The sequence below is a fragment of the Streptomyces sp. NPDC090106 genome, from assembly GCF_044747265.1.
Lineage (GTDB): Bacteria > Actinomycetota > Actinomycetes > Streptomycetales > Streptomycetaceae > Streptomyces.
Map to the genome: position 1 here is coordinate 112,523 of NZ_JBIVDS010000019.1, position 42,758 is coordinate 155,280.

The 42,758-nt window shown below is 73.0% G+C and carries 40 protein-coding genes (1 of these 40 cut by a window edge); 20 read left to right on the top strand and 20 right to left on the bottom strand.

What is annotated here, in order from left to right; translation table 11 throughout:
- From ACIPSE_RS42120 to ACIPSE_RS42140, 5 genes are all read left to right on the top strand, one after another.
- On the top strand, nt 1-771 hold the 3' portion of the coding sequence (locus ACIPSE_RS42120) for an MFS transporter (RefSeq protein ID WP_401674176.1). 462 nt of this gene lie to the left of the window's left edge; 771 of the gene's 1,233 nt are visible here — the last part of the coding sequence; its start codon lies off the left edge, out of view; its stop codon occupies nt 769-771.
- 193 nt (nt 772-964) lie between these two features.
- Nucleotides 965-2,305: an ABC transporter ATP-binding protein gene (locus tag ACIPSE_RS42125; RefSeq protein WP_401674179.1), complete on the top strand. Its 1,341-nt coding sequence runs from the start codon at nt 965-967 to the stop codon at nt 2,303-2,305.
- A gap of 100 nt (nt 2,306-2,405) precedes the next feature.
- Nucleotides 2,406-2,873, top strand: coding sequence for a DUF3574 domain-containing protein (locus tag ACIPSE_RS42130; RefSeq protein ID WP_401674181.1), 468 nt, complete (start codon nt 2,406-2,408; stop codon nt 2,871-2,873).
- 109 nt (nt 2,874-2,982) lie between these two features.
- Nucleotides 2,983-4,371: an aldehyde dehydrogenase family protein gene (locus ACIPSE_RS42135; protein WP_401674183.1), complete on the top strand. Its 1,389-nt coding sequence runs from the start codon at nt 2,983-2,985 to the stop codon at nt 4,369-4,371.
- 11 nt (nt 4,372-4,382) lie between these two features.
- Nucleotides 4,383-5,462 carry a Zn-dependent alcohol dehydrogenase gene (locus ACIPSE_RS42140; protein ID WP_401674186.1) on the top strand — a complete coding sequence of 360 codons (1,080 nt, stop codon included), beginning with the start codon at nt 4,383-4,385 and terminating at the stop codon, nt 5,460-5,462.
- 30 nt (nt 5,463-5,492) lie between these two features.
- On the opposite strand, the gene ACIPSE_RS42145 is transcribed toward ACIPSE_RS42140, so the two are convergent.
- The 3 genes from ACIPSE_RS42145 to ACIPSE_RS42155 form a co-directional block, all read right to left on the bottom strand.
- Nucleotides 5,493-6,407 carry a DMT family transporter gene (locus ACIPSE_RS42145; RefSeq protein WP_401674275.1) on the bottom strand — a complete coding sequence of 305 codons (915 nt, stop codon included), beginning with the start codon at nt 6,405-6,407 and terminating at the stop codon, nt 5,493-5,495.
- A 23-nt stretch (nt 6,408-6,430) separates the two neighbouring features.
- Entirely contained in the window at nt 6,431-7,186 is a 756-nt protein-coding gene (locus ACIPSE_RS42150; protein ID WP_401674188.1) for an ArsR/SmtB family transcription factor, read from the bottom strand.
- Between the two features lie 64 nt (nt 7,187-7,250).
- Nucleotides 7,251-10,211 carry a glycoside hydrolase family 2 TIM barrel-domain containing protein gene (locus tag ACIPSE_RS42155; RefSeq protein ID WP_401674277.1) on the bottom strand — a complete coding sequence of 987 codons (2,961 nt, stop codon included), beginning with the start codon at nt 10,209-10,211 and terminating at the stop codon, nt 7,251-7,253.
- Between the two features lie 247 nt (nt 10,212-10,458).
- Here ACIPSE_RS42155 and ACIPSE_RS42160 point away from each other — a divergent pair, with 247 nt between their 5' ends.
- Complete coding sequence (locus ACIPSE_RS42160; RefSeq protein ID WP_401674190.1) at nt 10,459-11,460, top strand: LacI family DNA-binding transcriptional regulator; 1,002 nt, start codon at nt 10,459-10,461, stop codon at nt 11,458-11,460.
- Nucleotides 11,461-11,842: 382 nt separating this feature from the next.
- Here ACIPSE_RS42160 and ACIPSE_RS42165 read toward each other — a convergent pair whose 3' ends face one another.
- Nucleotides 11,843-12,490, bottom strand: a complete 648-nt coding sequence (locus tag ACIPSE_RS42165) for a TetR/AcrR family transcriptional regulator (protein ID WP_401674193.1) — start codon at nt 12,488-12,490, stop codon at nt 11,843-11,845.
- A gap of 117 nt (nt 12,491-12,607) precedes the next feature.
- Between ACIPSE_RS42165 and ACIPSE_RS42170 the strand changes: the two genes are divergently transcribed.
- The 3 genes from ACIPSE_RS42170 to ACIPSE_RS42180 all read left to right on the top strand — a co-directional run bounded on the left by ACIPSE_RS42170 (nt 12,608) and on the right by ACIPSE_RS42180 (nt 14,862).
- A complete protein-coding gene (locus ACIPSE_RS42170; RefSeq protein WP_401674279.1) occupies nt 12,608-13,759 on the top strand; it encodes an acyl-CoA dehydrogenase family protein in 1,152 nt (383 codons plus the stop codon).
- An 89-nt stretch (nt 13,760-13,848) separates the two neighbouring features.
- Entirely contained in the window at nt 13,849-14,136 is a 288-nt protein-coding gene (locus ACIPSE_RS42175; protein ID WP_401674196.1) for a YiaA/YiaB family inner membrane protein, read from the top strand.
- A 96-nt stretch (nt 14,137-14,232) separates the two neighbouring features.
- Nucleotides 14,233-14,862: a TetR/AcrR family transcriptional regulator gene (locus ACIPSE_RS42180; RefSeq protein ID WP_401674281.1), complete on the top strand. Its 630-nt coding sequence runs from the start codon at nt 14,233-14,235 to the stop codon at nt 14,860-14,862.
- Nucleotides 14,863-14,869: 7 nt separating this feature from the next.
- Here the strand turns inward: ACIPSE_RS42180 and ACIPSE_RS42185 are convergent, their stop codons facing one another.
- The gene (locus ACIPSE_RS42185; RefSeq protein ID WP_401674198.1) at nt 14,870-15,331 is read right to left on the bottom strand and encodes a MaoC family dehydratase; all 462 of its coding nucleotides are present in this window, start codon (nt 15,329-15,331) and stop codon (nt 14,870-14,872) included.
- 106 nt (nt 15,332-15,437) lie between these two features.
- Between ACIPSE_RS42185 and soxR the strand changes: the two genes are divergently transcribed.
- Nucleotides 15,438-15,905, top strand: coding sequence for a redox-sensitive transcriptional activator SoxR (gene soxR / locus ACIPSE_RS42190; protein WP_401674201.1), 468 nt, complete (start codon nt 15,438-15,440; stop codon nt 15,903-15,905).
- A 487-nt stretch (nt 15,906-16,392) separates the two neighbouring features.
- On the opposite strand, the gene ACIPSE_RS42195 is transcribed toward soxR, so the two are convergent.
- Both ACIPSE_RS42195 and ACIPSE_RS42200 read right to left on the bottom strand, forming a co-directional pair.
- Nucleotides 16,393-17,145: a 3-keto-5-aminohexanoate cleavage protein gene (locus ACIPSE_RS42195; RefSeq protein ID WP_401674284.1), complete on the bottom strand. Its 753-nt coding sequence runs from the start codon at nt 17,143-17,145 to the stop codon at nt 16,393-16,395.
- Nucleotides 17,146-17,231: 86 nt separating this feature from the next.
- A complete protein-coding gene (locus ACIPSE_RS42200) occupies nt 17,232-17,834 on the bottom strand; it encodes a hypothetical protein (RefSeq protein WP_401674203.1) in 603 nt (200 codons plus the stop codon).
- 255 nt (nt 17,835-18,089) lie between these two features.
- Between ACIPSE_RS42200 and ACIPSE_RS42205 the strand changes: the two genes are divergently transcribed.
- Nucleotides 18,090-20,885, top strand: coding sequence for a penicillin acylase family protein (locus ACIPSE_RS42205; protein ID WP_401674205.1), 2,796 nt, complete (start codon nt 18,090-18,092; stop codon nt 20,883-20,885).
- A gap of 29 nt (nt 20,886-20,914) precedes the next feature.
- Here the strand turns inward: ACIPSE_RS42205 and ACIPSE_RS42210 are convergent, their stop codons facing one another.
- Both ACIPSE_RS42210 and ACIPSE_RS42215 read right to left on the bottom strand, forming a co-directional pair.
- The gene (locus ACIPSE_RS42210) at nt 20,915-22,222 is read right to left on the bottom strand and encodes a serine-threonine protein kinase (protein ID WP_401674207.1); all 1,308 of its coding nucleotides are present in this window, start codon (nt 22,220-22,222) and stop codon (nt 20,915-20,917) included.
- Nucleotides 22,223-22,330: 108 nt separating this feature from the next.
- Nucleotides 22,331-23,563, bottom strand: a complete 1,233-nt coding sequence (locus ACIPSE_RS42215) for an exo-beta-N-acetylmuramidase NamZ domain-containing protein (RefSeq protein ID WP_401674210.1) — start codon at nt 23,561-23,563, stop codon at nt 22,331-22,333.
- Nucleotides 23,564-23,682: 119 nt separating this feature from the next.
- Between ACIPSE_RS42215 and ACIPSE_RS42220 the strand changes: the two genes are divergently transcribed.
- Genes ACIPSE_RS42220 through ACIPSE_RS42230 form a run of 3 tightly spaced genes read left to right on the top strand, consistent with a single transcriptional unit; the run spans nt 23,683 to nt 26,740 of the window.
- Complete coding sequence (locus ACIPSE_RS42220) at nt 23,683-24,456, top strand: SDR family oxidoreductase (protein ID WP_401674212.1); 774 nt, start codon at nt 23,683-23,685, stop codon at nt 24,454-24,456.
- Nucleotides 24,453-26,120, top strand: a complete 1,668-nt coding sequence (locus tag ACIPSE_RS42225; protein WP_401674214.1) for a class I adenylate-forming enzyme family protein — start codon at nt 24,453-24,455, stop codon at nt 26,118-26,120. The genes ACIPSE_RS42220 and ACIPSE_RS42225 overlap by 4 nt, the downstream gene beginning before the upstream one ends.
- Before the next feature lie 26 nt (nt 26,121-26,146).
- Nucleotides 26,147-26,740: a TetR/AcrR family transcriptional regulator gene (locus ACIPSE_RS42230; RefSeq protein WP_401674216.1), complete on the top strand. Its 594-nt coding sequence runs from the start codon at nt 26,147-26,149 to the stop codon at nt 26,738-26,740.
- Between the two features lie 54 nt (nt 26,741-26,794).
- Here ACIPSE_RS42230 and ACIPSE_RS42235 read toward each other — a convergent pair whose 3' ends face one another.
- The 3 genes from ACIPSE_RS42235 to ACIPSE_RS42245 form a co-directional block, all read right to left on the bottom strand.
- Entirely contained in the window at nt 26,795-28,009 is a 1,215-nt protein-coding gene (locus ACIPSE_RS42235; RefSeq protein WP_401674218.1) for an acyl-CoA dehydrogenase family protein, read from the bottom strand.
- Nucleotides 28,010-28,015: 6 nt separating this feature from the next.
- Complete coding sequence (locus ACIPSE_RS42240) at nt 28,016-29,038, bottom strand: phosphotransferase family protein (protein ID WP_401674221.1); 1,023 nt, start codon at nt 29,036-29,038, stop codon at nt 28,016-28,018.
- Between the two features lie 159 nt (nt 29,039-29,197).
- Nucleotides 29,198-29,497, bottom strand: coding sequence for a hypothetical protein (locus ACIPSE_RS42245; RefSeq protein WP_401674224.1), 300 nt, complete (start codon nt 29,495-29,497; stop codon nt 29,198-29,200).
- A 121-nt stretch (nt 29,498-29,618) separates the two neighbouring features.
- Here ACIPSE_RS42245 and ACIPSE_RS42250 point away from each other — a divergent pair, with 121 nt between their 5' ends.
- Complete coding sequence (locus tag ACIPSE_RS42250; RefSeq protein WP_401674227.1) at nt 29,619-30,569, top strand: NADP-dependent oxidoreductase; 951 nt, start codon at nt 29,619-29,621, stop codon at nt 30,567-30,569.
- Between the two features lie 895 nt (nt 30,570-31,464).
- Here the strand turns inward: ACIPSE_RS42250 and ACIPSE_RS42255 are convergent.
- From ACIPSE_RS42255 to ACIPSE_RS42270, 4 genes are read right to left on the bottom strand one after another with little or no spacing between them, the layout of a single operon-like run.
- The gene (locus ACIPSE_RS42255; protein ID WP_401674230.1) at nt 31,465-31,779 is read right to left on the bottom strand and encodes a DUF202 domain-containing protein; all 315 of its coding nucleotides are present in this window, start codon (nt 31,777-31,779) and stop codon (nt 31,465-31,467) included.
- Nucleotides 31,776-32,168, bottom strand: a complete 393-nt coding sequence (locus ACIPSE_RS42260; protein ID WP_401674233.1) for a YidH family protein — start codon at nt 32,166-32,168, stop codon at nt 31,776-31,778. The genes ACIPSE_RS42255 and ACIPSE_RS42260 overlap by 4 nt, the downstream gene beginning before the upstream one ends.
- A gap of 9 nt (nt 32,169-32,177) precedes the next feature.
- Nucleotides 32,178-32,711 carry an NUDIX hydrolase gene (locus ACIPSE_RS42265; RefSeq protein ID WP_401674235.1) on the bottom strand — a complete coding sequence of 178 codons (534 nt, stop codon included), beginning with the start codon at nt 32,709-32,711 and terminating at the stop codon, nt 32,178-32,180.
- 42 nt (nt 32,712-32,753) lie between these two features.
- Nucleotides 32,754-33,647: a DMT family transporter gene (locus ACIPSE_RS42270; protein WP_401674237.1), complete on the bottom strand. Its 894-nt coding sequence runs from the start codon at nt 33,645-33,647 to the stop codon at nt 32,754-32,756.
- Between the two features lie 387 nt (nt 33,648-34,034).
- On the opposite strand from ACIPSE_RS42270, the gene ACIPSE_RS42275 reads away from it, so the two are divergent.
- The 4 genes from ACIPSE_RS42275 (at nt 34,035) to ACIPSE_RS42290 (ending at nt 38,005) form a co-directional block, all read left to right on the top strand.
- Complete coding sequence (locus tag ACIPSE_RS42275; RefSeq protein WP_401674240.1) at nt 34,035-34,985, top strand: hypothetical protein; 951 nt, start codon at nt 34,035-34,037, stop codon at nt 34,983-34,985.
- Nucleotides 34,986-35,016: 31 nt separating this feature from the next.
- Entirely contained in the window at nt 35,017-36,540 is a 1,524-nt protein-coding gene (locus ACIPSE_RS42280; RefSeq protein ID WP_401674242.1) for an APC family permease, read from the top strand.
- A gap of 135 nt (nt 36,541-36,675) precedes the next feature.
- Nucleotides 36,676-37,401, top strand: coding sequence for a molybdopterin-dependent oxidoreductase (locus tag ACIPSE_RS42285; RefSeq protein ID WP_401674245.1), 726 nt, complete (start codon nt 36,676-36,678; stop codon nt 37,399-37,401).
- On the top strand, nt 37,385-38,005 hold the full coding sequence (locus ACIPSE_RS42290) for a cytochrome b/b6 domain-containing protein (protein ID WP_401674247.1): 621 nt from the start codon (nt 37,385-37,387) through the stop codon (nt 38,003-38,005). The genes ACIPSE_RS42285 and ACIPSE_RS42290 overlap by 17 nt, the downstream gene beginning before the upstream one ends.
- Here the strand turns inward: ACIPSE_RS42290 and ACIPSE_RS42295 are convergent.
- The 3 genes from ACIPSE_RS42295 to ACIPSE_RS42305 all read right to left on the bottom strand — a co-directional run bounded on the left by ACIPSE_RS42295 (nt 37,916) and on the right by ACIPSE_RS42305 (nt 41,182).
- Entirely contained in the window at nt 37,916-39,082 is a 1,167-nt protein-coding gene (locus ACIPSE_RS42295; protein WP_401674250.1) for a hypothetical protein, read from the bottom strand. The genes ACIPSE_RS42290 and ACIPSE_RS42295 overlap by 90 nt on opposite strands.
- A gap of 142 nt (nt 39,083-39,224) precedes the next feature.
- Entirely contained in the window at nt 39,225-40,622 is a 1,398-nt protein-coding gene (locus ACIPSE_RS42300; protein ID WP_401674253.1) for a GntP family permease, read from the bottom strand.
- 29 nt (nt 40,623-40,651) lie between these two features.
- The gene (locus tag ACIPSE_RS42305) at nt 40,652-41,182 is read right to left on the bottom strand and encodes a gluconokinase (protein WP_401674255.1); all 531 of its coding nucleotides are present in this window, start codon (nt 41,180-41,182) and stop codon (nt 40,652-40,654) included.
- A 137-nt stretch (nt 41,183-41,319) separates the two neighbouring features.
- Between ACIPSE_RS42305 and ACIPSE_RS42310 the strand changes: the two genes are divergently transcribed.
- Nucleotides 41,320-42,021: a FadR/GntR family transcriptional regulator gene (locus ACIPSE_RS42310; RefSeq protein ID WP_401674257.1), complete on the top strand. Its 702-nt coding sequence runs from the start codon at nt 41,320-41,322 to the stop codon at nt 42,019-42,021.
- Nucleotides 42,022-42,038: 17 nt separating this feature from the next.
- Here ACIPSE_RS42310 and ACIPSE_RS42315 read toward each other — a convergent pair whose 3' ends face one another.
- A complete protein-coding gene (locus ACIPSE_RS42315) occupies nt 42,039-42,413 on the bottom strand; it encodes a YchJ family protein (protein WP_401674259.1) in 375 nt (124 codons plus the stop codon).
- Between the last annotated feature and the right edge of the window lie 345 nt (nt 42,414-42,758).

The following is a 42,758-nucleotide window of genomic DNA, read 5'->3' on the forward strand; positions in this document are numbered from 1 at the left end:
CTCATCACCGGCCACGACATGGCCGGCACCAGCGCGCTCGCCCTGGTCGTCGCGGGCGCGGGCGCCGCGGTCGCGTTCACCTCGCTGTGGCGCATCGAGGACCGTACGGCGGTCCCGCGCCGCCCCGACCGCGGGGACCGGGTGCCGATGCAGCGCATCCTGCGCGCGCGGGGCGTACCGGCGGGCATCTTCATCAGCCTCGCGGTGCTGTCGGCGACGGACATCCTCACCGCGTACCTGCCGGTGGTCGGCGAACACCGGGGCATCGCGCCCTCGGTGATCGGACTGCTCCTGAGCCTGCGGGCCGCGGCCACGATCGCCTGCCGCCTGGTCCTGACGCCCCTGCTGCGGCTGCTGGGCCGCGCCCTGCTGCTGACGGTCACCTGCCTGCTCGCGGCCGTGCTGTGCGCCGGGATCGCGCTGCCGGTGCCGGTGTGGGGGCTCGCCCTCATCCTTGCCGCGCTCGGCTTCTGCCTCGGCGTCGGGCAGCCCCTGTCGATGACGACCGTCGTCCAGGCCGCACCCGACGGGGCCCGCTCCACCGCCCTCGCGCTGCGCCTCACCGGCAACCGCCTCGGCCAGGTCGCCGCCCCCGCCGCCGCGGGCCTGATCGCCGGCGTCGCGGGAGTGGCGGCCCCCTTCGTGATGCTGGGCGCCCTGCTCCTGCTCTCCTCGGCCACAGCGCTCCGCTCACCGGACCGCACGGCACAGAGCGAGGGGACGGGGGAACGGGCCCGGGGGGTCCGCCGGGCCAAGCGGAGTGTGCGCTGAGGGGGAGCGGTGAGCCCACGGAGTGCCCCGGCTGAATCTGGGCGTCCGGTTTCTCACCCAGTGGACGGAGGTGCCCGATCCCGCCCATCCTCTTCCCCCAGGCGCGCACATTCCGTTAACTTCCGTGACTCACAAGCCTCGTGCGTCCCGCGCGGGGCGTTTCGACCACGGAGCATCGGGGCCGGCACCCGTCATGACACGCGCGATCTCCCTGCACGACGTCAGCAAGAGTTACACGCGCGGAAACCGTGTCGTGGACCGGCTGTCGCTGACCATCCAGCCGGGCGAGTTCCTCGTCCTGCTCGGCCCCTCCGGCTGCGGCAAGTCGACCGTGCTGAGGATGATCGCCGGTCTGGAGGAGATCGACGAGGGCGAACTGCGCCTCGACGGCGAGTACGCCAACGATCTGCCGCCGTCCGGCCGGGACATGGCGATGGTGTTCCAGAACTTCGCCCTGTACCCGAGCATGACCAGCCGCGACAACATCGGCTTCCCGCTGCGCATCGAGGCCCCCGGCGCCGACCCGCGCCCCCGCGTCGACGCCACCGCCCGCATGCTCGGCATCGAGGAGCTCCTCGACCGCTTCCCCGCCCAGCTCTCCGGCGGCGAACGCCAGCGCGTCGCCATGGGCCGGGCCATCGCCCGCCACCCCTCCGCCTTCCTGATGGACGAGCCCCTCTCCAACCTCGACGCCAAGCTCCGCAACCACCTGCGCGCCGAGATCGCCGCGCTCACCCGCGAGTTGGACGTCACCACGGTCTACGTCACGCACGACCAGGCCGAGGCCATGTCGCTCGGCGACCGTGTCGCCGTGCTGCGCGGCGGCGTGCTCCAGCAGGTCGGCAGCCCGCGCGAGGTGTACGCGCTGCCCCGCAACGTCTTCGTCGCCGCCTTCATCGGCACCCCGCGCATCAACCTGCTCCAGGGCCTGGTGCGCGCCCCGCTCGACGGCGCGATGACCATCAGCCTCGGCAAGCAGTACCTCCGGCTGCCCGAACCCCTGTCCCTGGACCACCAGTTGCTCCGCGTCCAGCAGGGCCGTGAGGTCATCGTGGGCCTGCGCTCGGAGGCGGTGCGGATCGCCAAGCCGTCCAGCGCGCGGCGCGGCGAGATGGCGCTCACCGGGCTGGTGGAGCACGTCGAGTTCCAGGGCCACGAGGTCCTCGTCCACTTCAACACCGGCTCCCGGCCCGCCGTCGTGCCCGACCTGGAGGCCCCGCGCCCGGCCGGCCGCCCCGCCCGGCGCCGCCGCCGCGAGGGCCCCGGCGTGCTGGGGCGGCTGCGGGAACGCGCGGGCGCCTTGCGCGCCGGCCCCGTCGTGGTCCTCGACGACCCGCCGTACACGGTCACCGAACCGGCGCCCCCGGACGGCCGGCTCCCCGGCGACCTGATCGTCCGTACCACCCCCGACATCCACCTCCGCCAGGGCATGCAGGTCCCCCTCCTCGTCGACCTCGCCCATCTGTTCGTCTTCGACCAGCACGGCGAGCGCATCTGTCCGGCCCCGGCCCGGCTGCCGGACCTGGAGGAGTAGCGGGCACCGCCAGCGTTTCTTCCCCGGCCGCGCGCCCGGCCCTGCGAGAGTGATCACTGCTCCAGCACTCCAACACCCCTCGCAGAAAAGGGAGTCACCCATGCCCGTGCTCGCCGGCCGCACCCGCGCCGTCCTCGCCACCGCCGCCCTCGTCCTGGCGGTCGGAGCCCCGGCCGCCTACGCCACGCTCGGCGACTCCGCGTCCGCGTCACCGTCCGCCGCGGCCCCGCTCCGCGGTGAGCCGTACGTCGAGACCCAGCTCTTCTTCGGCACCGAGCGTCCCGACGGCGGCCCGGCCGTCACCGACGAGCAGTTCATGACGTTCGTCGACGAGGAGGTCACCCCCGACTTCCCCGACGGCCTGACCGTGCAGACCGGCCGCGGACAGTGGCGGGACGCGAACGGCACCATCGAGAAGGAGCGGTCCTACGAGCTGATCCTGCTGTACCCGGTGGGCCGGGCGAAGGCGAGCGACAGGAAGATCGAGGAGATCCGGCGCGCCTACGAGAAGGAGTTCGGCCAGGAGTCGGTCGGGCGGGTGGACGACCGGGCGCGGGTCGACTTCTGACGCCGCACCCGTCCGACGGGTCGTCCCGTCCCCCTGGCGCATAAAAACTATCACCGCTAGTTTGAGGGCCGGACGACCACGCCAGAGCCCCCGCCGGGAGGACCGCACGATGAAGGCACACGACGGCATGTACATCGACGGAGCGTGGCGGCCCGCCGAGGGCCGGGACACGATCGACGTCGTGAACCCGGTCGACGAGCAGGTCCTCGGCCGGGTCCCCGCCGGGTCCGCGCTGGACGTCGACATCGCCGTACGGGCCGCCCGTGCCGCCCTCCCGGCCTGGGCCGCCACCCCGCCCGCCGCGCGCGCCGAGTGCCTGACCGCCCTCCGGGACGTCCTGCTGGCCCGCCGGGACGAGATCGCCGAGACGGTCACCGCCGAACTGGGCTCGCCCCTGAGGTTCTCGGAGAACGTGCACGCCGCCGTGCCCATCGCGGTCGCCGGCTCCTACGCCGAGCTGGCGGCGACGTACGCCTTCGAGGAGAAGGTCGGCAACTCGACCGTGCACCACGAGCCGGTCGGGGTGGTCGGCGCCATCACCCCCTGGAACTACCCGCTGCACCAGATCGTCGCCAAGGTCGCCCCCGCGCTCGCCGCCGGCTGCACGGTGGTCCTCAAGCCCGCCGAGGACACCCCGCTGGTCGCCCAGCTCTTCGCCGAGGCGGTCCACGAGGCCGGGATCCCCGCGGGCGTCTTCAACCTCGTCACCGGTCTCGGCCCGGTCGCCGGCCAGGCCCTGGCCGAGCACCCGGACGTCGACCTGGTCTCCTTCACCGGCTCCACCGCCGTCGGCCGGCGCATCGGCGCGACCGCGGGCGCCGCCGTCAAGCGGGTCGCCCTCGAACTCGGCGGCAAGTCCGCCAACGTCATCCTGCCCGGCGCCGACCTCGCCAAGGCGGTCAACGTCGGCGTCGCCAACGTCATGTCCAACTCCGGCCAGACGTGCAGCGCCTGGACCCGCATGCTGGTCCACCACGACCGGTACGACGAGGCCGTCGAGCTCGCCGCTGCCGCCGCCGCGAAGTACGGCGACCGCATCGGCCCGCTCGTCAACGCCAAGCAGCGGGACCGCGTGCGCGGTTACATCGAGCGGGGCGTGGAGCAGGGCGCGCGGCTGGTCGCCGGCGGCCCCGGATCCCCGCGCGAACAGGGCTACTTCGTCGCCCCGACCGTCTTCGCCGACGTCACCCCCGACATGACCATCGCCCAGGAGGAGATCTTCGGCCCGGTCCTGTCGATCCTGCGCTACGAGGACGAGGAGGACGCGCTGCGCATCGCCAACGGCACCGTGTACGGCCTCGCCGGTGCCGTGTGGGCGGGCGACGAGGAGCAGGCGGTGGCGTTCGCCCGGCGGATGGACACCGGGCAGGTCGACATCAACGGGGGACGCTTCAACCCCCTGGCCCCCTTCGGCGGTTACAAGCAGTCCGGGGTCGGCCGCGAGCTCGGCGCGCAGGGCCTCGCCGAGTACCTCCAGACCAAGTCCCTTCAGTTCTGAGGAGCGTGTCCGTGGTTCGCGCAGCAGTCCTTCCCGCCGTCGGCGCCCCGCTGGAGATCACCGACATCGACCTCCCCGACCCCGGCCCGGGGCGCGTCCGGGTCCGGCTCGCCGCCGCGGGTGTCTGTCACTCCGACCTGTCCCTGTCCGACGGCACCATGCGGGTACCGGTCCCGGCGGTCCTGGGCCACGAGGGCGCGGGCACGGTCGTGGCGGTCGGCGAGGGGGTCGGCCATGTCGCCCCCGGGGACGGTGTCGTCCTCAACTGGGCTCCCTCCTGCGGCCGTTGCCACGCCTGCGCGCTCGGCGAGGTGTGGCTGTGCGCCAACGCGCTCGCCAGCGCCGCCGACGTCCACGCCCGCACCGCCGACGGCGTCGAGCTCCACCCCGGTCTGAACGTGGGCGCGTTCGCCGAGGAGACGGTCGTTTCGGCGGCCTGCGTCCTGCCCGCCCCGGACGGCGTGCCCCTCGCCGACGCGGCCCTGCTCGGCTGCGCCGTCCTCACCGGGTACGGCGCCGTCCACCACTCGGCCAAGGTCCGCGAGGGCGAGACGGTCGCCGTGCACGGCGTCGGGGGCGTGGGCCTCGCGGCCCTCCAGGCGGCCCGGATCGCCGGCGCCTCGACGATCGTCGCGGTCGACGTCTCCCCGGCGAAGGAGGAACTGGCCCGCGCGGCGGGCGCCACGGACTACGTCGTCGCCTCCGACACCACCGCCCGGGAGATCCGCGGCCTCACCGGCAAACAGGGCGTGGACGTCGCCGTCGAGTGCGTCGGCCGCGCCGCCACCATCCGTGCCGCCTGGGACTCCACCCGCCGCGGCGGACGCACCACGGTCGTCGGCATCGGCGGCAAGGACCAGCAGGTCACCTTCAACGCCCTGGAGATCTTCCACTGGGGCCGCACCCTGGCCGGCTGTGTCTACGGCAACTCCGACCCCGCCCGCGACCTCCCCGTCCTCGCCGGCCACATCCGCGCCGGCCGCCTCGACCTGAGCACCCTGATCACCGACCACATCACCCTCGACGCCATCCCGGCCGCCTTCGACGCCATGCGCGCCGGAAAGGGAGGCAGGTCCCTGGTCGTCTTCTGACCGCGGGACGGTGCTCCGGCCGGTCCGGGCTCACACCGGACCGGCCGCCTTCGCGGGCCGCGCTTGCCTCGCCGCCGCCCGCGAGCGGGACACCGCGACGCCCGCCAGGCACAGGGCCCCGCCCGCCAGGGTGAGCGGGCCGGGCACCTCGCCGAGGGCCAGCCAGGACATGAGGACGACCAGGGCCGGCACCGCGTACGTCGTCGCGCCCATACGGCTCGCGGTCGTCCGGGCCAGGGCGTAGGCCCAGGTGGTGAAGGCGAGGGCGGTCGGGAAGACGCCCAGGTAGACCATGTTGAGGGTCGCCGACAGCGGCGCGTCCGCCGCCTGGCCGGCCAGTTGCCCGGCGAACGGCAGGCAGACCACCGCACCGACCAGGCACCCGTACGTCGTGACCTGGAGCGCGCTCGCCGAGGCCAGCGCGGGCTTCTGCGCCACGACCGCCGCCGCGTAGGCGACCGCCGCGAGCAGGCACAGCACCACGCCGAGCACCGAGGACCCGCCGTCGCCCGACATGGACAGCCCCACCGTCACCGCGCCCGCGAACGACACCGCCATGCCCGCCAGCAGCCGCGGCGGCAGCGGGTCCTTGAGGAACCGCGCGCCCAGCAGCGCGATCAGGATCGGGCCGACGTTCACGACCAGCGCCGCCGTCCCCGCGTCCACCCGCTGCTCGCCCCAGTTCAGGGCCACCATGTAGAACCCGAACCAGAGCAGCCCGGTGACCGCGATGCCGGGCCACGCGGCCCTCGGCGGCAGCCCCTCGCGCCGCAGCGCGCACAGCGCGACGAGGACGACGGCGGCCGACAGCAGCCGCCCCAGGGCCAGGGCGCCCGGCGCGTACGACGCGCCCGCGCTGCGGATGGAGACGAACGCGGAGGCCCACAGGACGACGGTGACGCCGGCCGCGCCGACAGCCGTGAGGTCGCTACGGCGGAGGTTCATCATGCTCCCGAGACTAGGAAGGTTCACGGCGCGGGGCTCGCGGATTCCGGACCGTGCGGTGGGGCGCGCAGAGCCGTCGCCGTGATGCCCAGGTGTTCCGCCAGGGCCCGTTCGCCCGCCTCGGTCACCTTCACCGCCCGCTCCGAGCCGATCCGCACGCACCACCCGGCGTCCAGCGCGTGCCGGCACAGCGCCGCACCCGCCACGCCCGCCAGGTGCGGCCGTCGCTCCGTCCAGTCCAGGCAGGCACGGGCGAGCGGGCGGCGGCCCTTGCGGTCCAGGGGGACACCCAGGTCCTCGAACCAGCGCAGCCCGGCGTCGGTGAGCGCGAACCCGGTCTCCTGGAGCAGGAGACGGCGTTCTGTCAGGGAGTCGGTGATGAGGATGCCGAGCCGCCCGGCCAGATGGTCGTAGCAGGTGCGGCCCCGTGCCATCGCCGAACCGGCGCCGGCCTCGCGCAGGGTGCGCGGTCGCGGGTCCGGCGGGAGGTGCGCGGACAGCTCCTCGACGAGCTGCGCGGCACGCGCGTCGGCGAGCCGCACGTAACGGTGGCGGCCCTGGCGTTCCTCGGCCAGCAGCCCGCCCGCGACCAGCTTGCCGAGATGCTCGCTCAGCGTGGACGCGGCGACCCCGGCGTGCCGGGCCAGCTCGGTCGCCGTCCAGGCACGGCCGTCCAGCAGTGCCAGCAGACACGCGGCCCGCGTCTCGTCCGCGACGAGTCCCGCGAGCCGGGCCAGCCCGGCGGCCCGGGGGTTCCTGGAGGTCATGCGTCCCAGCATGCGGCAGGGACGCTTCGGCGCGCACCGAAGCGTGGTGGGCCCCGGTGCGCGCCGAACCCGTCGGTCAGCCCGCCGTCAGACGCAGCCTGATCGTGCGCGCCTCGGGCCGCAGGGAGAACGCGGGCCGTACGTCCGGACCACAGGCCCGGGAGCCCAGACCGTGCTGCGCCGCGTCGATGATCAGATGACTCGTGGCGGACTCCGGCAGCTCGTGCGGGTGCCCGGCCCGGTCGATCTGCTGCGGGGTGTGCCGACCGAGACTGAACCCGGGACGGCGGCCCTGCGCGTCCGGCAGCGCCGTGATCCGCAGCACCTCCGTGTCCGCGCTCGTCAGGGTCAGCCGCCGCAGCTGCGAGCGGTGCCCGGTCTCCTGGGGGCGCGCGTAGTCGACCGACAGGTCCCCGATGCCCGAGGCGAAGCGGCCGGTGCGGGCCGCGCGGACACTGTCGGGGTAGGACTCGAAGGGGCCCAGGCCGAACCAGTCCGCGCCGTCCACGGGAGCCGTCCCGTCGGGCAGCTCGAAGCGCACCCCGATCCGCGGCCACACCGTGCTCCAGCCGCGGGACGGCTCGATCTCGACGCGCAGTTCCAGCTCGCCGTCCTGGAGCGTCCAGACCGTCTCCACGGTCACCGCCAGACCGGAGTCCGCCGCGGATACCCGGTCGACGGTCCGCAGCGCGTCCGTCGCCTCCTCCACCAGGACGCGCCGCGCGACCAGCCGGTCCAGGCCCTCCCGGCGCCACAGCTCCGCGCTGGACACCCCGGCGACGGAGTGGTCGCTGCCCTCGATCCGGTCGGCCGGGCTCTCGTCGTTGTCGGTGGGCGCCCGGAACAGCTCCAGCCGGGGGCCGTTCACCTCACGCCCGGCGAGACGGGTCAGCGAGCCGCCGGTGAACTCGGCGATGCCGAGCGCCAGCGTGCCCTCGCCCGCCCGCCAGCCGCCGCGGAACCCGGCGGCGGGCACGGGACGCCGTACCGAGCGGTCCAGCTGGGCGGTCGCGATCTCGTGGCCCTCCGGCGCCCAGGCGGTCTCCGCCGCCAGCACCGCCTCGACGGTCAGCCAGGTCTCGGCGTCCGGGGCCGCCGCGACCGGCGGCAGCGCCACCCGCACCGTCCCGCCCGCCGCGACCTGGGGCACCTGGAGGTCCCCGGAGTCCACGAGGTCGCCGTCGTGCTCGAGACGCCAGCGGAACCGCAGGTCGGAGGTGTCGGCGGAGTGCCGCAGGTTGGTGACCGCGAGCTCGTCGCCGTCGAACGCGAAGCGGAGGGGCTGCACGACCGCCTTGTACTCGTACAGGCCCGGCGTCGGCACGTCGTCGCTCAGCACCATGCCGTCCATCACGAAGTTGCCGTCGTGCACGACCTCCCCGAAGTCCCCGCCGTACCCGAAGTACGGCGTCCCGTCCGGGGTGTGCGTCAGGATGCCGTGGTCGCGCCACTCCCAGACGAACCCGCCGTGCAGGCGCGGGTAGCGGTGCACCAGGTCCTCGTAGTCGTCCAGGGCGCCGGGCCCGTTGCCCATCGCGTGCGCGTACTCGCACAGCAGGAACGGCTTGGAGCGCTGCCGGGCGCTCTGCGCGGGCGTGCAGCCGAGCAGCGGCACGTCCGGGCCGTCGGGGCCGTGCGCGCCGATCAGCTCGGTCTCGGCGACCATCGGGTACATCCGGGAGTAGACGTCGGTGTACTCGCCCGCGTAGTCGCCCTCGTAGTGCACGGGACGCCCGGTGTCGCGGGCGTGCGCCCACGCCGACATGGCGGCGAGGTTGGCGCCGGTGCCGGCCTCGTTGCCCAGCGACCACATCACGATGCCCGGGTGGTTCTTGTCCCGTTCCACGGTGCGCTCGACGCGGTCCAGGCAGGCCGCGCGCCAGGCCGGGTCGTCGGTCGGGTTGCCGGTCCAGCCGACCTTGTCGAAGCCGTGGGTCTCCAGGTCGCATTCGAGGACGACCCAGAAGCCGAGCTCGTCGGCGAGGTCCAGCAGCCGGGGGTGCGGCGGGTAGTGGCTGGTGCGGATGGCGTTCACGTTGAACCGCTTCATCCGGGCCAGGTCCTCGCGGGCGTGCTCCTCGTCGAAGACCCGGCCCCGCTCGGGGTGCGCCTCGTGGCGGTTCATGCCGTGGAAGACGACCCGGCGCCCGTTGACGAGAAACAGGTCACCGCGTATCTCGACCGTGCGGAACCCGATCCGCACCGTGACGGTCTCGGCGGCCGACGACACGGTCGCCTCGTACAGGCGGGGCTCCTCGGCCGACCAGGGCAGCACCTCGGCGATGTCGAAGGGCGCCACGTCGGCCGCCGTCGCCCAGACCCGCTCGACGCCGAGCTCCGGGATGCGCAGGGTGACCGGGAACGCCGCCGCGTCCGCGGTGACCTCCGGGTCCAGCCGGCCGCGCCCGTCCTCGTACCCGGTGCGCAGCCACACGTCCTCCACGCCGCCGGCCGGGCGGGCCAGCAGCGTCACGTCCCGGAAGATGCCGGGCAGCCACCACTGGTCCTGGTCCTCCAGATAGCTGGCCGCCGACCACTGGTGCACCCGCACGGCGACGACGTTGTCACCGGGGCGCACCGCCGCCGTCACGTCGAACTCGTGGGCCAGCCTGCTGCCGCTCGCGCCGCCGATCTCGACGCCGTTCACCCACACCCGGAACAGCGACTCGACGCCGTCGAAGCGCAGCACGATCCGCTCGGCGTCCGCCCAGTCGGCGGGCACCTCGAAGTGCCGGCGGTAGTCGCCGGTGGGGTTCTCGTCGGGGACGTGCGGCGGGTCGATGGGGAACGGGAACTGGATGTTGGTGTAGCTGGGGCGGCCGTAGGCCCCGTCGCCCTCCAGCACCCAGTGCGACGGCACCGGGATGCTGTCCCAGGCCTGGTCGTCGAAGCCGTCGGCGGCGAAGTCCTCGGCCACGGCCGCCGTGGGCGACAGCCGGAAGCGCCACGGCCCGTTCAGCGAGCGGGCGGGGGCGTCGGAGCGCAGCCACGAGCGTGCCGGGCGCAGCGCGCCGCGCCAGGGCGCGGTGTCCGACACGTACGCGGTCGAGGACGCGGGGGACGAGGCGGGCGAGGGGAACTCGGTGGGCAAGACGGTCACAACTTTCTTCGACAAGGGGCTGACAGCGGTACTGTGAGCGCTCCCGTTACCGCTCCCGTGAGCGGTAACGGAACCTGCTGGGGAGTCTGTGCTTCTCCGCACCGGAGTGTCAAGGCTCCGTCGCGCGCGTGCATACTCGGTGTCCCTGCGGCGCGGGCGCGTCGGCAATGACCGGAGGTGAGTGATGGCGTCGTCGGGGACCGGACCCCGCCGGGTGACGATCGACGACGTGGCCCGGGAGGCCGGGGTGTCCCGGCAGACCGTGTCGCGCGCGCTCAACGACAAGGGCGAGATCGGCGCCGCCACCAAGCAGCGCGTCCTGGACGCCGCCGAGGACCTCGGCTACCGCCCCAGCCGGTTCGCCCGGGGGCTGGTGCGGCAGGACGCCTTCAGTGTCGGGCTCGTCATCCCCGACCTCCTCAACCCCTTCTTCACGGAGGTCGCCGCCGGCGCCCTGGACGCGGCCCGCACCCACGGCTGGCACGTCGTCGTCTACGACACCGGCGGCCGGGTCGAGGAGGAGCGCGGCACCCTGGAGGTCATCGCCTCGCAGGTCGACGCCGTGGTGGGCTACCTCAGCCTGCCGGAGGACGAGATCGACAAGCTGACCCGGGGCCTGCCCGTCGTCCTCATCGACCGGGAGCACCGCACCGAACGCTTCAGCTCGATCCGCGTCGACGGCGAGCGGGGTGTCCACGCGGCCGTCCGGCACCTCACCGGGGCGGGCCACCGGCGCATCGGCATGCTCGACCTAGGGAAACGCTCCGCGCCGAGCGTCCGCCGCGACTGGTTCGACACCGCGATGACCGCGCACGGGCTGACGGCCGACGCCGTGTGCCGCGCCGACCAGACCGTCGAGGGCGGCGAGAGCGCCCTGGAGCGGCTCCTCACCGAGCATCCGGACGTCACGGCCGTCCTCACCTTCAACGACATCATCGCGATCGGGGCCCTGCGTGCCGCCCGCAGGCTGGGCCGCCGCGTCCCGGCCGACCTCGCGGTCATCGGCTTCGACGGCCTCCGTCTCGGTGCCCTCGTCGACCCCCCGCTCACCACGATCGCCCTCGACACCCGAGCCCTCGGAGCCCTCGCGGTCGAACAGACGGCCCGCCTGCTGACCGGCGCGGGCCCGCTCCGCGGCGACGAACTGGTGGTGCGGGCACAGCTGTTGCTGCGCGAGTCGGCGTAGAGGGCTGTCTCCGGGCGGGAGTTCGGGGGCGCGGGCGCGGGGCCGGGCGTCTCGCGGACGCTCGCGCCGGCGGGTGCGGATCCGTTGCGGGGGAGCGAACGTGCGGTGCGGGCCGAGCTGTTGCCGGTCGGTCCGCCTGAGGGCCGGGGGTGACGGGCAGGTGGGCTCGGCCTGTCCGGCGAGGGGGTCCCGGCCGGGTTCCGGCGGCCCTCCCGGCCGCGGTGTGTCCACGGGGTCGGCGTCCGGCCGGCCGGGGCGTGAGCCGTGCTCTAGGAGCGGAGGTTTCTCGGGGCGTGCCGCCGCCGCTCGTGCGGGGCCGCATGCGGGCGGCTCGGCGGAGGCCCGGCCGGACAGGTCGGCGCGGCGGCGTGGCCGGCCGGGGCTAGGCCGGTCGGCGTGCGGCCTGGTACTGGTCGGCCAGACCGCCCAGGAGGGCTGCGAGCCCGGTTTCGAAGGCCAGTTCGTCGACCTTCTCCTGGTGCCGGGCCAGCAGGTGGGCCTGGCCGAGGTGGGGGTAGTCGGCGGGGTCGTAGGCGCTCTCGTCGCTGACGAAGCCGCCCGCGAAGGAGCCGAGGGCGGAGCCCATGATGAAGTACCGCATCAGCGCGCCGATGGAGGTCGCCTGGGCCGGCGGCCAGCCCGCCCGCACCATCGCGCCGTAGACCGCGTCGGCGAGCCGCAGTCCGTGCGGGCGGCGGCCGGGGCCGGTGGCGAGGACCGGGACGATGTTCGGGTGGTCGCGCAGGGCGGAGCGGTAGGAGACGGCCCAGTCGTGCAGCGCGGTGCGCCAGTCGCGGCCGTCCCCCTCCTCGAACATCGACAGGTCGACCTGCGCGCTCACCGAGTCGGCGACCGCCTCCAGGATGTCGTCCTTGGTGCGGAAGTGGTTGTAGAGAGACGGCCCGCTGACCCCCAGTTCCGCGGCGAGCCGCCGCGTGGAGACGGCCGCGAGGCCCTCCGCGTCCACGAGCGCCCGCGCCGTGTCGACGATCCGGTCGGTGCTGAGGAGGGGCTTGCGCGGTCGGGCCATGGCGCACATAGTAGGGCTGCGACGAGAAACTAGCAGTGCTAATTTAATGGCAGACCTTCAATGGCGGAACTTCAATGGCGGACCGTCCCGGAAACTTCCCTGTGGGGTGATCTCGTGGTGAACCTGGCGCTCAGCGACGAGCAGGAGGCCGTACGGCGGCTCGCGCGCGACTTCGTGGAGCGCGAGATAGCCCCCCACGTCGTCGCGTGGGACCGCGCCGAGGACGTCGACCGGTCGATCGTGAAGAAGCTCGGCGAGGTCGGTTTCCTGGGGCTGACCATCGACGAGGAGTACGGCGGCTCCGGCGGCGACCACCTCGCGTACTGCCTGGTCACCGAGGAACTCGGCCGCGGCGACTCCTCCGTGCGCGGCATCGTCTCCGTCTCGCTCGGCCTGGTCGCCAAGACCGTCGCCGCGTGGGGGAGCGAGGAGCAGAAGCGGCGCTGGCTGCCGGGGCTCACCTCCGGCGAGTACGTCGGCTGCTTCGGTCTCACCGAGCCCGGCACCGGCTCCGACGCCGGGAACCTCACCACGCGCGCGGTCCGCGACGGCGACGACTACGTCATCGACGGCGCCAAGATGTTCATCACCAACGGCACCTGGGCCGACGTCGTCCTCCTCTTCGCCCGCTCCACCGACGCCCCGGGCCACAAGGGCGTCAGCGCCTTCCTCGTCCCCACCGACACCCCCGGGCTGAGCCGCCGCACCGTGCACGGCAAGCTCGGGCTGCGTGGCCAGGCCACCGCCGAGCTCACCCTGGAGGGCGTCCGCGTGCCCGCCTCCGCGCTGCTCGGCGAGGAGGGGAAGGGCTTCTCCGTCGCCATGTCGGCGCTCGCCAAGGGCCGGATGTCGGTGGCCGCGGGCTGCGTCGGCATCGCGCAGGCCGCGCTCGACGCCGCCGTGCGCTACGCCGGTGAGCGCGAGCAGTTCGGCAAGCCGATCGCCGGACACCAGCTCGTCCAGGAGCTGATCAGCGACATCGCCGTGGACGTGGACGCCGCGCGCCTGCTGACCTGGCGGGTCGCCGACCTGGTCGACCGGGGTCTGCCCTTCGCCACGGAGTCCTCCAAGGCCAAGCTGTTCGCCTCGGAGGCCGCCGTCCGCGCCGCGAACAACGCCCTCCAGGTCTTCGGCGGCTACGGCTACATCGACGAGTACCCCGTCGGCAAGCTCCTGCGGGACGCCCGCGTGATGACCCTCTACGAGGGCACCAGCCAGATCCAGAAACTGGTCATCGGGCGCGCGCTGACCGGCGTATCGGCCTTCTGAGCACGGCACTTGGCGCGTGTCGCGGCTGAGTACCCGGTCTGAGTACCCGAGCGGATGTGCGCCGGGTCCGGCGCCGCGATGCTCGTCCCATGAGTGACACACGGGTCAAGCAGCAGAACACCGCCGCCTTCTACGGTCAGGCCGTCGCCTCCTTCGGCATCGCCATGGCCGCCACCACCATCGGCATCTACCGGCTGAACACCGACGCCTGGGTGCGCGCGTTCCTCGCCGTCGCCGTCCTCTACCTCGTGACCTCGGCCTTCACCCTCGCCAAGGTGGTCCGGGACCGCCAGGAGGCCGGGCAGATCGTGAGCCGCGTCGACCAGGCCCGCCTGGAGAAGCTGCTCGCCGAGCACGACCCCTTCGAGAAGCTCTGAGCGACGATGCCGAACTGCGGCGCTCTGCGGACTAAGCGCTCGCTCACCTGGGGCGGTATGGTGGTCCCCTTGTACGTGGAGAGGGGCGAGGAAGCGATGAGTACGGCGGAGGAGACGGCCGGCGGCGAGACGCAGGCGTGGGGCGAGGTCACGCCCGACGCGGCGCGGCGGCTGCTGATCGCCGCGGTGGAGGCCTTCGCCGAGCGCGGGTACCACGCCACGACGACCCGGGACATCGCGGGCCGCGCGGGCATGAGCCCGGCCGCGCTGTACATCCATTACAAGACCAAGGAAGAGCTGCTCCACCGCATCAGCCGGATCGGCCACGAGAAGGCCGTGGACATCCTGCGCACGGCGGCCCGCCGCGAGGGCACCGCCGCCGAGCGGCTCGCCGACGCGGTCAGCTCCTTCGTCCGCTGGCACGCGGGCGGCCGGACGACGGCCCGGGTCGTCCAGTACGAGCTGGACTCACTCGGGCCCGACGCCCGCGCCGAGATCCTCACCCTGCGCCGCCAGTGCGACGCCGAGGTGCGCGGGATCATCGAGGACGGCATCGCCGCCGGTGAGTTCGACGTCCTCGACGTCAAGGGCACCACGCTCGCCGTCCTGTCGCTCTGCATCGACGTGGCCCGCTGGTTCAGCCTCGACGGCCCCTGGACGCCCGACGAGGTCGGCGCGCTCTACGCCGACCTCGTGCTGCGCATGGTGGGCGCACCGGTCAAGTGAGCGCTGCTCAGAGGTAGTAGCGGGACACCGACTCCGCCACGCACACCGGCTTGTCCCCGCCCTCGCGCTCCACGCTGAAGCCGACGGTGACCTGGACGCCGCCGGGCACGTCGTCGACGCCGTTGATCGTGGCGGTGGCCCGCAGCCGGGAGCCGACCGGGACGGGGGCGGGGAAACGGACCTTGTTGGTGCCGTAGTTGACGCCCATCTTCACGTTCTCGACCGTGATGAGCTGCGGCCCGAACAGCGGGAGCAGCGAGAGGGTGAGATAGCCGTGCGCGATGGTGGTCCCGAAGGGGCCCGCGGCGGCCTTCTCCGGGTCGACGTGGATCCACTGGTGATCGCCGGTGGCCTCGGCGAACAGGTCGATCCGCTTCTGGTCGACCTCCAGCCAGTCGGTGTACCCCAGCTGCTCGCCGACCGCCGCCCTGAGCTCCTCGGCGGAGGTGAAGATCCTCGGCTCTGCCATGTCCCGGCCTCCCGATACGTGATGTCTAAGCAACTGCTTAGCATGGTCGGCCGTGGGGGCGATGTCAACGGACGCCCGGCCCCGGCGGGTGGGTAGGGTTGCCGGGGTGCCCCAGATTCCCGAGAAGATCCACGAGCTCACGGTCGGCCAGCTCGCCGCGCGCAGCGGCGCCGCCGTCTCCGCCCTGCACTTCTACGAGACCAAGGGGCTGATCAGCAGCCGCCGCACCCCCGGAAACCAGCGCCGTTACCACCGCGACGCCCTGCGCCGTGTCGCCTTCGTCCGGGCCGCGCAGCGCGTCGGCATCCCGCTGGCCACGATCCGCGAGGCGCTCGCCGAACTCCCCGAGGAGCGGACCCCGACCCGGGAGGACTGGGCCCGGCTCTCCCAGGCCTGGCGCTCCGAACTCGACGAGCGCATCAAGCAGTTGAACCGCCTGCGCGACCACCTCACCGACTGCATCGGCTGCGGCTGCCTCTCGCTGGACACCTGCGTCCTGTCCAACCCGGACGACGCCTTCGGCCAACGCCAGGGCACAGGCTCCCGCCTCCTGATCGAACGAAACCCCGACTGAAACCCCGACTGAAACCCCAACTGACCTACGGCCCCCGGCCGAGGTGGCCCGGCCCGCGTCCGCGGCGCGTCCGCCTCCGTTCCGGTGGCAGCCTGCACCGGCGCCTGCGTCCCGCCCACCGGCGACGCGGCGCACGGCCGTCCCGCTGCCCGATCCGCTGAGTACGACCGGACGCGCCGCTCGAACCCCGTGCCCGCCGTGAGGCGACCCGCACATGCGCTGCATCGGCGCCTGCCTCCCGACGGGTGACCGCCCGCCTGGCCACCTCACCGGTGAAGCAGCCGTACCGCCCTGCCCCGGTCCGCCGTGCCGCCCGGGGATGTGCAAGGCGGTGTCACCGGCCCCGCGGGGCGGTTACCACTGCGGTGTCGGCGCGGACGGGATCTTCGGCCGTGACGCGCAGCGTCGGCCTCGGGGCTCCTCGGGTTCCCTCGGATGCGTCTCATCGCCTCCGACTGTCCGTACCGGAAGCGGTGGAGCGCCCCGGTCAGCGGCTGCCGGTGTCCCCGGGTTCCTGTGTCGTCGCCGGCCTGCCGGGCAGGGCGCGCGCCGCTGCCACCAACTCGGCGTTGGACGACGCCGGTTCGCCGTCCGGGAGGAACAAGGTGTCCTCCAGGCCGATGCGGGTGGCCAGGCCGAGCCGACGGGCGAGCCGGAGCACCGGCCAGGCGCCGCCGTCCTCGCCGTGGAGGAGGACCGGGCGGCCGTGGGCCGGGCCGATGGCGGCCAGCAGGGCGCGGGCCGTGGCCCGCGCGGTGGCCGGGGCGGGGTCGGTCACCTCGGCCAGCACCCGCAGCACCCGGGGCCCGAGCGGGGAGCGGGCGAAGCGGGCCGCCCCGTCCGTCCCGGACCAGATGCCCGCCTCCACGCCGACACCTCGCTCGATCAGCAGCGCGGCCACTTCTTCGGCGCCCGGCTCGTGCCAGTTGACCGAGGCGTGGTCGGGCAGCACCGTCCAGGACCGGACCCGCGCCAGACGGGCCGCGGGGTCGGGCTCCGCCCACGCGCCCGTGGTCACCCCGACCGGCACCGTGACCTGGGCCCGCAGCGCCTGGAGGGTCGGCGCGAGCACCCGGGGCGAGAGACTGTCGTCGCCGCACGGGGACTTGGGGTGGACATGGACATCGGTGGCGCCCGCCGCGACTGCCTCGGCCGCGGAACGCGCCATGGCCTGCGGCGACACCGGCAGGGCGGCGGACCCGGCCACGGCCCGGGAGCCGTTGAGGCACACCTGGAGCAGGTCCGGGCCGCCTCGGACACGGGGGTGCGGCATCCCCGGCGCACCCCCGCCGGTACCTCCGCCGGCACCGGTCTCTCCCGGCGGTCTCAGGCGGACACCAGCAGCCGTCCGCGCCTGGACGTCGCCAGGGCCTCGGGCGTCAGCACCGGACGCGGCACCACGATCCCGCAGTCCGCGCAGACCGGGCCCGAGGACGGTTCATGGGCCAGGTCGTACTTCCACAGCAGCCGCTCCCCCCGGCACACCGGGCACGCCGCCCCCGGTTCGCGTTCCAGCGCGGAGATGATCCTGCGCAGCACCTCGGCCAGCGACTCACGGGGGTGCAGGCGCGGGTCGTCGCACCACGCGACGCCGAAACCGCCCCAGGTCAGCCGGTGCCAGTCGTCCACACTGCCCGGCCGGCGCAGCCCGTCGTGCTTCTCCTTCTTGCGCCGCTCGGCGAACCCGACCTCATAGGCCAGCCAGACCGAACGCGCCTCCTCCAGCTCCTCCAGCGCGGCCACGAGCCGCGTCGGGTCGGGGGAGCGGTCCTCGGGACCGAATCCCGCCCGGGCGCACAAGTGGTCCCAGGTCGCCCTGTGCCCGTACGGCGCGAACCGCTCCAGGCACTTGCGCAGTGAGTAGCGCCGCAGCGCCAGATCACAGCGCGTGTCTCGCACCTGTCTCGCCAGACTCCGGAAACCGGCCATCGCCCTGCACCTCCGTCACACCTGCACCTGTACTTCGGTCACTTCGGCGACGCCGAACGGGTGTCACGTACGAGTCCCGCGTACGCGTTCCGCACGGCGTTGACGAATAGACGTATCGACATGCGATTCGGCTCCATCGGTTTTCCGATGACCTCCATCAGCCGGTCCCCTCACCGAAAGTTGACGCATGTTCATCTTCAATCCCGGGGATACCGCCGGTAACGTCCCGCACCATCCCCGTCCGTAGGAGCTGCCATGTCCCGGCATCCCTCACGCACCGCTCTGGACAGACTGAGAACTCCCGGAAAACTCCCCGGGTTCCTGAAGGCCGCATCGGTATGCGCACTGATTGCCGGTCTTTTGTCACCTCTTTCCCAAGCGGCCTCCGCGGCGGAGACCGCCGTGGACGCCGCCGCCGTCACGGACTACTGCGGCGGCCAGTGCTCCGACATCCTGCCGCCCGGCGAGAACGGCAACGCCACCCTCGCCCAGATCCTCCTCAACCAGGCGTTCGGCACCCAGCCCGACCACGCCGAGGACCAGCTCGGCCCGTACAACAACCTCGCCAAGGGCTACTCGACGCTCACCAACTCCACGATCAACACCTTCTTCAACGACGCCTCCTTCGGCGTCGCCTCCGACCAGGTCGCCTCCACCCTGAGCCCGGGTGGCCGCAGCGACGTGACGATCGTCCGCGACAAGAAGACGGGTGTGCCGCACATCACCGGCACCACCAGATACGGCACGGAGTACGGAGCCGGGTACGCGGCGGCTCAGGACCGGCTGTGGCTGATGGACGTCTTCCGGCACGTGGGGCGCGGCCAGCTCACCACGTTCGCCGGCGGCGACCCCTCCAACCAGGGTCTTGAACAGCAGTTCTGGCGCAACGCCCCCTACACCGAGGCCGACCTCCAGGCCCAGATCGACCGTGCCGTGGCCAACGCCGGCACCCGGGGCACCCAGGCGCTCGCCGACGTCAACGCCTACCTCGACGGCATCAACGCCTACATCGACGCCTCCGACAGCGGCCGCTACTTCCCCGGCGAGTACGTCCTGACCGGGCACAAGGACTCCGTCACCAACGCCGGCACGATCGACCACTTCAAGACCACCGACCTGGTCGCCCTCGCCTCGGTGATCGGCGCCCTGTTCGGCTCCGGGGGCGGCGGCGAGGTCAACAACGCGATCTCCCTGCTCGCCGCGCAGGAGCAGTACGGCGTGACCCAGGGCACCGCCGTCTGGGAGTCGTTCCGCGAACGCAACGACCCCGAGGCCGTCGTCACCGTCCACGACACGAGCTTCCCGTACGCCACCAAGCCCGCCGCCCCGCAGGGCGAGGCCCTGCCCGACGACGGCTCGGTCGCCACGGAACCGATGATCTACGACGCGACCGGCACCGGTGCCGACCAGAGCGCCTCCGAGGCCACCGCCACGGCCACCGCGACCGCCCTCAGCTCCGCGCGGCGCGGCATGTCCAACGCCCTGGTGGTCAACGGCTCGCACACGGCGAGCGGCCATCCCGTCGCCGTCTTCGGCCCGCAGACCGGCTACTTCGCCCCGCAGCTGCTGATGCTCCAGGAGATCCAGGGCCCCGGCCTCAGCGCCCGCGGCGCCTCCTTCGCGGGGCTCAGCATGTACGTCGAACTGGGCCGCGGCCAGGACTACGCGTGGAGCGCCACGACCTCCGGCCAGGACATCATCGACACCTACGCCGTCGAACTGTGCCAGGACGACTACCACTACCTGTACCACGGCACCTGCACGGCGATGGAGAAGGTCGAGCAGAAGAACTCCTGGTCACCGACGACCGCCGACGACACCGCGGCGGGCGCGTACACCATGCGCGTCTGGCGCACGAAGTACGGCCCGGTCAGCCACCGGGCGACCGTCGGCGGCAAGAAGGTCGCCTACACCACCCTGCGCTCGTCGTATCTGCGCGAGGCCGACTCGATCATCGGCTTCCAGATGCTCAACGACCCGGACTACGTGAAGAGTCCGGCGACCTTCCAGAGCGCCGTGCAGCACATCAACTTCACCTTCAACTGGTTCTACGCCGACTCCCAGCACATCGCCTACTACAACAGCGGTGACAACCCGGTGCGCGCCAGTGGCGTCGACCCCGAGTTCCCGGTGTGGGCGCAGGCGGCGTACGAGTGGCAGGGCTGGAACCCGACGACCAACGCGGCCACCTACACGGCCGCTTCGGCCCACCCCAACTCCGTCGACCAGGACTACTACATCTCCTGGAACAACAAGCAGGCCGCCGACTACTCCAGCGCCCCCTGGGGCGAGGGCTCGGTGCACCGCGGCAATCTGCTGGAGGACCGGGTGAAGAAGCTGGTCACCGCGGGCGGCGTGACCCGTGCCTCGCTGACGAAGGCGATGGCCGAGGCGGCGCTCGCGGACCTGCGCGCCGAGGACGTGCTGCCGGACCTGCTGAAGGTCGTCAACAGCAGCACGGTGACCGACTCCACGGCCGCGGCGGCGGTGACCAAACTCCAGGCCTGGCTCACCGCGGGCGCCCGACGCACGGAGACGTCGTCGGGGTCGAAGGCCTACGCCAACGCCGATGCCATCCGCATCCTGGACGCCTGGTGGCCGCTGCTGGTCAAGGCCGAGTTCCAACCCGGCCTCGGCAGCGAGCTGTACACCGCGATGACCGCCAACCTGCCCGTCGACGAGTCCCCTTCGGCCGCGCACGGGCCGACCGGCGCCCACGCGGGCAGCTCCTTCCAGTACGGCTGGTGGAGTTATGTCGACAAGGACATCAGAGCGGTCCTCGGGGAGACGGTGCAGGGCCCGCTCGCGCAGAAGTACTGCGGTGGCGGCACCCTCAGCGCCTGTCGCGACATCCTCATCAGCACCCTGAAGACGGCGGCCGGGACCTCCGCGTCCACCGTCTACCCGGGCGACGACCTGTGCTCGGCGGGCGACCAGTGGTGCGCCGACTCGATCGTGCAGCGCACCCTGGGCGGCATCAAGCACTACAACATCAGCTGGCAGAACCGTCCGACCTACCAGCAGGTGGTGGAGTTCACCTCACACCGGTGAGCAAGCCCTGAACCACCCCTGGCGGCGGGTCACTTGATACGGCCCGCCGCCACCACCACCTGCGCCAGTTCCCGGTGCACGATGTCGCTGTGCGCCCCGGCGGGAGCGCCGCCCCGCCGGACGACCTGAGCCGCGTCGATGTTCACGCACCCCGACAGCGGCAGTGTCGTCAGCAGCGCGTCCGCGAGCTTCCACGCGCGCGTGCCCGGCACCGCCTGCACCCCGTCGTAGCCCATCGCGCCCCACTTGGCGCCCAGCAGCCGTCCGACGTCCGGGCCGGCTGCTCCCTCCGCGTTCCCGGCCAGGCGCGAGGCCAGCGGGTACATCGTGCCGAGCGCCGAGTCGAAGTGGGAGTAGCAGCACACCAGGGGACCGTCGATCCGGTTCTGCCGGCCCTGGAGGGCCCCGCCCGCGCTCGTGTCGTGCGGCAGCCGGGCCGCGAACGCGTAGTGCGAGAAGGCCCCTTGGAGCAGCGTCACCGACTTCACCGCGCGCACCCCCTGCGGCAGCCCGCGCAGCGCGAACGACACCAGGCGTCCGCCGAAGCTGTGCCCGACCAGATGCACCCGCAGATCGGCCTTGTGCGCGGCGAGCCGCCCGATCGCCGGTCCCAGCCCGCGTTCACCGACGGTCCCGGCCCGCCGCTTCATGGCGTAGTACGTGGCCTGGCGCAGCAATTCGTGGGCGCCGTCCCAGAGGTCGGGCAGGGCGAACGAGGCCGGACCCCCCTCCGGGGCGAGGGCCCGCGCGAAGTCCTCGCACACCCCGGCGGCCGGGCCGCGGAACATGTCCGGCTCGCGCTGCGGTACGCCGTCCACCAGGGTGTCCGCCCCGAACCCGGCCTGCGGCGCCGTCGGTTCCACCTCGACAAGGAGCCGCACCAGCCGCCCGAACTCCTCCAGTTCGGGCTCCTCGCGCGGCCCGCCGTCCAGCAGCCGGTCGATGCGGTCGATCACGGTCGTACGGCCGGGGAAGATCTCCAGCAGCGCCTGCCGGGTGTCCTTGTCGAGGCCGGACCGCTGCCCGGTGTCCGCCGCCGCACTGCGCGGGAAGTCCGGGATCGGCTCGTCGGAGAACCGCATCGAGGGCCACACCACTCCCACGAACCCGAGCCTCGCCGTCGGCGCGAGCCCGGGGATCGGGGCGAAGAAGCGGCTGAACAGCCGGGTCGCGCCGGAGCGGTCGGTGTTCCAGCCGTGCGCGAAGACGACCAGATCCCGCACGTCGTGCTCGACGATCCCCGCCAGCAGCCGGTCGCGGCGCCGGCCGTCCGGGTCGCCGTCCGCGTCGAAGGTCAGTTCCCAGTACGGACTCACACTCATCGCCGGATCCGCCATGACAGGCCCCCTTGTCCCCCGAAATCGGTGCGATGCCGTCGCATCGTCCCGCTACGGGGCGAAGTTGGCCATACTCGGCGCATCAACTGTCGCCGTGGCAAAAGGGGTTCATCTGTACAGCAGATACTCCGCGCGGACCCGGCGGAACGCGGCCAGTTCCTCCTGCCAGCCCGCCACCACCTCGTCGGGGCCGGCCCCGGCGTCGATCGCGGTCCGCACCTGCGCGGATCCGGTCAGCTTGTCGATCCAGTCGTCGGACCGCCAGGCGAACCCGTTCCACACCCGCTTGGCCGTCACCAGCAGAGCGATTCCGGTGCGCACCGGGTCGTAGGCGGCCCGGTCGTGCACATGGAGCTGCACCCCGCCGATCGTCCGGCCCTGGAACTTGGAGAAGGTGGGCGCGAAGTACGCCTCCCTGAAGCGCACCCCGGGCAGGTCCAGTCCGTTCGCCGCGTCCGCCCAGCGTCCGTCGATCCCCTCCGCGCCGAGCAGTTCGAAGGGCCGGGTGGTGCCGCGCCCCTCGGACAGGTTCGTGCCCTCGAACAGGCATGTGCCCGCGTACACCAGTGCCGTGTCCGGGGTCGGCATGTTCGGGCTCGGCGGCACCCACGGCAGCCCGGAGGCGTCGGGGAACTCCGACCGCCGCCACCCGCCGGCCCGGACGACGTCCAGCGGCACCGGTGCCGTCAGGAACTCCCCGTTGAACAGCCGGGCCAGCTCGCCGACCGTCATGCCGTGCGCCTGGGAGATGGGCCGGCGGCCCACGAAGGTGGCGAACTCCGGGTGCAGCACGGGCCCTTCGGCGCGGCGGCCGGTGACGGGGTTGGGCCGGTCCAGGACCACGAACCGCTTCCCGGCGAGCCCGGCCGCCTCCATGCAGTCGTAGAGCGTCCAGATGTAGGTGTAGAAGCGGGCACCGACGTCCTGGATGTCGAAGACGACCGTGTCCACGCCGGACACGGTGAACACGTCGGCCAGCGGCTGCCCGCTCTTCAGGTACGTGTCGTAGACCGGGAGTCCGGTCGCCGGGTCGTCGTGGCGGCCCTCCGAGCCGCCCGCCTGGGCGGTGCCGCGGAAGCCGTGCTCGGGGCCGAACACGGCTCTGAGGTCCACCCGGTCGTCCGCGTGCATCACGTCCACGATGTGGCGGACGTCACGGGTGACGCCGGTGGGGTTGGTGACGACCCCCACGCGCTGCCCGTCGAGGAGGGCGTAGCCGTCGGCGGCGAGGCGCTCGAACCCCGTGCGGAGACGGGGTGCCGCCGCCGAGGCCCCGGATGCGGCGGACAGGGTCGTGGCCGCCGTGGTCGCTGCGAGTAGTGCTCGTCTGGAGAGGCGCATGGGGGGCACGGTATTGCGCGGCGGGTCCCCGGGAAAGGACGCGCCCGGGGCCCCTTCCCTGCTACATACCGACTGGTTAGTCTGGCCGTCTGCCGCAGAGCCGCAGTCGAAGGAGATTGATGGTGGAAGCCGTTCAGGGTGCAGGTGTCGTCGTCACGGGGGCCGGAGGGGGCATCGGGGCCGCCCTCGCCCGGCGGTTCGCCGCCGAGGGGGCCCGTGTGGTCGTCAACGACCTGGACGGCGGGCGCGCCAAGGCCGTGGCCGAGGAGATCGGCGGGATCGCCGTCGCCGGTGACGCCTCCGCGATCGTCCGCGAGGCCATGGACGCGCTCGACGGCACCGTCGACGTGTACTGCGCCAACGCCGGAGTCGGCCGCGACGGCGGAGAGCCCGGTGAGCCGCTCGACGAGAACGGCTGGGCCCTGTCCTGGGACGTGAACGTGATGGCCCACGTCCGCGCCGCGCACGCTCTGCTGCCGCAGTGGCTGGAGCGCGGTGGCGGACGGTTCGTGTCCACCGTGTCCGCCGCCGGACTGCTCACGATGATCGGCGCCGCCCCGTACTCCGTCACCAAGCACGGCGCCTACGCCTTCGCCGAGTACCTGTCCCTGACCTACCGGCACCGCGGCCTCAAGGTCCACGCGATCTGCCCCCAGGGCGTGCGCACCGACATGCTCGCCGCCACCGGCAGCGCCGGCGACCTGGTGCTCAGGCCCACCGCGATCGAACCGGAGGACGTGGCCGACGCCCTCTTCCGCGGCATCGAGGAGGACCGTTTCCTGATCCTCCCGCACCCCGAGGCCGCCGCCTACTACCAGGCCCGCGCCGCCGAACCCGACCGCTGGCTCACCGGCATGAACCACCTCCAGCAGAAGTGGGAGGAGGTGCGGTGACCGGCTCCCGCTACGCGGCCAGGCCCTGGACCGCCCTGCTCAGCGACGCCCAGCGCGCCCCCGTCACCCCCGACGACTCCCTCGTGCACGCCCTGCGCCGGGTCGTCGCCGACACCCCCGACCGCACCTTCCTCGCCTACTTCGACGGCCGCCTCACCTACCGCGAGGCCGACGAATTGAGCGACTCCGTCGCCGGACACCTCGCCGCGCGGGGGCTCGAACCCGGCGACCGGGTGGCGATCCTGCTCCAGAACTCCCCGCTGTTCGTCCTCGCGCTGCTCGGCGCGTGGAAGGCGGGCGCGACCGTCGTCCCCGTCAACCCCATGTACAAGTCGGGGGAGGTGGCGCACGTCCTGCGGGACGGCGAGGTGGCCGCGCTGATCTGCTCCGACCGCGCCTGGGAGTCGTATCTGCGCGAGACGGCCGCGGACTCGCCGGTGCGGATCGTGCTCACCGGATGCGAACTGGACTTCCAGACCCGCGACGACCAGCGCGTGCTCGCCTTCGAGCGGCTGCCGCAGGCCGCCGACGCCGAGGACCTGACAGCGGTGGCGGGCGCCGGGCACCAGGCTCCGCGGGACCGCGACCCGGAGCCCGCCGGCATCGCGCTCATCAGCTACACCTCGGGCACCAGCGGCACCCCCAAGGGCGCCACCAACACCCACGGCAACATCATGCACAACGCCGAACGCCAGCGCACCGGCCTCGCGCTGCCGGACGCGCCCGTCTACTACGCCCTCGCGCCCCTGTTCCACATCACCGGCATGGTCTGCCAGCTCGGCGCGAGCCTCAACAGCGCGGGCACGCTCGTGCTCACCTACCGCTTCGACGCGGGCGTCGTCCTCGACGCGTTCGCCGAGCACGCCCCGCACTACACGGTCGGCCCGTCCACCGCCTTCATGGCGCTCGCCGCCCACCCGGCCGTCACCCGCGAGCACTTCGCGTCCTTCGTCAACATCTCCTCCGGCGGCGCCCCGCTGCCGCCCGCCCTCGTGGAGAAGTTCCGGGCCGGCTTCGGCCCCTACATCCGCAACGGCTACGGGCTCACCGAGTGCACCGCTCCCTGCGCCTCCGTGCCGCCCCAGCTGGAGGCGCCCGTCGACCCGGTCTCCGGGACCCTCGCCGTGGGCGTGCCCGGTCCGGACACCGTCGTACGGATCGTCGACGAGCGGGGCGCCGAGGTGCCGTTCGGGGAACAGGGCGAGATCGTCGTCAGCGGACCGCAGGTCGTGCCCGGGTACTGGCGGCGGCCCGACGCCACCGCCGAGACCTTCCCGGACGGCGAGCTGCGCACCGGGGACATCGGGTTCATGGACGAGCGGGGCTGGCTGTACGTCGTCGACCGCAAGAAGGACATGATCAACGCGTCCGGCTTCAAGGTGTGGCCGCGCGAGGTCGAGGACGTCCTGTACACCCACCCGGCGGTGCGCGAGGCGGCCGTCGTCGGGGTGCCCGACGGCTACCGCGGGGAGACCGTCAAGGCGTACATCAGCCTGCGGCCCGGTGCCGACACGGACCCGGATGAACTCGCGGTGTACTGCAAGGAGAGACTGGCCGCCTACAAATACCCCCGGCACGTGGAGATCCTGCCCGAGCTGCCCAAGACGGCGAGTGGGAAGATCCTCCGGCGGGAACTGCGATCCCGCGGGCAGAACGAGCGGTAACGAACGGAAAGGCAGGTGGCGGCCCAGTGCCCAGGACGACGGACGGAGACGGCACGCCCGTCCCGCAGCGGCTGCTGGCCGCCGCCACGCGGCTCTTCGCCGAGCAGGGCTACGACCGCACCTCCGTGCAGGAGATCGTCGAGGCGGCGGGTGTCACCAAGGGGGCGCTCTACCACTACTTCGGCTCCAAGGACGACCTCCTGCACGAGGTGTACGCGCGCGTGCTGCGCGTCCAGCAGGAACGCCTCGACGCGTTCGCGAACGCGGACGAGCCGATCGAGAAGCGACTGCGGGGCGCGGCGGCGGACGTGGTCGTCACCACCATCGAGAACCTCGACGACGCGTCGATCTTCTTCCGCTCCATGCATCATCTGAGCCCCGAGAAGAACAAGCAGGTGCGCGCCGAGCGGCGGCGCTACCACGAACGCTTCCGCGCGCTCGTCGAGGAAGGCCAGGCGGCCGGCGTCTTCTCCACCGCGACCCCGGCCGACCTGGTGGTGGACTACCACTTCGGCTCCGTCCACCACCTGTCCACCTGGTACCGGCCCGACGGTCCGATGGGACCCCAGGAGCTCGCCGACCACCTGGCCGACCTGCTGCTGCGCGCCCTGCGGCCCTGACGCCCCGGACGGCTTCGCAGAACCGCCCCGCGGATCACCGCGGGGCGGTCGCGGTCACAGGTACTTCTTCAGCTCCCGGCGGGCCAGGGACCGCTGATGGACCTCGTCGGGTCCGTCGGCGATCATCAGCGTCCGCGCCGAGGCGTACAGCTCGGCCAGCGGGAAGTCCTGGCTGACGCCGCCCGCGCCGTGCAGCTGGATGGCCCGGTCGATGATGTCGACGACCGCGCGCGGGGTGGCGATCTTGATGGACTGGATCTCGGTGTGGGCGCCCCGGTTGCCGACGGTGTCCATCAGCCAGGCCGTCTTCAGCACCAGCAGCCGCAGCTGCTCGACCTGGACGCGCGCGTCGGCGATCCAGTTGTGCACGACACCCTGCTGGGCCAGCGCCTTGCCGAACGCCGTACGGGAGACCGCCCGGCGGCACATCAGCTCGATCGCCCGCTCGGCCATGCCGATCAGCCGCATGCAGTGGTGGATGCGGCCGGGGCCCAGGCGGGCCTGCGCGATGGCGAAACCGCCGCCCTCCTCGCCGATCAGGTTCGAGACCGGCACCCGTGCCCGGTCGAAGACCACCTCGGCGTGGCCGCCGTGGGAGTGGTCCTCGTAGCCGAACACCCGCATGGCCCGCCTGACGGTGACGCCCGGGGTGTCGCGGGGCACCAGCACCATGGACTGCTGGCGCCGGATGTCGCTCCCGTCCGGGTCGGTCTTCCCCATCACGATGAAGATCTTGCAGTCCGGGTTCATCGCCCCGGAGATGTACCACTTGCGCCCGGTGACGACGTAGTCGTCGCCGTCCCGCACGATGTGCGTGGTGATGTTGGTGGCGTCGGAGGAGGCGACCTCCGGCTCGGTCATCGCGAACGCCGAGCGGATCTCACCGGCCAGCAGCGGCTCCAGCCACTGCTTCTTCTGCTGCTCGTCACCGAACTGGCTGAGCACCTCCATGTTCCCGGTGTCCGGGGCCGCGCAGTTGGTCGCGGTCGGCGCCAGGTGCGGGGACCGGCCGGTGATCTCGGCGAGCGGCGCGTACTGGAGGTTGGTCAGCCCGGCCCCGTACGCCGCGTCGGGCAGGAACAGGTTCCACAGGCCCTGCCTGCGCGCCTCGGCCTTCAGCTCGCCGACCACGGCCGGGGTGTCCCACGGGGAGGCGAGCGCGGCCCGCTGCTCCTCCGCGACGGCCTCGGCGGGGTAGACGTGCTCGTCCATGAAGGCGAGCAGCCGGGTGCGCAGTTCCTCGGTGCGCGCGTCGAACGCGAAGTCCATGTGCGGTCAGCCTTCCTGAAGAGTCGTCAGACCGTGCTCGATGAAGACGGGCACGAGGTCGCCGATGCGGTCGAAGCCGCGGCCGACCGTCTGGCCCAGGGTGTAGCGGTAGTGGATGCCCTCCAGGATCACGGCGAGCTTGAACCACGCGAACGCCGTGTACCAGGAGACCGCGGAGACGTCCCGCCCCGAGCGCGCCGCGTACCGCTCGATCAGCTCGGCCGGGTCCGGGTGGCCCGGGGCCTCGGCGGTGGTGGAGACGGGGGAGTCGGGCATGCCGAGCGGCAGGCTGTACATCACCAGCAGCCCGAGGTCGGTGAGCGGGTCGCCGAGGGTGGACATCTCCCAGTCCAGGACGGCCTTGATCGTGTCGTCCCCACCGATGAGGACGTTGTCGAGCCGGTAGTCGCCGTGGATGACGGTCGCGGCGGGGGAGTCCGGCAGCCGCCGCCCCAGCGTCGCGTGCAGCTCGTCGATGCCGGCCAGCTCACGGTTGCGGGAGGCGTCCAACTGCTTTCCCCAGCGCCGCAGTTGCCGGTCGAGGAAGCCCTCGGGGCGGCCGAAGTCGGCGAGCCCCACCGCCGCCGGGTCCACCGCGTGCAGCTCGACGAGCGTGTCCACGAGCGAGAGCACCGCTCCTCGGGTGCGTTCGGGGCCGAGCGGGGCCAGCTGGTCGGCGGTGCGGTAGGGGGTGCCCTCGACGAACTCCATGACGTAGAAGGGCGCGCCGAGAACGTCCACGTCCTCGCAGAGCAGGAGGGTCTGCGGAACCGGCACGTCCGTCGGGTGCAGCGCGCTGATCACCCGGTGCTCGCGCTTCATGTCGTGCGCGGTGGCCAGGACATGGCCGAGCGGGGGCCGCCGCACGACCCAGCGCGAGGTGCCGTCGCCGACCGTGTACGTCAGGTTCGACCGTCCGCCCTCGATCAGCCGGCCGGTCAGCGGGCCGTGCACCAGTCCGGGGCGCTCGCGGTCGAGCAGCCCGCGCAGCCGGTCGAGGTCGAGGCCGGGCGGATGGTCGGGGCTCATGCGTCGCTCCTCAGGGCGGGTGAACGAAACTGAACCCATCATGCCGACCGGTCGGTATGCCGTCCAGTGCGCCGGACGAAAGTGATCCGGGCCACGATAGGCCGACAGCTCCCCCGCGCGGTGCGCCGGGGAGCTGTCGGATCGGTCCGGGAGGGGGCGTCAGTGGTCGTCCCAGTGGCCGTCGTGCGCGGCGTGCCGGTGCCCGTCGTGGAGGTAGTCGACGTGGTCGCCGTGGAGCACGCTCTCGTGGCCGCAGGCGTCGCCGTGCCGGTGCTCGTGGGCGTCGTGCGCCACGTGCTCGCCCGGCTCGCACTCGTCCCAGTGGCCGCCGTGCTCCCGGTGCAGATGCCCGCCGTGCGCGTAGTCGACGTGGTCGCCGTGCGGCACGGCCGTGTGACCGCAGTCCGGGCCGTGGGCGTGCGTGTGGGAGGCGTGTTCCTGGTGGAGAGTCGTGCTCATGCTGCTCACCTTCGGAGATACCTGAGGTCGTGCCGATGACGTCGGACAGGCTGCCACGCGAACGCCTCATATCGGGGCATCCCGGTTGCGTGGCGTGCGTGCACCCCGGAGGGTCGGTGCCATGAAGGGCATCAGCTACTCACGCTACGGCGGGCCCGAGGTGCTCGCATACGGGGAGGTCCGCGACCCCAAGGTCGGGCCCGACTCGGTGCTGGTCAAGGTCCGCGCGGCGGCCGTCAACCCGGTCGACTGGCACTGCCGCGAGGGCCACCTCGACCGTCTCTTCGACGCCGTCTTCCCGGTGGTCCCGGGCTGGGACGTCTCCGGCGTGGTCGTCGGCCTCGGCTTCGACGTCACGGAGTTCGCCGTCGGCGACGAGGTCATCGGCTACTGCCGGGAGGACTTCCTGTCCCGCGGCACCTTCGCCGAGTACGTCGCCGCCCCCGTGCGCACCCTGGCCCGCAAGCCCCGCACCCTCTCCTTCGAGCAGGCCGCGGGGCTGCCCCTCACCGGCCTCACCGCGTACCAGGTCCTCGTCAAGGCGCTCCAGGTCAGGCGCGGCGACACCGTCCTCGTCCACGCCGCGGCGGGCGGCGTCGGCTCCGTCGCGGTCCAGCTCGCCCGCCACTTCGGCGCCCGCGTCATCGGTACGGCGAGCCCCGCCAACCACGACTACGTGCGCGGCCTCGGCGGCGAACCCGTGGAGTACGGCGAGGGCCTCGCCGAACGCGTCCGGGGCCTGGCCCCCGAGGGCGTCGACGCCGCCTTCGACACCGTCGGCGGCGACACCCTCACCGTCTCCGCGAACCTCCTCGCCCCCGAGGGCCGTCTCGCCTCCATCGCCGACGCGGAGGTCGTCTCCTACGGAGGCCGCTACTGCTGGGTCCGCCCCGACGCCGAGGACCTGGAACGTCTGTCCCGGCTGGCCGAGCAGGGCGTGATCTCGGTCCACGTCTCGCACACCTTCCCCTTGGAGGAGGCGGCCGAGGCACAGCGCCTGAACCAGGAGGGCGGAACCCGCGGCAAGATCGTCGTCACGGTCCCCTGGGAAACGGACGACGAGGAGCCGTAGACCCTGACCGCACACTCCCGCGCGCCCTGCGGCCGGACGACGGGAGCGTGCGGACACGCCCTGAACCGTGACGGCCCGACGCCCCGAAAGGCACCGGGCCGCCCGCAGGCCGGAGGTGCCGGTCGGCGAGGTGGCCCGGGAGCATGCCCATGGGCCGTCGGCCGACTCTCGCCTTCGGCTGGGGCGGCCGGGAGGCCGTGCTCGCTCGGGGTCGGTGGCGTTTCGAGAGGCGGCGAGTCGTGCGTGCGCGGGAGGCACCGGTCGCGAGGGCCGCCGGTCGTAGGCCGGTGAGGCGGTGGGGGTGTCACGGGCCGGGCATGTCCACGGACCGTCGGCCGGCTCTCGCCTTGGACCCGGGGTGTCCGGGAGGTCGTGGTTGCCCGGGGTCGGTGGTGTTCCGAAGGTGGCGAGTCGTTCATGCGCGGGAGGCGCCGATCCGTGAGGCGGTTAGGGGGCTGGGCATGTCGATGGGCCGTCGGCCGGCTTTCGTCCTGTGCCGGGGGTGGCCGGGAGGCCGTGGTCGCTCGGGGTCGGTGGTGTTTCGAGAGGCGGCGAGTCGTGCGTGCGCGGGAGGCGCCGGTTGCGGGGACCGCCGGTCGTAGGTCGGTGAGGCGGTGGGGGTGTCACGGGCCGGGCATGTCCACGGGCCGTCGGCCGGCTCTCGCCTTGGACCCGGGGTGTCCGGGAGGTCGTGGTTGCCCGGGGTCGGTGGTGTTCCGAAGGTGGCGAGTCGCGCGTGCGTGGGAGGTGCCGGTCGACGGTCCGTGAGGGGGCAGGCGAGTGTGGGGGGCGAGTGCGTTTCGCGAGGCGTCGGTGCTGCGCGGGGCCCGTCGGGTGGCTCTCGTTCTTCGGCGGGCCGGCCCTCGGCCCGGGGAGGCCGGGGGCGCCCGACCCGCTAGAACACCAGCGCCGCCCCGAACACGGCCAGTGCCACCGTGCACAGCGCCGCCGCCGAGGCGTGGCGCGCGGTCAGGCGGGGCGGCGCGGGGGAGGCGGTGAGGGCGCGGATGCGCCGGTGGGCGAGGAGGAGGAAGCCGAGCCAGAGCACCGCGCACAGCGCGCAGGCGACGACACCGAGGGGGGAGGGCCCGCCGTGCAGGGCGGTCTTCGCGGCGAGGACGGCGGCGACGGTGCCCGACAGGGTCGTACGGCGCCAGGCGAGGCGGGTGCGCTCGGGCTGGAGGCCCGGGTCGCGGCCGGGCGCGCTCATCCCGCCCAGCCGGCCAGCACGACCACGACCATCGCGAGCGCGACGACCGCCACGACCAGGCTCAGCACCGCCGGGAACCGGGACACCGGCAGGTCCTCGCCGCGCCGCATGGCCCGCTCGCAGCGTACCCAGTGGTTGACCGCGCGCAGCGAGCACAGCACGCCCGCCGCGAGCAGCGCGAGCGCCAGTCCGACCCGCCAGCCCCAGCGCAGGTCGGGCAGGAACTGGTCCACGGCGAAGCCGCCGCCGATCAGCGCGAGCGCGGTGCGCAGCCAGGCGAGGAACGTGCGCTCGTTCGCCAGGGAGAAGCGGTAGTCGGGGGTGCCGCCCTCCTCCCGGACCTCCTCCGGGGCGAACCACAGGCGGGCGTTCCGTACGAAATCGATCACGGCACGACTCTATCCAGCCGCCTCGGGGCCGCCGCCCGCCCGGTGCTCCTTCCAGAGCTCGTAGGCCGCCAGCCCGTCCGGCACCCACTCCCACCGCGGCAGCCGCCGCTCGACCTCGTCGTCGGTGAGGAAGCCGTGCCAGGCGACCTCCTCGACCTGCGGGCTGACCGGCAGGGCGCAGCGCACCTGGTACACGGCCGACCACCAGCTCTGGCCGGCGCCGTCGTCGTAGAGGAACTTGAAGAGGAACTCGGGGGCCGGCAGGCCGGACACCCCGAGTTCCTCCTCGGCCTCGCGCAGCGCCGCGTCCTCGTAGGACTCGCCCGCGCCGACGACGCCGCCGACCCACATGTCGTACAGGGAGGGGAAGACCAGCTTGGTGGGGGTGCGGCGGTGGACGAAGAGGCGGCCCTCGGGGTCGCGGGCCTGGATGAAGACGCACCGGTGCCGCAGACGGCGGGCGTAGGCCTCGCCGCGCGGGGACCGGCCGACGACCCGGTCGTTCTCGTCGACGATGTCGAGGATTTCGTCAGCAGAGCTCATGGGCCCCATCCAAGCAGGACCCCGGTGGAGCGAGCGTGGCCTTCAGCTGGGCTGGAGATCGCGCGCCGGGGCCCGCCGGGCCGGCCCGCACGGCATCGCCGGGTGCAGCCCCAGCAGCACGATGCCCACCACGACCGCGGCGAGCCCCGCCGCCTCCCAGGCCAGCGCCCCGGTGTCGGTGCGCAGCCGGTCGCCGAGGAAGCCGACGCCGCACAGGATGCCGGCGAGCGGCTGGGCGGCGGTCAGCGCGGGCAGGGACATCCGCAGGGAGGCCGTCTCGAAGGCGCTCTGGACGAGGACGAGACCGGTGACCCCGAGGGCGAGGACGGCGTACGGCTGCCAGCCCGTCAGCACCTCCGCCAGACCGCCGTCGGCGAAGCGCTGGCCGCTGACCCGGGTCAGCGCGTCCTGCACGCCGTACAGCAGTCCCGCCGCCACCGCGAGCAGCGCCGGGCCCGAGCTGAGCCGGGAGCGCTTGGCGTACGTCGTGAGCAGCAGCGCGAGGCCGATCATCGCGCCGATGATCAGCCACTGCCGGAAGGGGTCCTCGAGGGCGCTGCCGCCGTGCGGTTCGCCCGCCACGATGAACGCGGTCACCCCGCCCGCGAGCAGCGCGAGCCCCGCCCAGCCCTGACGGCCGAGCGGCTGCCGGGTCTGCTTGCGGGACAGGGCGAGGGCGAAGAGGAGGTTCGTGGCGAGCAGCGGTTCGACCAGGGACAGCTCGCCCTGTCCGAGCGCGATCGCGCCGAGGACCATGCCGGCCACCATCAGGCCGATGCCCCCGAGCCAGCGGGGGACCTTCACCAGGTCGAGGAGCAGGCGCGGCGACAGGAAGTCGTTCAGGGGTGCCCGCTGGGCCGCGTTCTGCTGGAGGACGAAGCCGAAGCCCAGGCAGCAGGCCGCGCTCACGGCGAGAACCAGAACCAGAACCGACACGCTGCGTACCTCGATCACTCGGCCGGGCCACGGGGTGGGTTTGAGGGTTGACTGTAGCGCCGTCGGGCCCGGAATGCGTCCCGTCATCGTGAAGGCGACCACGCGGACGACGCCATGGCGTACGCCACATCCACGCGGCGTCCCGGGCCGGGTACCCGGGTTGAGCAGTCACAACTGCCTCACAAGTCGCGGCAGTTGACGCGTGTAACGGAAAAACCGACCTTGACGGGAAGTGTTGGTCGGGGGTTTGCTGTGCGTGATCAGTCGCCCACGCACTGATGATCATCCGCCCGGATGCCGGTCATCGGTCGCCCTCGCGTGGGCAGCCAGCCGTCCACCAGCAGATATCCGACGTCGAAGTCCACGTCGCGTGAGGAAGTCTCCGCGGTGTCACCACCTCCGCCACCCCTGGGCCGCGGTCGCCGGCGAGCGGTCCGGTCCTTCGACGCCGCCCTCGACGACGCCGAACTCGTCACCGCCCGCACCGCGTTGGTCCAGGGCCGCTGGCAGATCGCCCGCACCCTGCTGGCCCGCACGGGTGACGACTGGGACCTGCGCGGACACCGGGTCACCGGGCTCGCTCTGGAGCCCTCCAGCGCCGCCTGGGCCCGGGACTGGCTGCTCGCCGAACCCGAGTCCGCCGACGCCCTGGTCCTGCTCGCGCTCGCCCAGGTCCGGCGCGCCCTGGCGGGCAAGGAGAAGCCGGACCGCGCCCGCGAGGCCTGCCGCGCCGCCGCGGACCGCGCCCCCGCCGACCCCACCCCCTGGCTCGGCATGCTCATGCTGGAGCGGGGGACGACCGGCGCCGAGAACGCCGTCCGTCTGTTCGACGAGATCAGGGCGCGCCACGGCGACCACCACCACGCCCACCATCTGATGGTCGCCCGCCTCGCCGAGCACCGCGCCGCCGCGGGCCCCGACCCGCTGCACGAGGTCTACGACTTCGCCAACTGGGCCGCCGAGCAGGCCCCCGCCGACTCACCGCTCGCGATCCTCCCGGTCGTCGCCCACGCCGAGCGCTACCGCGTCCTGGCCACCGCGGGCCATGAGCCGCCCGACCCGGTCGCCTCCGGGCACTGGGTGGGACGCCGCGCCCGCCAGGTGATGAAGGCCGCCTTCGACTGGTGGCTGGAGTGGGAGCACGAAGGCCATCCGCGCCGCCTGGTCGACCTCAACTTCCTCGCCCACGCCAAGGTCTGCGAGGGCCGGGGCGCCGAGGCCGCCGCCCTCTTCCACCGCATCGGGGAGCACCCCACCGCGGCCCCCTGGTCCTACCCCGAACGCGACCCGCACTCCGCCTTCCGTGCCGCCCGCGACCAAGCGCTCGGCACGGTGTGACGCCCCAACCCCCGGAAAAGGACGGTCCCCCGTGACAACGGAGAGTTCGAGCAGAGCCGACGCCATCAGCACGTACAAGGGGCATGAACGGGCCCTGCGCGCCGACCGCCTCGGCACCGGAGGCCTGCTGCTCTCCGTCCTCGCCGCGACCGCGCCCCTCATGGTCGTCGCGGGTGTCATGCCCACTACATTCGCGGTGATGGGGATCGTCGGACAGCCCCTGCTGTTCGTCGTCCTCGGTGTCGTCCTGATCCTCTTCAGCATCGGCTACGCCGAGATGAGCCGGCACGTCCACAACGCGGGCGCGTTCTACGCCTACATCTCCCGCGGCCTCGGCGGCACCGCCGGCGCGGGCGCGGCCCTCGTCGCCCTGGTCGCCTACAACGCCCTCCAGGTCGGCATCTACGGCATCTTCGGCTTCGAGGTCTCCGGGCTCTTCGCCACCTACGCCGACCTGGAGATCGCCTGGTGGATACCGGCCCTGGTCGCCGCGCTCGCCGTCGGCGCGCTGGGCTGGCTGAAGATCGACGTCAACGCGCGCGTGCTCGGCGTGCTGCTGGTGATCGAGGTGGCCCTCGTCGTCATCTTCGACATCGCCGCCGTCGCCGACCCGGCCAAGGAGGGCCTGTCCCTGCACGCCTTCGACCCGGGCACCCTGACCGGCGCGGGCGTCGGCACCGCGCTCTGCTTCTGCATCGCCGCCTTCCTCGGCTTCGAGCAGGCGCCCGTGTACGCCGAGGAGACCAGCCGCCCGCACATCCTCGTGCCCCGGGTGATGTTCCTCGCCGTCGGCGGGGTCGCCGTCTTCTTCGCGCTCAGCAGCTGGGCCCTGACCGTCGCCACCGGCCCCGCCGCGATCGTCGGGGAGTCGCAGAAGCAGAGCGCCGGACTGCTCTTCGGGCTCACCGAGTCCCGGCTCGGCGCCACCTTCACCGACGTCCTGCACGTCCTGTTCGTGACCGGCATGTTCGCCGCCATGCTCAGCTTCCACAACGTCGTCGCCCGCTACTCCTTCGCCATGGGCCGTGAGGGCCTGCTGCCCGCCGCGTTCGGCCGCACCACCGGCTCCAGCGGCGCCCCCGGCACCGGCTCGCTCCTGCAGACCGCCGTCGCCGTGGTCGTCGTCGCCGGCTTCGCGATCGCCGACGACAAGCCGGTGGGCGACCCGACCGAGCCCGTCCTGCACCTGTTCACCTGGGGCGGCAACATCGGCGCGCTCGGCGTGATCCTGCTGATGGCGGCGGCCTCCTTCTCGGTGGTCGTCTTCTTCGCCCGCCGCGGCTCCGCGGGCGCGCAGGCCTGGCGCCTGGTCACCTCCGCGCTCGCCGGAACCGCCCTGCTCGTCATCGCCGGCTACACCGTCAAGGACTTCGACGTCCTCGTCGGCGCGGGCCCCGACTCCACCCTCAGTCTGCTCCTCCCCGGCATCATCGCCCTCGCCCTCCTCGCCGGCGTGGCCCAGGGCCTCGTCCTGCGCTCCCGCTCGCCCGAGGCCCACGCCCGCATCGGGCTCGGCAACGAGGCGTTCCAGCTGGAGAAGGAGGCGGGGGAGTAGCGGACGCCGCCCGGAGCCGTGGAGGGCGGGCCGAGCGCGGCTCCCCGGAGGGAGCGTCTGAGAAGGTTCTTACGAAATGCTGTCGTCGCCCGCGAATCCTGGCCCGCCGGGGCTCGCGGGTGTTCGAATGGGGTCGTGGATTCCGAACGACCAGAGGAGCAGGGCCGGCCCATCGGCCGCCGTGTCCTGCTCGGCACTCTCGGCCTCGGCGCGCTGGGCGTGGTCACCGCACCCACCCTTCAGCGCGGCCTGGAGGCCTTCCTCGGCAGCGCCGCCGACAAGGACCCCACCGGGCTGACCGGACTGCTCCCCAACGGCGGCGGCTTCCGCTACTACTCGGTCACCTCCTCGGTGCCCCACAAGGACGCCTCGGACTACCGGCTCACCATCGACGGCCTCGTCGACCGCCCGGCCACCCACACCCTCGCCGACCTGCGCGCGATGCCCCAGACCCGGCTGGTCAAGGACGTCCAGTGCGTCACCGGCTGGCGCGTCCCGGACACCCCCTTCGAGGGCGTACGGCTCTCCCACCTGCTGGACGCCGCCGGGGTGAAGGCGCGGGGCACGGCCATCCGCTTCTCATGCTTCGACGGCGCCTACACCGAGAGCCTCACCCTCGACCAGGCCCGCCGCGCCGACGTCCTGATCGCCCTGCGGATGCAGGACAAGGACATCGGCCACTCCCACGGCGGCCCCGTCCGCCTCTACGTGGCCCCCATGTACTTCTACAAGTCCGCCAAGTGGCTCTCCGGCATCACCGTCACCGAGGACGTGGAGCCCGGCTACTGGGAGGAACGCGGCTACGACGTCGACGCCTGGGTCGGCCGGTCGAACGGACGGGACGATGAACCCACGAACTGACGCCCCGCCGCGGACCCGGGTGCGGCGCTTCGGCCGCTCCCAGCGCTGGGTGCACCGCGCGACCGCCGTCCTGATGGGCCTGTGCGTCGCCACCGCGGCCTGTCTCTACATCCCCCAGTTCGCCGAGCTGGTCGGCCGCCGCGAGCTGGTGGTGACCGTCCACGAGTGGGCGGGCCTCGCCCTGCCCGTCCCGGTCCTCGCCGGGCTCGTCTCCCGTGGTTTCCGCGCCGACCTCGGCTTCCTCAACCGCTTCGGCCCGCACGACCGGGTCTGGCTGCGCGCGGCCCTGCGCCGGGACAAGCGGCGCTCGGCCCGGCCCGCCGGGAAGTTCAACGCGGGCCAGAAGATCTACGCGTCCTGGATCGCCGGCGCGAGCCTCGTCATGCTCGGCACGGGCCTGCTGATGTGGTTCACCCACCTCACCCCGATCCAGTGGCGCACCAGCGCGACCTTCGTCCACGACTGGCTGGCCCTGACCCTCGGCATCGTCCTCGCCGGTCACATCGGCATGGCGCTAGGGGATCCGGAGGCCCGCCGCGGACTGCGCACCGGGTCGGTGAGCCGGGAGTGGGCCGAACGGGAACACTCCCTCTGGCGCCCCTGAGAACACGTCCCCCGGCCGCCCGGGGAAGTCGCCCTGCGGCGTCACCGCTTGACTCTCCACAGGTGACGGCGACGGCGAGCTCACGGGCTCCGGCGCGTCGACGACGAACGCGTCCCGCGCCGTCACCTCGACGTCCCCGAGCGTCACCGTGACATCGACCTGCTCGCCGGGCTCCAGCTCCGGCACGACCGCGTTCAGCACCACGTCGTCACCCGAGGCCGAACCGAACGCGGGCGGTCCCGCCGAGCCCTGTCCGTCGAGCGACACCCGCCCGTCGCGCAGGAGTTCGGCCCGGTCGAAGTAGAGGCCGGTCAGCTCCACGCCGACGACGTCACCGGGCCGTGCCCGGCCGTCGCCGCCGGAGTCCACCCCGGAGATCCGGTACGCGCACGCGGCCTCGGTGCCGGAGGGCGCCGTCAGCCGGACCGTGGCGGCCGGGTGGCGGCGGTGGAAGTCGAGCAGACCGCCGAGCACGGAGTACGCGGCGCGGCCCTTGCAGGTGTCGGCCCGCCCGGAGAGCGCGGCGTAGTCCTTCGCCGCGGTGTCCCAGCTCCCGCCCTGTCCCTGCACGGCGAGGCACGCGGTGGCCAGACCGCGCAGCAGCCGCCAGTCGCCGTCGGCGGGCTGGGCGGGCAGGCCGGCCAGCACGGTCCGGCACCGGCCGGGCGCGCGGAGCCGGTCGTACACGCTGGAGGGGTCCGAAGCGCCGTCGGAATCGGGCGAGTCGGGGCCCGGGGGGAGCCAGGCGGGGCTCCGGGGCGCCGGTTCCTCCGCCGAGGGGGTCGGCGTCGGCGTGGGGGAGGGCGCGGCGGGGGCCGGTGCCGCGCCGGGGGTGCGGGAGACCGCCGGGCCGAGCGCCTTCAGGTCGGGTGTCGGCAGCACCGGGGCCGACGAGGGCAGCGGCACTCCGGTGGGCCACAGGGGCGCGGTGCCCGACGGGCCGGCGGTGACGATCCCCCGTCCATCGCGGCTCCCGTCCGCCGTGCCGCTCCCGTCGCCCGTGAAGGCGGCGGCGGCCACCGCCACAGCCCCCACCACGAGCAGCCCCGAGATACGCATCCCGAGGGAAACCGCCATGACGCCCCCCGACGCGGTAGACCCCCGGGCCGATGCCCGGGGGCCTTCCATCATCGGGCAGCCGGCGCCCGCACGGAAGCCGGTTCCTCGAACCTCGTACCGTCGTACGACCGCCGGGCCGCGCGGGCGACCGCCACGCGCGCTACATCAGCAGCGAGAGCAGCAGCACCAGAGCGCCCGCCACCACGGAGATGATCGTCTCCATCACGGACCAGGTCTTGATGGTCTGGCCGACGTCCAGGCCGAAGTACTCCTTCACCAGCCAGAAACCGGCGTCGTTGACATGGCTGAAGAAGAGCGAGCCCGCGCCGATGGCCAGGACCAGCAGCGAGGTCTCGCCGGTCGACATGCCCGCGGCGAGCGGGGCGACCAGACCGGCCGCCGAGACCGTGGCCACGGTCGCCGAACCGGTCGCGAGCCGGATCGCCACCGCGATCAGCCAGGCCAGCAGCAGCGCGGGGATCGACCAGTCCTTGGAGATGTCCAGGATCATCTGGCCCACGCCGGTGTCGATCAGCGTCTGCTTGAAGCCGCCGCCCGCGCCGACGATCAGCAGGATGCCCGCGATGGGCGCGAGGCCCTTCTCGACGAGGCCCGAGACCCGCTCCTTGGCGAACCCGGCGGGCCGCAGCAGCGTGAAGATGCCGACCAGCACGGCGGCGAGCAGGGCGATCAGCGGGGAGCCGACCACGTCGAAGACGCGCTGCACGGTGTGCGTCGGGTCGTCCACGACGATGTCGACCAGTGCCTTGAGGAGCATCAGCGCGACCGGCAGCAGGATCGTGGCGAGCGTGGGCCCGAAGCCGGGACGCTTCTCCAGGTCCTCCGAGGGACGCTCGGGGATCATCCGCTCGGGGGCCCGTACGTCCACCCAGCGGGCCGCGTACCGCGAGAAGAGGGGACCGGCGACGACGACCGTCGGGATCGCGACCAGGACGCCCAGCGCCAGCGTGACACCGAGGTCGGCCTGCACGGCGTCGATGGCGACCAGCGGGCCGGGGTGCGGCGGCACCAGGCCGTGCATCACGGAGAGACCGGCCAGCGCCGGGATGCCGATGCGCATCAGCGAGTAGTTGCCGCGCCGGGCGACCATCAGCACGACCGGGATCAGCAGCACCACGCCGACCTCGAAGAACAGCGGCAGACCGATCACGGACGCGATCAGCACCATCGCCCACGGCATCGACCGGCCGCCCGCCTTGGCGAGGATCGTGTCGACGATCTGGTCGGCGCCACCGGAGTCGGCGAGCATCTTGCCGAGGATGGCGCCCAGCGCGATCAGCACGCCCACGCCGGCCACGGTCGTGCCGAGCCCGCCCGTGAAGCTGGTGATGACCTTGTCGAGCGGTGCCCCGGCGAAGGCGCCGAGCGCCAGCGAGCCGATGGTCAGCGACAGGAACGCGTGGAGCTTGAACTGGGTGATGAGCAGGACGATGACGGCGATGCCCGCCAGCACGGCGATGCCCAGCTGGGCATGGCCGGCCGAGGTGATCGGCTCGACGGTGTCCGCTGCCAGCAGCTCGACGTTGAGTCTGGTCACGGGGATTCCCTTGCAGATACGGGACGGTCTTAACGGTGGGTGGAGTGCGGGAGACCGGACAGCGCCCGGGCGGCCCGCCCGGTGATCTCCTCGGGGCTGCCGGTGACGTCCACCACGACCCCCGCCTCGTCCTCCTGGAGGGGCTGGAGGGTGGCGAACTGGGAGTCGAGCAGCGCGGTCGGCATGAAGTGCCCCTGCCGGTGCGCCATGCGGTCCTCGATGAGGGCGCGGTCACCGGCCAGATGCACGAAGACGAGGCCGGGGGCCGCGGCGCGCAGCCGGTCGCGGTACGCCCGCTTCAGCGCCGAGCAGCTGACCACCCCGCCGAGCCCCGCCCGTCCGTGCGCCCAGGTGCCGAGGGCGTCGAGCCAGGGCCACCGGTCGTCGTCGGTGAGGGGGGTGCCGGCCGTCATCTTGGCGATGTTGGCCTGGGGGTGGAAGTCGTCCCCCTCGGCGTAGGGGACGCCGAGCCGGGCGGCCAGCAGGGGACCGATGGTCGTCTTGCCGGTGCCCGCGACCCCCATGACCACGACGACGTGGGGGGCGTGTGGGGTGTTCATCGCTGCCTCGCTGTCTGTCGGCCCGGGAGGGGTACCTCGTCCACGCCACTGAAACCCATTAGGTACGACGAATTCAAGAGTCTGTGACATATAAGTCTGACTTTTTGTTCCGGTGACGTGCCGCGTACGCTGAGTGCATGAGCACACCCGGCCGGGGGCTGCACGGCCAAGTACTGGACACCCTCGGGCCCGCGATCACGGCCGGCGAGTACCCGCCCGGCAGTGTCCTGCGCACGGACGAACTCGCCCAGCAGTTCGAGGTGTCGCGTTCGGTGATGCGCGAGGCGGTGCGCGTCCTGGAGTCCATGAACCTCGTCGAGTCCCGCCGCCGCGTCGGCGTGACCGTCCGCCCCAAGGCCCGGTGGAACCTCTACGACCCCGAGGTCATCCGCTGGCGCCTGGCCGGCGAGGACCGCCCGAGCCAGCTGCGCTCCCTCACGGTGCTGCGCTCGGCCATCGAACCGGTCGCCGCCGCCCTGGCCGCGCAGCACGCCACGGCCGAGCAGTGCGCCGAACTCACCGAGTGCGCCCTCGGCATGGTCGCCCACTCACGCGGCCACCGCCTGGAGGGCTATCTCCTCCACGACATCGCCTTCCACCGCGTGATCCTCAACGCCTCGGGCAACGAGATGTTCGCCCGGCTCGGTGACGTCGTCGCCGAGGTCCTCACCGGCCGCACCCATCACGAGGTCATGTTCGAGGACCCCGACCCGGCCGCCGTCACCCTCCACGTCCGCCTCGCCGAAGCGGTCCGCGCCCGCGACACCGCCCTCGCCGAGAAACTCACCCGGGAGATCACCGCCGGCGCCCTGGAGGAACTCGACATCCTGGCGCCCTAGGGGGTGGTGCGTCGCCCCTACTCGACGAAGTCGCCGTCCACATACACCCAGGCCCCGTCGACCCGCTCGAACCGGCTCCGCTCATGCAGCGAGCCGCCCGCGTACGACGCCCGGAACTCCACGGTCCCGGCCGAGTGGAACGCCGTCCCGTCCGTCGCTCCCAGGATCTCCAGGCCGGTCCACCGCATCCCCGGATCCAGGTCCAGCAGCGCCGGACGGGTCCGCGGATGCCAGGTGCGCAGCAGATACGCCGGGTCCCGGGTCACGAACGCGCTGTACCGCGACCGCATCAGCGCCTCGGCGGTCGGCGCGGCGGCGGCACCCGAGTGGTACCGCCCGCAGCACGCGCCATAGGACCCGGCCAGACCACAGGGACACGCACGCGCACTCATGCCGCCCATTGTGCCGGACGGCCCCCGACAGCCCCGCTCGCCCCCGGGTCCGGTCCAGCGCATCCCCGGGGCCGGGTCATCGCTGGCCGATGCCCCCGCGGCCTTCGACCGAGAGGCGCCCCACCGCGTCGCCCGCCGAGGCGGCGGCTGACCGGCCACGCACGCCGCCTCGCAGCCGCGGACGCCGAGCCCTCGCTCGCCGGCGGCACCCCGCACGGCCGACCCGAACGGCCTGATCCGCCGGACGGCCCTAAAGGGTGTTGCACAAGGCGCTGAGCTGGGCACCTTCCGTGTATGGCTGGGGTTTTACGTGCTGAGCGGGTGTGGGTGGAGACGTTCACGGGG

What these genes read in the sequence shown, in the direction of transcription:
- ACIPSE_RS42125 (WP_401674179.1), top strand. Translation starts at nt 965, where the DNA reads ATGACACGCGCGATCTCCCTGCACGACGTCAGCAAGAGTTACACGCGC.
- ACIPSE_RS42130 (WP_401674181.1), top strand. Translation starts at nt 2,406, where the DNA reads ATGCCCGTGCTCGCCGGCCGCACCCGCGCCGTCCTCGCCACCGCCGCC.
- ACIPSE_RS42135 (WP_401674183.1), top strand. Translation starts at nt 2,983, where the DNA reads ATGAAGGCACACGACGGCATGTACATCGACGGAGCGTGGCGGCCCGCC.
- ACIPSE_RS42145 (WP_401674275.1), bottom strand. Translation starts at nt 6,407, where the DNA reads ATGAACCTCCGCCGTAGCGACCTCACGGCTGTCGGCGCGGCCGGCGTC.
- ACIPSE_RS42150 (WP_401674188.1), bottom strand. Translation starts at nt 7,186, where the DNA reads ATGCTGGGACGCATGACCTCCAGGAACCCCCGGGCCGCCGGGCTGGCC.
- ACIPSE_RS42160 (WP_401674190.1), top strand. Translation starts at nt 10,459, where the DNA reads ATGGCGTCGTCGGGGACCGGACCCCGCCGGGTGACGATCGACGACGTG.
- ACIPSE_RS42165 (WP_401674193.1), bottom strand. Translation starts at nt 12,490, where the DNA reads ATGGCCCGACCGCGCAAGCCCCTCCTCAGCACCGACCGGATCGTCGAC.
- ACIPSE_RS42175 (WP_401674196.1), top strand. Translation starts at nt 13,849, where the DNA reads ATGAGTGACACACGGGTCAAGCAGCAGAACACCGCCGCCTTCTACGGT.
- ACIPSE_RS42180 (WP_401674281.1), top strand. Translation starts at nt 14,233, where the DNA reads ATGAGTACGGCGGAGGAGACGGCCGGCGGCGAGACGCAGGCGTGGGGC.
- ACIPSE_RS42185 (WP_401674198.1), bottom strand. Translation starts at nt 15,331, where the DNA reads ATGGCAGAGCCGAGGATCTTCACCTCCGCCGAGGAGCTCAGGGCGGCG.
- ACIPSE_RS42200 (WP_401674203.1), bottom strand. Translation starts at nt 17,834, where the DNA reads ATGGCCGGTTTCCGGAGTCTGGCGAGACAGGTGCGAGACACGCGCTGT.
- ACIPSE_RS42205 (WP_401674205.1), top strand. Translation starts at nt 18,090, where the DNA reads ATGTCCCGGCATCCCTCACGCACCGCTCTGGACAGACTGAGAACTCCC.
- ACIPSE_RS42210 (WP_401674207.1), bottom strand. Translation starts at nt 22,222, where the DNA reads ATGGCGGATCCGGCGATGAGTGTGAGTCCGTACTGGGAACTGACCTTC.
- ACIPSE_RS42215 (WP_401674210.1), bottom strand. Translation starts at nt 23,563, where the DNA reads ATGCGCCTCTCCAGACGAGCACTACTCGCAGCGACCACGGCGGCCACG.
- ACIPSE_RS42220 (WP_401674212.1), top strand. Translation starts at nt 23,683, where the DNA reads ATGGTGGAAGCCGTTCAGGGTGCAGGTGTCGTCGTCACGGGGGCCGGA.
- ACIPSE_RS42235 (WP_401674218.1), bottom strand. Translation starts at nt 28,009, where the DNA reads ATGGACTTCGCGTTCGACGCGCGCACCGAGGAACTGCGCACCCGGCTG.
- ACIPSE_RS42240 (WP_401674221.1), bottom strand. Translation starts at nt 29,038, where the DNA reads ATGAGCCCCGACCATCCGCCCGGCCTCGACCTCGACCGGCTGCGCGGG.
- ACIPSE_RS42245 (WP_401674224.1), bottom strand. Translation starts at nt 29,497, where the DNA reads ATGAGCACGACTCTCCACCAGGAACACGCCTCCCACACGCACGCCCAC.
- ACIPSE_RS42250 (WP_401674227.1), top strand. Translation starts at nt 29,619, where the DNA reads ATGAAGGGCATCAGCTACTCACGCTACGGCGGGCCCGAGGTGCTCGCA.
- ACIPSE_RS42255 (WP_401674230.1), bottom strand. Translation starts at nt 31,779, where the DNA reads ATGAGCGCGCCCGGCCGCGACCCGGGCCTCCAGCCCGAGCGCACCCGC.
- ACIPSE_RS42265 (WP_401674235.1), bottom strand. Translation starts at nt 32,711, where the DNA reads ATGAGCTCTGCTGACGAAATCCTCGACATCGTCGACGAGAACGACCGG.
- ACIPSE_RS42290 (WP_401674247.1), top strand. Translation starts at nt 37,385, where the DNA reads ATGAACCCACGAACTGACGCCCCGCCGCGGACCCGGGTGCGGCGCTTC.
- ACIPSE_RS42295 (WP_401674250.1), bottom strand. Translation starts at nt 39,082, where the DNA reads ATGGCGGTTTCCCTCGGGATGCGTATCTCGGGGCTGCTCGTGGTGGGG.
- ACIPSE_RS42305 (WP_401674255.1), bottom strand. Translation starts at nt 41,182, where the DNA reads ATGAACACCCCACACGCCCCCCACGTCGTCGTGGTCATGGGGGTCGCG.
- ACIPSE_RS42310 (WP_401674257.1), top strand. Translation starts at nt 41,320, where the DNA reads ATGAGCACACCCGGCCGGGGGCTGCACGGCCAAGTACTGGACACCCTC.
- ACIPSE_RS42315 (WP_401674259.1), bottom strand. Translation starts at nt 42,413, where the DNA reads ATGAGTGCGCGTGCGTGTCCCTGTGGTCTGGCCGGGTCCTATGGCGCG.